The organism is Burkholderia sp. ABCPW 111 (genome assembly GCF_000773065.1).
In the GTDB taxonomy this organism is placed as follows: domain Bacteria; phylum Pseudomonadota; class Gammaproteobacteria; order Burkholderiales; family Burkholderiaceae; genus Burkholderia; species Burkholderia savannae.
Genome location: NZ_JPWT01000002.1, coordinates 113,581 through 170,582, shown reverse-complemented (window position 1 = coordinate 170,582; position 57,002 = coordinate 113,581). Strand labels below are relative to the sequence as shown.

Annotated in this window: 53 protein-coding genes (2 of these 53 only partly in view); 16 read left to right on the top strand and 37 right to left on the bottom strand. The window is 68.2% G+C overall.

The genetic code is table 11. The annotated features are described in order from the left end of the window. Positions 1-204, top strand: partial view of a hypothetical protein gene (locus tag X946_RS35975; RefSeq protein ID WP_235363983.1) — the final stretch only. It extends 216 nt beyond the left edge of the window; only the last 204 of its 420 coding nucleotides appear in the window; the start codon falls outside the window, past its left edge; the stop codon is at positions 202-204. Positions 205-241: 37 nt separating this feature from the next. Here the strand turns inward: X946_RS35975 and X946_RS02355 are convergent, their stop codons facing one another. From X946_RS02355 to gvpA, 17 genes are all read right to left on the bottom strand, one after another. Continuing rightward, positions 242-1,009: a YdcF family protein gene (locus X946_RS02355; RefSeq protein WP_038743635.1), complete on the bottom strand. Its 768-nt coding sequence runs from the start codon at positions 1,007-1,009 to the stop codon at positions 242-244. Positions 1,010-1,203: 194 nt separating this feature from the next. Next, positions 1,204-2,142 carry an ABC transporter substrate-binding protein gene (locus tag X946_RS02350; RefSeq protein WP_038743882.1) on the bottom strand — a complete coding sequence of 313 codons (939 nt, stop codon included), beginning with the start codon at positions 2,140-2,142 and terminating at the stop codon, positions 1,204-1,206. A 352-nt stretch (positions 2,143-2,494) separates the two neighbouring features. Next, complete coding sequence (locus X946_RS36605) at positions 2,495-4,708, bottom strand: amino acid ABC transporter permease/ATP-binding protein (protein ID WP_326929468.1); 2,214 nt, start codon at positions 4,706-4,708, stop codon at positions 2,495-2,497. A 112-nt stretch (positions 4,709-4,820) separates the two neighbouring features. Further along, positions 4,821-6,143, bottom strand: coding sequence for an LLM class flavin-dependent oxidoreductase (locus X946_RS02330; RefSeq protein WP_038743631.1), 1,323 nt, complete (start codon positions 6,141-6,143; stop codon positions 4,821-4,823). A 63-nt stretch (positions 6,144-6,206) separates the two neighbouring features. Further along, the gene (locus tag X946_RS02325) at positions 6,207-7,208 is read right to left on the bottom strand and encodes an LLM class flavin-dependent oxidoreductase (protein ID WP_038743629.1); all 1,002 of its coding nucleotides are present in this window, start codon (positions 7,206-7,208) and stop codon (positions 6,207-6,209) included. Between the two features lie 347 nt (positions 7,209-7,555). Beyond that, positions 7,556-8,503 carry an ABC transporter substrate-binding protein gene (locus X946_RS02320; RefSeq protein WP_052144977.1) on the bottom strand — a complete coding sequence of 316 codons (948 nt, stop codon included), beginning with the start codon at positions 8,501-8,503 and terminating at the stop codon, positions 7,556-7,558. A 78-nt stretch (positions 8,504-8,581) separates the two neighbouring features. After that, positions 8,582-9,133, bottom strand: a complete 552-nt coding sequence (locus X946_RS02315; protein WP_038743627.1) for a GNAT family N-acetyltransferase — start codon at positions 9,131-9,133, stop codon at positions 8,582-8,584. A 587-nt stretch (positions 9,134-9,720) separates the two neighbouring features. Further along, positions 9,721-10,041, bottom strand: coding sequence for a gas vesicle protein (locus tag X946_RS02310; RefSeq protein WP_038743625.1), 321 nt, complete (start codon positions 10,039-10,041; stop codon positions 9,721-9,723). An 11-nt stretch (positions 10,042-10,052) separates the two neighbouring features. Further along, positions 10,053-10,415 (bottom strand): gas vesicle protein K, encoded by a 363-nt coding sequence (locus X946_RS02305; RefSeq protein ID WP_038743874.1) that lies wholly within the window; start codon positions 10,413-10,415, stop codon positions 10,053-10,055. Continuing rightward, a complete protein-coding gene (locus X946_RS02300) occupies positions 10,412-10,612 on the bottom strand; it encodes a gas vesicle protein (protein WP_226383156.1) in 201 nt (66 codons plus the stop codon). The genes X946_RS02305 and X946_RS02300 overlap by 4 nt, the downstream gene beginning before the upstream one ends. 53 nt (positions 10,613-10,665) lie before the next feature. Beyond that, positions 10,666-10,893, bottom strand: coding sequence for a gas vesicle protein GvpG (locus X946_RS02295; protein ID WP_038743621.1), 228 nt, complete (start codon positions 10,891-10,893; stop codon positions 10,666-10,668). Between the two features lie 8 nt (positions 10,894-10,901). Beyond that, positions 10,902-11,651: a GvpL/GvpF family gas vesicle protein gene (locus X946_RS02290; RefSeq protein WP_038743619.1), complete on the bottom strand. Its 750-nt coding sequence runs from the start codon at positions 11,649-11,651 to the stop codon at positions 10,902-10,904. After that, a complete protein-coding gene (locus X946_RS02285; RefSeq protein WP_038743616.1) occupies positions 11,638-11,871 on the bottom strand; it encodes a hypothetical protein in 234 nt (77 codons plus the stop codon). Before X946_RS02285 ends, X946_RS02290 begins: the two co-directional genes overlap by 14 nt. Positions 11,872-11,881: 10 nt before the next feature. Then, on the bottom strand, positions 11,882-12,157 hold the full coding sequence (locus X946_RS02280; protein ID WP_038743613.1) for a hypothetical protein: 276 nt from the start codon (positions 12,155-12,157) through the stop codon (positions 11,882-11,884). Between the two features lie 3 nt (positions 12,158-12,160). After that, a complete protein-coding gene (gene gvpN / locus X946_RS02275) occupies positions 12,161-13,108 on the bottom strand; it encodes a gas vesicle protein GvpN (protein ID WP_226377277.1) in 948 nt (315 codons plus the stop codon). Positions 13,109-13,200: 92 nt separating this feature from the next. Continuing rightward, on the bottom strand, positions 13,201-13,482 hold the full coding sequence (locus tag X946_RS02270; RefSeq protein ID WP_038743608.1) for a hypothetical protein: 282 nt from the start codon (positions 13,480-13,482) through the stop codon (positions 13,201-13,203). A gap of 74 nt (positions 13,483-13,556) precedes the next feature. Beyond that, positions 13,557-13,778: a gas vesicle structural protein GvpA gene (gene gvpA / locus X946_RS02265; RefSeq protein ID WP_010109838.1), complete on the bottom strand. Its 222-nt coding sequence runs from the start codon at positions 13,776-13,778 to the stop codon at positions 13,557-13,559. 23 nt (positions 13,779-13,801) lie between these two features. Here gvpA and X946_RS32995 point away from each other — a divergent pair, with 23 nt between their 5' ends. From X946_RS32995 to X946_RS02235, 7 genes are all read left to right on the top strand, one after another. After that, complete coding sequence (locus X946_RS32995; protein WP_152611605.1) at positions 13,802-14,041, top strand: hypothetical protein; 240 nt, start codon at positions 13,802-13,804, stop codon at positions 14,039-14,041. 213 nt (positions 14,042-14,254) lie between these two features. After that, on the top strand, positions 14,255-14,857 hold the full coding sequence (locus X946_RS02260) for a hypothetical protein (protein ID WP_038743605.1): 603 nt from the start codon (positions 14,255-14,257) through the stop codon (positions 14,855-14,857). 13 nt (positions 14,858-14,870) lie between these two features. Further along, positions 14,871-16,271: a sigma-54-dependent transcriptional regulator gene (locus X946_RS02255; protein ID WP_038743603.1), complete on the top strand. Its 1,401-nt coding sequence runs from the start codon at positions 14,871-14,873 to the stop codon at positions 16,269-16,271. Continuing rightward, positions 16,255-16,764 (top strand): Hsp20/alpha crystallin family protein, encoded by a 510-nt coding sequence (locus X946_RS02250; protein ID WP_038743601.1) that lies wholly within the window; start codon positions 16,255-16,257, stop codon positions 16,762-16,764. The genes X946_RS02255 and X946_RS02250 overlap by 17 nt, the downstream gene beginning before the upstream one ends. Positions 16,765-16,771: 7 nt before the next feature. Further along, the gene (locus X946_RS02245; protein WP_038743599.1) at positions 16,772-18,913 is read left to right on the top strand and encodes a CDC48 family AAA ATPase; all 2,142 of its coding nucleotides are present in this window, start codon (positions 16,772-16,774) and stop codon (positions 18,911-18,913) included. After that, entirely contained in the window at positions 18,910-19,710 is an 801-nt protein-coding gene (locus X946_RS02240; protein ID WP_038743597.1) for a GvpL/GvpF family gas vesicle protein, read from the top strand. The genes X946_RS02245 and X946_RS02240 overlap by 4 nt, the downstream gene beginning before the upstream one ends. Then, positions 19,698-20,456, top strand: a complete 759-nt coding sequence (locus X946_RS02235) for a GvpL/GvpF family gas vesicle protein (protein ID WP_038743596.1) — start codon at positions 19,698-19,700, stop codon at positions 20,454-20,456. Before X946_RS02240 ends, X946_RS02235 begins: the two co-directional genes overlap by 13 nt. Before the next feature lie 299 nt (positions 20,457-20,755). Here the strand turns inward: X946_RS02235 and X946_RS02230 are convergent, their stop codons facing one another. Then, positions 20,756-21,778 carry a succinylglutamate desuccinylase/aspartoacylase family protein gene (locus tag X946_RS02230; RefSeq protein WP_038743872.1) on the bottom strand — a complete coding sequence of 341 codons (1,023 nt, stop codon included), beginning with the start codon at positions 21,776-21,778 and terminating at the stop codon, positions 20,756-20,758. Positions 21,779-22,556: 778 nt separating this feature from the next. Between X946_RS02230 and X946_RS02225 the strand changes: the two genes are divergently transcribed. The 3 genes from X946_RS02225 to X946_RS35965 all read left to right on the top strand — a co-directional run bounded on the left by X946_RS02225 (position 22,557) and on the right by X946_RS35965 (position 25,578). Further along, positions 22,557-22,790, top strand: a complete 234-nt coding sequence (locus X946_RS02225; RefSeq protein WP_038743594.1) for a DUF7661 family protein — start codon at positions 22,557-22,559, stop codon at positions 22,788-22,790. 226 nt (positions 22,791-23,016) lie between these two features. Continuing rightward, entirely contained in the window at positions 23,017-23,964 is a 948-nt protein-coding gene (locus X946_RS35970; protein WP_038743592.1) for a YihY/virulence factor BrkB family protein, read from the top strand. Positions 23,965-24,423: 459 nt separating this feature from the next. Further along, positions 24,424-25,578 (top strand): porin, encoded by a 1,155-nt coding sequence (locus X946_RS35965; protein WP_038743590.1) that lies wholly within the window; start codon positions 24,424-24,426, stop codon positions 25,576-25,578. Positions 25,579-27,751: 2,173 nt separating this feature from the next. Here the strand turns inward: X946_RS35965 and X946_RS02205 are convergent. Then, on the bottom strand, positions 27,752-28,195 hold the full coding sequence (locus X946_RS02205) for an HU family DNA-binding protein (RefSeq protein ID WP_038743586.1): 444 nt from the start codon (positions 28,193-28,195) through the stop codon (positions 27,752-27,754). A gap of 274 nt (positions 28,196-28,469) precedes the next feature. Here X946_RS02205 and X946_RS02200 point away from each other — a divergent pair, with 274 nt between their 5' ends. Further along, positions 28,470-29,597, top strand: coding sequence for an acyltransferase family protein (locus X946_RS02200; RefSeq protein ID WP_052144976.1), 1,128 nt, complete (start codon positions 28,470-28,472; stop codon positions 29,595-29,597). 835 nt (positions 29,598-30,432) lie between these two features. Here X946_RS02200 and galU read toward each other — a convergent pair. Next, positions 30,433-31,320, bottom strand: coding sequence for a UTP--glucose-1-phosphate uridylyltransferase GalU (galU, locus tag X946_RS02195; protein WP_038743581.1), 888 nt, complete (start codon positions 31,318-31,320; stop codon positions 30,433-30,435). Positions 31,321-31,595: 275 nt separating this feature from the next. Further along, entirely contained in the window at positions 31,596-31,739 is a 144-nt protein-coding gene (locus X946_RS35590) for a hypothetical protein (protein ID WP_009915643.1), read from the bottom strand. Between the two features lie 218 nt (positions 31,740-31,957). On the opposite strand from X946_RS35590, the gene X946_RS02185 reads away from it, so the two are divergent. After that, on the top strand, positions 31,958-33,130 hold the full coding sequence (locus tag X946_RS02185; protein WP_038743578.1) for an acyltransferase family protein: 1,173 nt from the start codon (positions 31,958-31,960) through the stop codon (positions 33,128-33,130). Positions 33,131-33,375: 245 nt separating this feature from the next. Here the strand turns inward: X946_RS02185 and X946_RS02180 are convergent, their stop codons facing one another. From X946_RS02180 to X946_RS02170, 3 genes are read right to left on the bottom strand one after another with little or no spacing between them, the layout of a single operon-like run. Beyond that, positions 33,376-35,838, bottom strand: a complete 2,463-nt coding sequence (locus X946_RS02180; RefSeq protein ID WP_038743576.1) for a glycosyltransferase — start codon at positions 35,836-35,838, stop codon at positions 33,376-33,378. Further along, positions 35,835-37,301: an oligosaccharide flippase family protein gene (locus X946_RS02175; protein WP_038743574.1), complete on the bottom strand. Its 1,467-nt coding sequence runs from the start codon at positions 37,299-37,301 to the stop codon at positions 35,835-35,837. The genes X946_RS02180 and X946_RS02175 overlap by 4 nt, the downstream gene beginning before the upstream one ends. A gap of 45 nt (positions 37,302-37,346) precedes the next feature. Further along, positions 37,347-39,509, bottom strand: coding sequence for a hypothetical protein (locus X946_RS02170; protein WP_038743572.1), 2,163 nt, complete (start codon positions 39,507-39,509; stop codon positions 37,347-37,349). A 557-nt stretch (positions 39,510-40,066) separates the two neighbouring features. On the opposite strand from X946_RS02170, the gene X946_RS02165 reads away from it, so the two are divergent. The 3 genes from X946_RS02165 to X946_RS02155 are packed head-to-tail and all read left to right on the top strand — an operon-like array spanning position 40,067 to position 43,161. Then, positions 40,067-41,128, top strand: a complete 1,062-nt coding sequence (locus X946_RS02165) for an acyltransferase family protein (protein WP_038743570.1) — start codon at positions 40,067-40,069, stop codon at positions 41,126-41,128. Between the two features lie 34 nt (positions 41,129-41,162). Then, entirely contained in the window at positions 41,163-42,206 is a 1,044-nt protein-coding gene (gmd, locus tag X946_RS02160; RefSeq protein ID WP_038743568.1) for a GDP-mannose 4,6-dehydratase, read from the top strand. Then, complete coding sequence (locus tag X946_RS02155) at positions 42,193-43,161, top strand: NAD-dependent epimerase/dehydratase family protein (protein ID WP_038743565.1); 969 nt, start codon at positions 42,193-42,195, stop codon at positions 43,159-43,161. Before gmd ends, X946_RS02155 begins: the two co-directional genes overlap by 14 nt. Here X946_RS02155 and X946_RS02150 read toward each other — a convergent pair. The 13 genes from X946_RS02150 to X946_RS02090 form a co-directional block, all read right to left on the bottom strand. Beyond that, positions 43,146-43,523 carry a cupin domain-containing protein gene (locus X946_RS02150; RefSeq protein ID WP_038743563.1) on the bottom strand — a complete coding sequence of 126 codons (378 nt, stop codon included), beginning with the start codon at positions 43,521-43,523 and terminating at the stop codon, positions 43,146-43,148. The two genes, X946_RS02155 and X946_RS02150, sit on opposite strands and share 16 nt — an antisense overlap. Positions 43,524-43,767: 244 nt before the next feature. Further along, complete coding sequence (locus X946_RS02145; RefSeq protein ID WP_186448654.1) at positions 43,768-45,039, bottom strand: O-succinylhomoserine sulfhydrylase; 1,272 nt, start codon at positions 45,037-45,039, stop codon at positions 43,768-43,770. Between the two features lie 176 nt (positions 45,040-45,215). Continuing rightward, positions 45,216-46,751: an amidophosphoribosyltransferase gene (gene purF / locus X946_RS02140; protein ID WP_038743561.1), complete on the bottom strand. Its 1,536-nt coding sequence runs from the start codon at positions 46,749-46,751 to the stop codon at positions 45,216-45,218. 52 nt (positions 46,752-46,803) lie between these two features. Next, positions 46,804-47,298, bottom strand: a complete 495-nt coding sequence (locus tag X946_RS02135; protein WP_038743559.1) for a CvpA family protein — start codon at positions 47,296-47,298, stop codon at positions 46,804-46,806. 6 nt (positions 47,299-47,304) lie between these two features. Beyond that, positions 47,305-48,129, bottom strand: coding sequence for an SPOR domain-containing protein (locus tag X946_RS02130; protein WP_038743558.1), 825 nt, complete (start codon positions 48,127-48,129; stop codon positions 47,305-47,307). A 29-nt stretch (positions 48,130-48,158) separates the two neighbouring features. Then, a complete protein-coding gene (gene folC, locus X946_RS02125; RefSeq protein ID WP_038743868.1) occupies positions 48,159-49,472 on the bottom strand; it encodes a bifunctional tetrahydrofolate synthase/dihydrofolate synthase in 1,314 nt (437 codons plus the stop codon). A gap of 112 nt (positions 49,473-49,584) precedes the next feature. Next, the gene (gene accD / locus X946_RS02120) at positions 49,585-50,457 is read right to left on the bottom strand and encodes an acetyl-CoA carboxylase, carboxyltransferase subunit beta (RefSeq protein WP_038743556.1); all 873 of its coding nucleotides are present in this window, start codon (positions 50,455-50,457) and stop codon (positions 49,585-49,587) included. 83 nt (positions 50,458-50,540) lie between these two features. Next, a complete protein-coding gene (gene trpA, locus X946_RS02115; protein ID WP_038743553.1) occupies positions 50,541-51,356 on the bottom strand; it encodes a tryptophan synthase subunit alpha in 816 nt (271 codons plus the stop codon). Between the two features lie 41 nt (positions 51,357-51,397). Continuing rightward, positions 51,398-52,246 (bottom strand): DNA-methyltransferase, encoded by an 849-nt coding sequence (locus tag X946_RS02110; protein ID WP_038743551.1) that lies wholly within the window; start codon positions 52,244-52,246, stop codon positions 51,398-51,400. 9 nt (positions 52,247-52,255) lie between these two features. Beyond that, positions 52,256-53,449: a tryptophan synthase subunit beta gene (gene trpB / locus X946_RS02105; RefSeq protein WP_038743549.1), complete on the bottom strand. Its 1,194-nt coding sequence runs from the start codon at positions 53,447-53,449 to the stop codon at positions 52,256-52,258. 69 nt (positions 53,450-53,518) lie between these two features. Next, entirely contained in the window at positions 53,519-54,250 is a 732-nt protein-coding gene (locus tag X946_RS02100; RefSeq protein WP_038743547.1) for a phosphoribosylanthranilate isomerase, read from the bottom strand. Then, positions 54,247-55,059, bottom strand: a complete 813-nt coding sequence (gene truA, locus X946_RS02095; protein ID WP_038743545.1) for a tRNA pseudouridine(38-40) synthase TruA — start codon at positions 55,057-55,059, stop codon at positions 54,247-54,249. The genes X946_RS02100 and truA overlap by 4 nt, the downstream gene beginning before the upstream one ends. After that, on the bottom strand, positions 55,059-57,002 hold the 3' portion of the coding sequence (locus X946_RS02090) for a FimV/HubP family polar landmark protein (protein ID WP_038743543.1). The gene runs 756 nt beyond the window's last position; 1,944 of the gene's 2,700 nt are visible here — the last part of the coding sequence; the start codon falls outside the window, past its right edge; the stop codon is at positions 55,059-55,061. The genes truA and X946_RS02090 overlap by 1 nt, the downstream gene beginning before the upstream one ends.

The window sequence follows — 57,002 nt, the reverse complement described above, 5'->3', positions numbered from 1 at the left end:
CCCGAGTATTGCGAGGCGCGCGGCGGCGTCGTGCCGAGAAACAACCGCGTGCCGGGCGCGGCGACCGTCGTCGAGCCCGTCGACCACCGGAACGCGACGCATGCGGGAGAAACGCACGTGTGGCGCGAAACGGCCGATCAGCGCGACAACGACATGCTGATCGACTCGATCAAGCTGACGTTCACGCCCGCCTATCCGCAGTGACGCGCCGCGTCGCGGCGGCGCGCGAACGGGCGGCGCGTCACGCGTCGCCCGGCTGCGTTCTCGCGGGGTTCCAGCCGAGCGCGTCGTAGAGCCGGTAGCGCGCGATGCCGAGATATTCGTGCAGCGCGAGATCGGCGAGCGAGAAGTTGTAGGCGAGCGGCAACGGGAACGACACCGCTTGCAGGTACTCGGCGCGCACGCCAATCGCGGCCACGCCGAAGTGCGCGAAATACAGCGCGCTGCGCCGCAAGTGGACGCCCGACGTCACGAGCAGCACGCGGTCCGCGCGATAGCCGGCCAGCACGGCGCGCGTGAATTGCGCGTTCTGCCACGTGTTCATGCTGCGCGGCTCGGCCAGCACGTCGGCGGCATCGATGCCGAGCCCGATCAGCGCGTCGCGATAGACGCTCGCCTCCGGCACGCCGTTGCCGCGCGCGTCGCCGCCGCTCACGACGACCTTGCAATCGGTGCCCGCGCGCGCCTTGCGGCAGCCGCGATAAAGGCTCGCCGCCTCGACCACCCGCGAATACGAAAACGTGCCGGGCTCGACCGCGCCCGTCGCGGCGATCTTCTCGGTGCCGAGGCCGAGCATCACGATCGCGTTGCGCTCGCCCCATTCGATCGCCGGGCGCGCCGCGTACGGCGCTTGCAGGTGGCGCAGCAACCACGCGGGCGCGGGGCCGCAGCCGATCGCGAAGAACGCGGCGACGGACGCGGCGAACAGCGCCCGGCTCGCACGGCGACGCTTCGCGAGCCGCAACAGCGCGGCGGCGACGGCGACGGCCGTCAGCAGCGCGAGCGTCATGCGACGGCCGCCGGGGCGAAGGCGGCAACGGGCGAGCGTGGCCACGGGCGCGGGCGGCGAGGCGCGGCGGGCCGGGCTGCCGGGCGAATCGTTGATCGGGAGAAGCGGGGCATGGCGGCGCTCGAGCGACGAAGAGGGTCACGATTATGCGACGGGCGAACCCACGAGGCCAGCGCCGCACGCGCCGCGCGCGCTCAAAACGACGGCAACCCCGGCGGATTCGTTTCCGACTCGTCGACCGCCTCCGACAGCAGCCCCCATCGCGCGAGCGCCTGCCGGTACTTGCCGCTGCGGATCAGATCGTTGGTCGCGAGCGTGAGCGCGTCGGCGAGGCCGCTGCCCTTGCGCGTCGCGATCGCGACGTCCGCCTTGACCGGCCAGCCCGCGTTCACGTTGCCGACGCAGCGGATCTTGCCGTCGCGCGCCGCCTGGTACGCGAGCGTCGCGTTCGGATTCAGCTCGGCGTCCGCGCGCCCGGACAGCAGCGCGACGCGCGACGCGCCGTCGTCGTCGAAGTACAGCACGTCGGCCGGCCGGAGCCCCCGCGCGACGTTGCGCCGGTTCCATTCGAGCAGGATGCGCTCCTGGCTCGTCCCCGATCCGGTGATGATCCGCAATCCCGCGACGTCCTTCGGCTCGGCGATCCGCGCGATCGGGCTCGCGGCCCTCACATAGAAGCCGTGCAGGCCGAGCCGGTAGGTCGTGAAATCGAACTTCTCCTTGCGCTTCTCGGTGACGCCGACGTTCGAAATCACCGCATCGTACTTGCCGGCGCTCAGCCCGAGCGGCCAGTCGGCCCACGCGACGGGCAGAAGCGCGAGCCGCCGGCCGAGCGCGTCGGCGATCAGTTGCGCGTAGTCCGGGTCCGCGCCGACGACCGTGCGCGCGTCGGTCGCGAATGTCGCGACGGGCGGCGCGTGCGGCGCGATCGCGACGGTGAACGCGCCGTCGGCGACCCAGCGGTAGCGTCGCGCCGCGTCGGCCGCCGCCGGATCGCGCGCCGTGCGCACGCGGCCCGCCTGGCGCGGATCGAGATCGACCGCGATGCCGGCCGCGCGCGCGCCGAACGGCGCCGCGGCGAAGGCGGCCGCGAGCGTCGCCGCGCCGCCGATGAACGTGCGTCGGTCGATCATCGCGCCCGCGCCTGCGATGCGTTCGGCTCGGCGCGGCACGACGCGCGCGCGCTCGGCCACGCGATGCGGCCGCGCTTGGCGACGTCGCCGCGACCGCGGCCGCCGACCTCGGCGCGACGCGGCCCCGCATTCTCGGCCGCCGCAGACCGCGCCGCGAGCCCGGTCGGCCAGCCGCCGCCCGCAACGCTGCCTTCAACGCCGCCCGCAACGCCATCGCCGCCGCGATCCGCATCGCCGCGCCGCGTCACGCGGCGTGGAGCACCGGCGTCGCTTCGCGCAACGCCGGCACGACGACGGCCTGCGCAATCGCCGTCGCTGCCGAGCCCCGCGCCCGCCCGCCGCCGCGCCGTCATCACAGCACCTTCGACAGGAACGCGCGCGTGCGCGGATGCGCCGGCGCGCCGAGTACCTGCGCGGGCGGCCCCGCTTCGATGATCCGGCCGCGCTCCATGAACAGGACCGTGTCCGCAACCTCGCGCGCGAAGCCGATCTCGTGCGTGACGATGACGAGCGTCGTCCCCGAGCGCGCGAGCTCCTTGATCACGTCGAGCACTTCGTTGACGAGCTCCGGATCGAGCGCGGACGTCGGCTCGTCGAACAGCAGCACCTTCGGCCGCAGCGCGAGCGCCCGCGCGATCGCGACGCGCTGCTGCTGGCCGCCCGACAGCCGGCGCGGATACGCGTCGGCCTTCGCCGCGAGGCCGACGCGCGCGAGCAGCTCGCGCGCGACGCGCTCGGCTTCGGCGCGCGTCGCGCGCCCCGACGCGACGGGCGCCTCGACGACGTTCTCGAGCACGGTGAGGTGCGGGAACAGATTGAAGTTCTGAAACACCATGCCGACGTCGACGCGCCGGCGCAGCACGTCCTTCTCCTTCAGCTCGTACAGCGTGTCGCCGTCGCGGCGATAGCCGATCAGCTCGCCGTCGATGTCGATGAAGCCGCCGTCGACGCGCTCCAGGTGGTTGATCGTGCGCAGCAGCGTCGATTTGCCGGAACCGGACTGGCCGAGGATCACGGTGACGCTGCCCGCCGGCGCGACGAACGACACGTCGTCGAGCACCTTGTGCTGGCCGAAGCTCTTCGATACGCGATGGACGGCGACCTCGCCGCCGCGCCGCCCGCTCGCCCATGCGCGCGCGGCGGCCGGCGAGCTTGCCTCGGCGCGTGCAGGCGATGCGGCGGGCGAAGCCCAGGCGTTCGGCGCGGCAAGCGTCAACGCGTCCGGGGCGTCCGGAACATTTGAAGCATTCGGCGCTTTCGTAGCCGGCCAAGCAGCGGACTCGGACGATCCCCCCCCGCCGAACGTAGCGGAAACTTCCGAAACGCCCGACGCGCCGAGCGCCGCCGCCCTCGCCCCGCCCGCCGATCCGGCCGACGCCTTTTCGCCGTGCGCGAATCCCGCGCCGAAAGCCGACGCGTCGCCGGCCGAGTGCGCGCCGTCCTCCGCGCCGCGCCGCGCCCATCTCGCCGATCTCGCCCATTTCGCCCATTTCGCCGATCTCGCGCCTCTCGCCGCGCCCGCGCCGTCCGCGCCGTCCGCGCCGTCCGCGCTGTCCACACCGTCCGTTGCCGCTGCCGCCGCCGCCGCGTCCGCCGCGCGCCCGCGCCACCGCCACCGCGCATCCGCCAGCTTCGCGACGAACGCCGCCAGCGGCGAGCGCCCCGGATTGCGCACGGCGCCGCGCGCATAGCGACGCTCGACCTGCACCTGCACGATCGACAACACGGTCAGGATGATCAGATACCAGACCGTCGCGACCATCAGCAGCGGAATCACGTCGAGGTTGCGCCGATAGATCACCTGCACCGTGTAGAAAAGTTCCGGCATCGCGAGCACGTACACCATCGACGTGCCCTTCGCGAGCGAGATCAGATCGTTGAACGCGACGGGCAGGAACGCGCGCATCGCCTGCGGCAGCACGATGCGCGTCGCCTGCCGCGCGCGCGGCAGGCCGAGCGCGGCGGCCGCCTCGAGCTGGCCCTGATCGACCGACAGGATGCCGCCGCGAATCCCCTCGGCCGCGAACGCCGCGTGATTGAGCGTCAGGCCGAGCACCGCCGCGCAAAACGGGCTGATCAGGTCGGTGGTCGCGACGTCCGCGAACGTGATTCCGGTGAACGGCACGCCGAACCGCACGTGGTCGTACAGATAGCCGAGATTGTTGAGGATCAGCAGCAGCACGATGAGCGGAATCGAGCGGAACAGCCAGATGAACGCCCACGCGCACGCGGCGAGAAGCGGCGAGCGCGACACGCGTGCGAGCGCGAGCGGCACGCCGAGCGCGAAGCCGAACAGCGCGCCGAGGGCGGTCAGCAGCAGCGTGCGCGCAAGCCCCGACAGCACCGGCTCGGACAGGAACCATTCGGCGAAAACCGGCCAGCCCCATTGCGGATTGCCGAGCACCGAATTCAGCATGAGCGCGATCAGCACGACGGCGAGCACGGTGCCCGCCGTGCGCGCGCGATAGCGGGCCGGCACGATCCGGAAACGCGGCGCGGCGCCGCGCGCCGCAGGGATGCCTGGCGTCGGCAGCGCGCCGCCGACGGCGTGAGTGATGTCGCTCATGGTCGTGGTTCCTTGCTGAATCGGTGGCGTGCCGCGCGGATGCCCGGCGCGGCGCCGCGCGCACGCGGCGAGAAACGCGCGCGGCTCGCGTCGGCGCGCCGCACAGCCGCCGTCATGCGACTTCCGCCGCCGCGTGGCGGCTTTCCTTGCGCGGCAGGCCGAGGTGATCGCGCAGCGTGCTGCCGGCGAGCGTGCGCCGGTAGCGGCCGCGCGCCTCGAGCGCCGGAATCACGAGCTCGACGAAATCGTCGAGCCCCTGCGCCTGCACCGCGAAGCCGAGGATGAAGCCGTCGGCCGCGCCCGCGTCGATCCAGCGGATCAGCGCGTCGGCGACGTCTTGCGCCGCGCCGATGAACTGCGGACGCGGCGTCGCGACGGCAAGCGCCGTCTCGCGCAGCGTGAGCCCCTTCGCGCGCGCGTCGGCCTTGATGCGATCGGTCGTCGAGCGAAAGCTGTTGCGGCCGATGTCGCCGAGCGCCGGGAACGGCGCGTCGAGCGGGTACTGCGTGAAATCGTGATGGTCGAAGTAGCGGCCGAGGTACGCGAGCGCGTCGTCGATCGTCAGCAGATCGCGGATCGCGCGGTACTTGTCCTCCGCTTCGGCCGCCGTGCGCCCGACGATCGGCCCGATGCCGGGGAAGATCTTCACGTCGCCGGCACGGCGGCCGTGCGCGAGCGCGCTGTCCTTCACGCGCTGCGTGAACGCGCGCGTCTCGTCGAGCGACGGCGAATGCGTGAACACCGCGTCCGCGTACTTGCCCGCGAGCGCGATCCCCGCGTCCGACGAGCCCGCCTGAAAGATCACCGGCTGCCCCTGCGGCGAGCGCTGGATGTTCAGCGGCCCGGCGACCTGGAAGAACCGGCCCGCGTGATCGAGCGCGTGCAGCTTGTCCCGGTCGAAGAAGCGGCCGCTCGCGCGGTCGCGCACGAACGCGTCGTCGCCCCAGCTGTCCCACAGGCCCTGCGCGACGCTCAGGTATTCGTCGGCGATCTCGTAGCGCAGCTCGTGCTCCGGATGCTTCGTGCCGTAGTTCTTCGCGGTGCCTTCGAGCGGCGTCGTCACGACGTTCCAGCCGGCGCGGCCGCCGCTCAGCAGATCGAGCGACGCGAACTGCCGCGCGACCGTAAACGGCTCGCTGTACGACGTCGACACGGTGCCCGCGAGGCCGATCTTCGACGTCGCGGCCGCGAGCGCGGACAAGAGCGAGATCGGCTCGAAGCGGTTCAGGAAATGCGGGATCGACTTCTCGTTGATGTAGAGGCCGTCGGCCACGAACGCGAACGCGATGCCGTTCGCCTCCGCCTTGCGCGCGACGCGCAGCATGAAATCGAGATTGACGCTCGCGTCGGGCGGATTGCTCGGATGCCGCCACGCGTTCATGTGGCTGCCGGCGCCTTGCAGCATGATGCCGAAGGGAATCGAGGACTGGGTCATGGCGAGGATCGGTGTCGTTGGAATCGCACAAAGGCGCGCAGCCGCGGCGCGCCGCTCGAATGCTCAGGTCCGCGCGGACTGGCGGTCGCGCGCGAGCAGCTCGACGGACGCGAGCCGCGCCGGATAGTGCGTGACCGGCGAATCGACGACGAACTCGCCGACGCCGTAGCGGCGCGCGAGCGCGTCGAGCTCGCGGTGCACGTCGTGCGGCGCGCCCGCGATCACGTGCGGACGCAGCTCGTCGATCCGGTAATCGGTCGCGCCGCTCTGGCGCGCGAACTCGGCCGCCGCCTGCGCGCTGCCGAGATTGACGCTCTGGCCGCCCGCGAGCTTCAGCTTGAAGATCCGCAGCGCGCCGATGAGCCGCTCCGCCTCGCCCTTCGTCGGCGCCGCGACCGCGTACAGCGCGAGGAGCGGCGCGCGCCCGCTCGCGCTGCGGTACGCGTCGAGCGAACGCTCGACGTTGGCCTCGTCGCCGTTGAAGTGCCCGGCGTAGCAGAACTGCCAGCCGAGCCGCGCGGCGAGCGCGGCGCTCTCGGGCGAGCCGCCGAGCAGCACGCGCTCGGGCGCCACGGGCGGCACCGGCAGCGCGACCGCGCCGGCCAGCGGATGATCCTCGGCGACGCCCCAGCGCAGGAACGCGTCGAGCTCGGCGAGCTGATCGGCGAACGCGGGCTTGTGCGGCTTGTCGTGCAGCGACTGCAGCGCGCGCGTCGTCAGCGGCAAACCGCCCGGCGCCTTGCCGACGCCGAGATCGACGCGCCCCGGCGCGAGCGACGCGAGCAGCTTGAACGTCTCGGCAACCTTGAACGGGCTGTAGTGCTGAAGCATCACGCCGCCGGAGCCGACGCGAATGCGCGACGTGTGCGCGAGCACGTGCGACACGACGATCTCGGGCGCGGAGCTCGCGAGCCCCGGCGCGCCGTGGTGCTCGGCGATCCAGATGCGCCGATAGCCGACCGCCTCGGCGCGCTGCGCGAGCGCGACCGTGAAACGCAGCGCGTCGGCCGCCGTCGCGCCTTCGGCGATCGGGCTCTTGTCCAGCAGCGATAACGAATAAGACATGGCGGGTGCGAATGCTGGCTACGGGAAATGAATCGGGAAAACGGACGATGCGGTGACGCGATGCAAGCGTCCGGCTCTGCGGCCCGGCGCGCCCGCGCGATCGGACGGCTTCGCCGAACGGTTTCGCATGGACGGCTGCGCCGGATTTCGCATGGGCGGCTGCGCCGAACCGCCTTGCCGGACGGCTTCACCGCGCGACTTCGTCAATCAACGCCACGGCGCGACACGATGAAGCGGCTTCGCGTGGCGAAGGCCGTTCTGTTCGCGTCGCGCCGGCGTCGCGCGTGTCGCCGGCGTCGCGCGTGTTCGTCGAGCTTCGCGAACGGCCATCGCGCAGGCATCGCGCATCACGTCTTCGGCAAGCCCGGCGGATTCGTCCGAGACGCGTCGATCGCCTCGGAACCGAGACTCCAGCGGTCGAGCACGCGGCGGTACGCGCCGTTCCTGATGAAATCGTTGATCGCGATCGTGAACGGCTCGGCGAGGCCGCTGCCCCTGCGCGTCGTGACCGCGATGTCCGCCGTGCGCGGCCAGCCGCCGCTCACGGCGCCGACGAGCTTCGTCCGGTGCTGCTGCGCGGCCTGGTACGCGAGCACCGAGTTCACGCTGAAGATCGCGTCCGCGCGGCCCGCCTGCAGCGCGACGTTCTTCACCGCGTGATCGTCGTAATACTGGACCGTGACGGGCTTGAGCCCGTGCGCGACGTTCTCGCGATCCCATTCGAGCAGGATCTTTTCCTGGTTGGTGCCGGCGTCGGTGATCACGCGCAGGCCCGCGACGTCCTTCGGCTCCTTGATCGACGCGATCTTGCTGTCGGACTTCACGTAGAAGCCGACCTGATCCTTGCGATACGTCGAGAAATCGAACTTCGCCTTGCGCTCCTCGGTCACGGTCACGTTCGACAGCACCGCGTCGACGCGGCCCGATTCGAGCGCGAGCGGCCAGTCGGCCCACGCGAGCGCGACGATCTTCAGCTTGCGGCCGAGGCTGTCGGCGAGCAGTTGCGCGAGATCGGCGTCGAAGCCGACGACGGTGCGCGCATCGGTCGCGTACGAACTGATGGGCGGCTGGCTCGGCGCGATGCCGATGGTCAGCGCGTCGGGCTCGGCGAACTTGAACGCTGCGGGCAGCGCGCGGATCACGGTCTCGTCGCGCGCGCCGCGCACGCGGCCCGGCTGCCCGGGGCTCAAATCGAACGTGACGGCGAACGCCGCCGCGCTCGCGCCGATCAGCACGGCGGCGGCCACCGCGCGCGCGGCGGATCGGACGAATGGCTTCGTGTATTGCAATGTCATCGACGATTCCTGTTGGTGGCGAATGTGGTGTCGTTTTCGATGCGACATGCCGGCGTGAGCCGCGGGCCGCGCATCGCGTCATTCGACCGGCGCGGCCGGCACGGGCGCGCGCAGGTCGCCGAGCGTGTCGGCGCGGCGCGGCTCGATCAGATCCTTGCCGAACGGCAGATGCACGTAGATCTCGGGGTCGACGTCGCGATCGAACAGCGCCGCGTAACCGGCGTCGAGATACAGCGCCCATGCCTCCGGCTGCCGGAAGCCCGTCGTCAGATAGACGCGCCGATAGCCTTGCCGCGCCGCGCGCAGCTCGAGTTCGCGAACCACGCGCCGCGCGAGCCCCTGGCGCCGCAGATCGGCGCGCGTCCAGATCCGCTTGAGCTCCGCCGTCTGCGCGTCGTAGCGCTTGAAGGCGCCGCCGCCGATCGTCTCGCCGTCGCGGATCAGCAGGATGAACGCGCCTTCGGGCGGCGCGAACAGCTCGGCCGGATAGCGCGCGAGTTCCGCTTCCGCGGACGCGAGGCTGTCGGGCCGATACGCGCGGTAGCGCGCCGCGTATTCGTCGATCAGCGCGTCGATCAGTGGCTTCGCGCGCGCGTCGTGCGGTGCGGTGTCGATAATGCTGTCGGTCATGGCGAGGTCGTCGGAGGCGAACGGTCGCGCGCGGCCGGCGCCGCCGGCATGACGGCTCGCCGCCTTCGGCGCGCCCGTTCGTTCTGCGGAACAAGGGCAGCGGCGTGTTCGTCGCGTTCGGACGCGCGCCCGTGTCGCCCGGCGCGCGCTCGTCGCGATGTCATCCCGCTGCCATGTCCGTCACCTTAGCGTTTCGACTCGCAAAGGCTAACCAAGCAATTTCGATATCGATATCGGCGGCCGCGTAGTAAGGATTTCGGGGAAGCGGACAGCGCCGGCGCGAGCCCGTGCGACGTGGCGCGCGGCGGGCGAAACCGGGCCGGCGTCGAAGAAAGCGCCATTGGAAAGACGCATGGCGCGTGGCCGACGCGCGCGGCGCGCCATGATCCGGCGATGCGACCGGCCGGGCGCGGCAGCGATGCCGGCCACCGACCATCCGGCGCGTCAGCGTTGCGGCGCGAACGGCGCGAAGAGCGCTTCGCCGCGCACGGACGAACGCCGTCCGCTCGCGGCGCCGGAAAAATCCGGCGCGCTCACGCCCGCCCTTCGATCCGCTCCGATGTCGCGTGCGCCGCGCGGCGCGCGCGTCACCGACGCCCCGCGTCGGCGTGCGCGGCGGCCCCCGCCGCGACGTCGACGGCGGCGGTCCGGCCCGGCAGCGCGGATCGCGCTCTGTCCGGCCCCAGAAAGAACGAATCGGCGTTCCACCAGTCGACGCCGAGTTCCCTCGCCTTATCGACGGAGCAGACCAGCAGCCGGATGCGGATCGTCAGAAGCTCGACGTCGACCAGATTGATGCGGATGTCTCCGGTAATGACGACGCCCTTGTCGAGCACGCGCTCGAGCAGATCGGCCACGGTCGTACTGGAAACGCTGTGCGGCGGCGAAGCGGTGCGTGGCTGGCTCATTGGATGGGCTCTCAAAAAAGACGGCCGAGCGGGCCGAGATCGAGATTCAGATCGGCATCGGTGAAGCCGAACTGCCCGGCGAGCCGCTCGATCTCCTCGGCCTGCCGCATCAGCGCGAGCCCCAACCGCTCGATTTCGTCATCGTTCAGGCTGCCGGCCTCGATTCGCCGCAACGCCTGCCGTTCGAGCAGTTCGTGCAAGAGCTTCATCAGCGCCAGAACGAGCTTCGCGAGGCCGTTGCCCGCGGAAGCGGCCGCGACGTCGACGCGTTGCGTCGCGCGTGGCGGCGGCGCCTGTTGCTGCGCCAGCGCTTGTTCCAGCGCGGCGGCGAGTGCGGCGGCGTTCGATACCGCCGCCGCGTGCGGCGCATTCATCGGCATTCCTCTTCGCGTGACATCGCGCGGCCGGCCAACGCGGTTTCCACCGAAGTCAGAAGGAGGCGCAGATGCAAATAGAGCAGATCGACGTCGGCTACCGACACGACCACCTGCGCGGAAATCACCGCGCCCTTGTTGAGAATCCGGTCCAGCGACTCGCACAACGACAGCCGCTGCGCGAGCTCGGCCGGCACGGGTTCGCCGTCCGCGCTGCGCACGGCATGAAACGGCGGCGAGCAAGGCGATGTCACGGCGTTTCCAGGCTGTCCAGGCGATCGAGCAACGCCCGCTCGCGCGACTCGAATTCGGCCTCGTCGATCTGGCCGGATTCGAGTTCGCGATAGAGCTCGACGAGCGCCGCCTTGGTCGTCTCGATGTCGGCGATCGTCTCGTCCTCGGCGGCCTGCGCGATCTCCTCGAAAATCCAGAACATGCCCTTGATCGGCGCGGCGAGCAGGTTATCGAGAATGAACATGGCACCCTTCACAGACTCATGTTGAGATTGACGAAATGGTGAGGCGGGCACGGTCCGCTGTATTTCAGCGTCAGCGAATCGTCGAGAACGCGCGACGCGGCGGCCACGCCCGACTCGAACCGGCCGAGCTCGGCGTTTCGCACGAGGCAGGTCAAGCGCAGGATTTCCGTCTCGTGCCGCAGCGGATCGCGCCGGATCTCCTTGCAGCACGCGTCGAGCGCCTCGTCCACGCGTGCCGCATGGCGCGCCCGCTCTTCGTTCAGCACGCGCTCGAAGCGGCTGCCCAACTCGATCTTGTCGTCGCGCGTGGCCGCGCCGCCGAGCGCCAGCATGGCGTCGCGCGCGGCCTTCAGATCGGGGCGAACGTCGATCAGATGGCGAAAGAGATCCGGCACGTCCCAGTTCAGGCGCACGCTCATTTCCACGTGGCCCACGAGCCGCGCGAGTTCGCGGGCGAGCGCCGTCCGGTGCTTCTTGAGCATCCTGCGCAGCGCGACTTCGCTCGTCGCGATCGTGCCGAACGCCACCGGCAGCACGGTGCCGGCGGCCGCGAGGCTCTGGATCACCGTGTGATGAGCGAGCAAGTGGCGCCGCTCGGGACGGACCTTCGCGAGCCCCGTATCGCTGACGATCACCGCGACATCGCCGTCGGTCAGTGCATGGACGGCCGTTCCGCCGATCCCGGGCGGAAGGCTCGGCGGCACGTCCCGCGCATGCTGGACGCCGTACAGATAGCGGGCGCCGCTATGGCTGGTCATGCTGCACCTCGCGCGAGGCCGGCTTGCGCATGGCGGGCTGCGCGCCGTGAGGCACGATCACGGAGGCTTCCTGGAGACGGACGGACTCGACGCAGCCTTCGACGATGTCCACCATCAGCAGCGAATGGCAAACCCAGCAACGCAGCGCGCCGTGGTATCGGGCGTAGGAATCGTCGTCGACCTCAATCTGGTGCCCGCAGGAAATGCAGTTGATATGCATGATGTCCCTCTCAATATCGGATCTGGAACGATCCGCGGATGTCGCCCGTTTGAGGCGCTTCGTTTTCGATCGCCGCATGCAGCCTGGCCTTTTCCCGGTCCAGATCGGCGATCCGGCCATCGACGGCGGCGATGCGCCGCAGCGCGGCTTGCCGCTCGATGTTCCGCCGGCTTTTCTCCATTTCGATGCACGAAATCCTCATGTACATGCTGTGCACCGGCATCGGCGTCATGCCGGGCGTATGTCGAGCACGAATGTCGTGCACCCCTTTTCTCGGAATCGGCATGATTCATCTCCGCGCTTTCGTGCGCCGGCCTGCTTGACGGGTGGCCTGCGGGACGGGCTCCAGGTCCACCCCGAGGATGTCCCTGCAGGCCCATAGGTAGCCGGCGTTCTCGCGCGTCGCCTCGCCGCCGCAATACGCGAGCGCACGTGCGAGCGCGATGGCCGCCCGGAGGCTGGGATGGTGGCCGCTCTCGTCGGCGTCGCGCAGCCGGCGGGTGAGATCGACGATGCGCTCCGCGTCCGCGCGCGCGATTTCGGAGCGGGCCCGGACGATCTCGACCTCCGTCTCGCGATCGTAGTGCCCCACCTGGATCGTGATCAGCCGGCCCATCAACGCGTTCTGCGTCTTGTGCACGCCCACATACTCTTCCGGATTCGACGTGAAGATCGCGCGAAAGCCCGGATGCACCGTCAGATAACCGGCGCCCGTCATGCGATTGGGCAAGTTCAGGATGCCTTCCGACAATACCGGCAGCAGCGCGTTGTTCGCTTCCGGCCGGGATCGGTTGAATTCGTCGTAAATGAGCGTGAGGCCGTGCTGGCAAGCCGTCGTCAGGCGATTGTCGATCCAGGTCGTGGTCATTTCCTCCTCGGTCTTGACCACCGAATGAATGAAGTTGTCGACCACCCGCGAGCGGCGGTATCCGGCGCCGCGACCAACGAGGTCGGCACTGCCGAGTTCGTCGTCGCCGTGCATCAGCACGACTTGCCGACCGAGCTGAGCGGCGATGTGGAACGCGAGCGTGGTCTTGCCGGTGCCCGACGGCCCCGCGAGATGCACTCCGTAGCCCGCGCCGAGATACGTCAGCGCACGTTCGGTGAGATTGCGAACGGCGGGCGTCTGCACGAACTCGGCACTCGCTTCCAATCGCACCCTGTCTCGAGTGCCGCCATCGCCATTCGCGCCGCGCGCCGCTGCAACCAGTTCCGGCGGTGGGGCGAGATCGGTCATGATTCCCTCCAGTTATCGGAAAGCATCGGCAGGCGCAGCGGTCGGCCAAGCGCATCGTATCGGCGGGCCGCCGCGCCCGGTCGCAAACGGCCCTAGCCTCGCCAGGCGCGGTGGGCTCCCCTCAGATCGGCGTCGAACGAGCGTCGGAGATCACGCACGCGCTCGACCAGGTCCGTCACGAATGCAGTTCGGGCGTCGCGCGCTTGGCTGAACATGCCGGCATTGGCCAGATGCAGTTGCCGCAGCAGTTGGGCGACTTCCGTTCGCAGGTCCTCGCGCGAATCCGCCAGCTTCTGCAGCAGTCTCTGCCGCTCCCTGTGGCCCGCCGTGACTTCCTGATGCAGGCGGGCCATGTCTTGCGTCAAGCTGTTCATGGCTGTTCCTTTCGAGGCCGACCGCTTTACCGCGGCCGGAAACCAAGTTGCCCGCCATGCGGCGGCAACGTCGGTCACGCTGCTGGCGCTGCGGCAGTCGCGGTCAGACCGATTGCTTCGGCATACTTGAGATAGGTTTCGACCGATGCAATGACGACGCGGGCTTCGATCGAAAGCAGCTCGATGCCGACGAGCGACACCTTCGCCCACACGTCGATGACGATGCCCTTGTCGAGAATGCGATCGACAACTTCGGCCAGGCTCGACGAGTCAGTCGATTTCTGCACTTTGGCCATGATGGCCTCCTTGCGATGCGTTGATGGGAAAAGACCTTTGCGCTGCAGGAGCAGGCTACGCCCTCAAAGCAACCCCCATGCCGGAGCGTGCCGCTTCGCGCGCGAATGTCGTCGCGCGAGCCTTCGCCGGGCGCGCGGCGCCAATGGCCGACAGCCTGGAATCGCGATGCAGGAAAAATCGCCGCCAAATCCGCCGTTCGAGACAATGCGCCGGCATCGCGATTTTTCATTTTTGTATTTCGATCAATATCGAAATCGATTGAAGCGCCGTTTGCGCAAACGCGCATATCCGGCATATGGAAGCGGCGTCGCGGTATGGAAAGCGTTCCATGGAATGCTATCCATACCGCCCTCGAAGCGAGACCCACGCGCCGCGCAAATGCTGCCGCAGACGGCCGGCTTATTTCCTATGATGACAATTGCAGCATGGGTTGGACGCCATGCAAAGAAACGGAAAATCGCAAAGGGGAGCGGCCATGTCCGACAGCAGCCGCACATTGATTTATATCCCGATTCTCCATACCGGCATCGACATGGGGCAAGCCGCACCGCTTCTCGCCGACGCCGCGCAAACCACACTCGGCGCGAACGCGTGGCGACGCCGCGCACTCGATATCGAGCACATGTGGGACGGCATCGAAGCGGCCATTCCTCGGCTCGGCCTCGATCTGAAATCCCTGCACATCTATCAGGACGGCTTGCCGGTATGCGGCCACGAGCTCGAGATCGTCGACGACCTCGCGAAGGCCGGCAGCCGCAATCATCGCTTGCTGCAGACGCTGAGTCGCGAAGGCGCGACGATCGTCGGCACCGAAGCGCCGGAATTGCTGGTGGAGGAATACGAGCTCGCATGGCGGCTGCTCAACGCCGCTTCCGCGGACGGGCAGCGAACCGACGTCGAGAACCGGCTCGCGTCCGACATGCTGCAGCGACGCGACCGGTTCATCGCGCATCGAATCGACGAGACGCTGCCGGCGGGCGGCACCGGCATGCTGTTCGTCGGCGCGCTGCACCGCGTGGCCCCCCTGCTGCCGCCCGATCTGGCTGTGAGCTATCCGCTCGGCAGCCCGGCGATCTGACGCGACGAACGTCATGAACTCGGTTCCAAGTGCGCTGCCGGCGCGCGTGCTGATCGTCAACGAGCCGATTTTCGGCTCGCGGCTGACGCAGCTGCTGCGCGGCGCGGGCCTCGACGCCGTGTCCGCGCAAACCGGCTACGCGGCGCTCCGAACCCTGGAGCAACAGCGCTCCGATGCGGTGGTGCTCGACGACCGCCTGCTGGACATGAGCGGGCTCGACCTGCTGCACGCGATCCGGCGGCAGACGCCGCAGATGCCGGCGGTGGTGCTCACCGACCAGCCGGACGTGCAGGGCGCGATCGGCGCAATGCGCGAGGGCGTCCAGGACTGCGTGTCGAAGTCGGTCGACGACGACGTCCTGATGAGCGCGATCCGAACGGCGCTCACGAACGGCGGCGGCCGGAGCAGCGAGCCTTCGGTGGCCGCCAGCCTGTGCGAGAGCATGGGGCCGAGCGAAGCCGTCGCCCGCCTGATCGCACGGATCGGGCTCGTGGCGAAAAGCACGTTTTCAGTGCTGATCCTCGGCGAAAGCGGCGCGGGCAAGGAACTGGTTGCACGCGCGATCCACCGCGGCAGCGGACGGCGCGCGGCGCCGTTCGTCGCGATCGACTGCGGCGCGATACCGGAGCAGTTGCTCGAATCGGAACTCTACGGCTACGAAAAAGGCGCGTTCACCGGCGCGGCCATCGCCAAGCCCGGCAAGTTCTCGGCGGCGAACCGCGGCACGCTGTTTCTCGACGAGATCGCCAACCTGCCGCTCGCGTCGCAAGCGAAGCTGCTGCGCGTGATCCAGGAGCGCACGCTGTATCGTGTGGGCGGCAACACGCCGTTGCCGCTGGACGTGCGCATCGTCGCCGCCGCCAACGAAGACGTCGAGCAAAAGGCGCTCGAAGGCGGCTTCCGCAGCGACCTCTTCTTCAGGCTGTCCGAATTCGTGATTCACGTCCCGCCGCTGCGCGAACGGCGCGACGACATCCTCTACCTCGCGCAGCACTTCGCCGCGCAAACCTGCGCGGAACTGGACAAGCCCGCCGTCACGTTCGCCGACGCCACCTGCGAGCTCTTGCTGAATCACCCGTGGCCGGGCAACGTCCGGCAGTTGCGCAACTCGATCCGGCAAGCCGTTCTCGTCGCCGGCGATGTCGTGCAGCCGGCTCACCTCAATATCGCATCGTCCGGCAAGCACGCGGCGCCGCTGACGGAATTCGGCTGGGAAGGACTGTCCCTGAAGGAGGTGGTACGACGCAATATCGCCGACATCGAGCGGCGGGTCATCGAACAGGTGTTGCAGGCGACGCACGGCAACAAGGCCCAAGCGGCACGAGTCTTGCAAGTCGACTACAAGACCATCCATTCGAAGGTCAAGGAATACCGCATCGAATTCCGAGGAGTCGACGATGAAGACCAAGCGTGACGGAGCGAAAGAATCGGCCAGTGGCTTCGAAGGCATCATGTCGGGCATCGTGAACCTGGTGGAGAAGCTCAACGAACTGGCCCAGACCGGCAATGAACTTCAGTTGCTGAAGGAGCGCGCGACCGATGCGGGCATCCGCGGTGTCTACGGCATCAACATCAAGGTCGGCTTGGGACAGGACAAGGACCGAGTCTCGGTCGAGCCGTTCGGCAACATCCGCAAGGACAAATCCGGCCACGCGGTGGTGCAGGAAGTCATCGAGCCGATCGTGGACGTGTTCGAGGAGAGCGACCATACGCTCGTGGTGGCCGAGATGCCGGGCGTGAGCCTGGAAGACGTGAGACTCGATGTCCAGGACGACGTGCTCACGATCGTCGCCGAGCACCGCCCCAAGAAATACATCAAGGAAGTGCAGTTGCCGCGCCCATACACGCGCGACCAGATGCAGTTCGGGTGCAACAACGGGATTCTCGAAATCCGGTGCACGGACTGAGGCGACCATGGACAAAGCGGAACAGACCGGGCTCGAGCTCCGCGTGACGGAGGGCAACGCCCGCGATGTCGGGCGCGCGCTCGCGCGCATGGGGCCGGAGGACCTCATCCTGCTGGACGCGGCCGTGGGCGACCTGGTCGAGGTGCGCGGCAAGCGCGCCACCGTATGCAAGGCGATGCTCGCGCACAAGGAGCTGCGCGCCCAGTCGCGCGTGCAGTTGGACGGCGTCGTGCGCGGCAACGCGGGCGCCGCCATCGACGAGACCGTCACGCTGAAAAAGGTGGCCGCGCGTGCGGCGAACCTGGTGCAGCTGACCCCCATCAACGCCGCCCCCGCGCCGGGCGATCTCGACTACATCGCGGGCCTGCTCGACGGCCTGCCGGTGATCGAGGGCGACCGCATCCGCGCGACGCTGTTCGGCAGCCGCAACGCGGATTTCAAGGTGACGAGCTGCACGCCGCGCGGACCGGTGCTGATCGGCCCGAACACCGAGCTGTCGATCGGGCGGCCCGCGAAAGGCGAACCCGCGGTGGTCGCCCCGTCGCTGTCGTACGAGGATGTCGGCGGCCTCAAGCCGCAATTGATGCGCATCCGCGAAATGATCGAGCTGCCGCTGCGCTATCCCGAAGTCTTCGAGCGGCTCGGCGTCGACGCGCCCAAAGGGGTGTTGCTGTACGGCCCGCCGGGCTGCGGCAAGACGCTGATCGCACGGGCCATCGCGCACGAATGCGACGCCGCCTTCTTCTCGGTGTCGGGCCCCGAAGTCATCCACAAGTTCTACGGCGAATCGGAGGCGCACCTGCGCAAGATCTTCGAGGAAGCCGCGCGCAAGGCGCCCGCCATCGTTTTTCTGGACGAAATCGACGCGATCGCGCCCAAGCGCGAAACGGTCGTCGGCGAGGTGGAAAAGCGCGTGGTCGCGCAGCTGCTGGCGTTGATGGACGGGCTGAACGGCCGCCAGCAAGTCATCGTGATCGCCGCCACCAATCTGCCGAACGCGCTCGATCCGGCGTTGCGCCGGCCGGGCCGTTTCGATCGCGAGATCGCGATTCCGATTCCCGATCGCAACGGCCGTCTCGAAGTGCTCGAAATCCACAGTCGCGGCATGCCGCTCGCGGCCGACGTCGACCTGGATCGTCTCGCCGACATCACGCACGGTTTCGTCGGCGCGGATCTCGAGGCGCTGTGCAAGGAGGCGGCCATGCTTTGCCTGCGCCGGCTCATGTCGACACTCGATCTCGGCCTGCGCACGATTTCCTACGAGCAGCTCGATCGCCTCGTCGTGAACATGGACGATTTCCTGTCCGCGCTGGCCGAGATCGACCCGTCGGCGATTCGCGAAGTCTTCGTCGAGGTTCCCAACGTGCGCTGGGAGGACGTCGGCGGCCTCGGCAACGCGAAGGCGCAGTTGATCGAGGCGCTGGAGTGGCCGCTCAGGTATCCGGAGCTGCTGACTCGCGCGGGCGCCAAGCCCTCCAAGGGCATCTTGCTCGTCGGCCCGCCCGGTTGCGGCAAGACCTGGCTCGCGAAAGCCGCGGCCAACGAGTGCGGCGTCAATTTCATTCCGGTCAAAGGGCCGGAATTGATGTCGAAATACATCGGCGAATCGGAAAAAGGCGTGCGCGACGTGTTCCGCAAAGCGCGGCACGCGGCGCCCTGCTTGCTGTTTTTCGACGAAATCGATGCGCTCGCGCCCCGACGCGGCGAAGGCGCCAGCGGCGCGCACGTGCCGGAGCGCCTGTTGTCGCAGTTTCTGGCCGAATTCGACGGCATCGAGGAGCTCAAAGGCGTGATGGTGCTCGCCGCCACGAACCGCATCGACATGCTCGATCCGGCCGTGCTGCGGCCCGGCCGCTTCGACGAGATCGTCGAGATCGCGCTGCCCGACCCGGCCGCGCGCCGCGAGATTTTCGACGTGCACCTGCGCCGCAAGCCGCTCGCCGCCGACGTGACCGGCGACTGGCTGGCAGAGGCGAGCAGCGGGTTCTCCGCGGCCGAGATCGCGTCGGTATGCCGCCGCGCGGCGCTGTCGGCGGTGCGGCGCGCGCTCGCCGCGGACATCCGCGATCCGGCGCGGCTGCACCTGAGCGCCGCGGACCTGGACGATGCGATCCAGGAAGCAAGCCAGCGGCGCAAGCAAACGCAATGAACGCCGCCCTTTATCTGTTTTGCTTCGCGCGCGCCGAGCGCCTCGCCCCGGCATGGGCGACGAGGCCGCCTGGCGAGCCGCGGCTGCAACTGCTGCGCGACGGGAATCTGGCCGCGGTGCTCTGCGACGCGTCGCGCAGCGAGTTTGCCGGAGCCGACGCCGAGCGGCGGCTGACGGACCCGGCCTGGATCGCCGGCCGCGTGGCCATTCATGCCGCGGTGATCGAGTGGACGATGCGATATTCGCCGGTCTTTCCGGCCCAGTTCGGCGCGCTGTTTTCCAGTGCCGACCGGGTCATCGCATCGATGCAAAGCGCTCACGCGCACATCAGCCGCGTTCTCGATCTCGTCGACGGCAAGACGGAGTGGGCGGTCAAAGGCTGGCTCGATCGGCGAGCGGCCACCGACTCGCAAGCCGCGCTGCTTCGCGCCGAAGAACCCGAATGGGCCGCCCGCGCGACGGGCACCCATTATCTGCGCGAGCGGCAGCTTCAGGCCCGGGCCGGGCACAATCTGCGCGGCTGGCTCGAGCAAAGCGTGCCGCCCGTCTCGGCGCGATTGCAGCGCCACGCGGTGCAGATGTGCAGCCGGCCGTCGCGGGCCTCGGATTCACCGAACGAAATCGTCGCGAACTGGGCGTTCCTCGTGCGAAACCGCGATGTCCAGGCATTCCGTCGGCAAGCGAAAGCCGTCGACGCCGAATTCGCCGCACGGGGATTGCATTTCGACTTTTCCGGGCCCTGGCCGCCGTACAGCTTTTGCGCCCCGCTCGCCGAAGAGACGACATGGTCTGGCTGACCTACGCCGTGCTGACGCAAAAGGGTTCCTTCGCGCTGCCGTCGGGCGTGGACGGCGCACGGCTCGAAATCGTGGACGGCGCGCACCTGCGCACCGTCGTCTCGGAGCACGCTCGGGCGCCATCCGCGACGATACCGGCGGCGCTCGCGTTCGGCGAGACCGTGGCGACGCTCTTCCGGCACGGCGCCGTCGTGCCGATGCGCTTTCCCACTTGCCTCGACGACAAGCGAGCCGTGCGCGAGTGGCTCGACGACGAAAGCGATACGTATCGCGATCTACTGCAGCGAATCGACGGCTGCGTCGAAATGGGGCTGAGATTTCGGCCTCCCGACGAGCGGCACGCGCGGCCGCACCCGCAAGCAGGCGGCCCCGGCCACGCCTATCTTGCCGCTCGCGCGGCGCCCAATTCCGTCGCGCTGTCGCACGGGGAACGCATCGCGGCGGCGCTTCGCGACCTGTACCGCGACTGGCGGTTCGACGGACAGGTGGAAGGCTTCGCGAGCCTGTGCTTTCTCGTTAGGCAAGCGACGCTCGACGATTTCGTCGAGCGATGCCGGCAAACGGCGCGCCGCACCGCCTTGCCGCTCTATGTGTCCGGCCCATGGCCGCCGTATAGCTTCGCCGCGGGTGAGCGGGCGTCGGCAGCGGAGCCGCCGCGCGCGTTCGGACCGACGAGTCGCCCGTCGACCGCCGCATCGAAATCCGAAAACGGCGCGGGTCGAGAAAGGGACGGCCGCGCGCCTTGAAAGCCTCGAGCGGATTGCCGAACGGCCCGCCCTGACGCGCGCGGCGAGACGCGGGACGCAGCATGCGATTCGCCGCCGTGCGCCGTGCAATTCGCGATTCGCGTCTCTTCACGTTGCCCATCGCGGGCAGTCACGCGCCAGCGCCCGACGTAAGGCGTAAGAGGCGCAGGGCGCAGGGCACCGCAGCGTGTCGCGATGCGTGGCGCGCCGTCGCGACGTCAGCCGCATCGAATCCTCCGCGACGCGTTCGCGTCGCCACGCTCGCCCGGGCGCCCGCACCCGCACCCGCACCCGCACGATCACGCCGACGCGTCGTCTTGCGCTAGCTGAAACAGGCAATCGCCGCGCCGCACCTGCGCGGGCACGCGCTTGCAGACGACTTCGCCGTCGCTCGCGAAACACTGCGTGACGGGCTCGCGCAGCGGCGTATCGGGAAAATGGATCAGCGCGGCGGGCTGCCCCGCGTGCACGCGCGCGCCGAGCTCGACGAGCGGCTCGTAGAGCCCCCTGTCGTACGCATAGACATAGTGATGCGCGCCGCCCACCCGCATGAAGCGTGTCGTCGCGGGCGGATTGTCCGGCACGAGCGGGCCGCGCAGCGCGCCGACGAAACCGAGAAAATGCAGCAGCCCGCGACGCGCGTCGCGGATCAACGCCGGGTCGGCCATGCCGCCGCCGCCCAGTTCGGTCAGGATCGAGATCGCGCCCTGCCGGCGCGCGGCCGACGACGCATGCACCGGATTCGGCGCGTGCAGGAACGCGCGCGGCAGGCCGAACGCGGCGAGCAACTCGCGTACGCGCGCGCGCTCCGCCGCGTCGCGCGGCTCGAGCGCGAGCATGTTGCCGCCTCGATAGAGCAGCGAGCTGCCGCCCGAATGCAGATCGATCAAATACTGCGCGCGCGGCAGCAGCGTGTGCTCGATGTAGTCGGCGATCACGGCGGTCGGCGCGCCGGCGGGGTCGCCGGGGAAGCTGCGGTTCAGGTTGCCGCCGTCGATCGGCGACACGCGCGCGCCGGCGTCCGCCGCCGGAAAGTTCGCCATCGGCAGGAAGATCAACTGCCCGGCGACATGCGCCGCATCGATCTCCCGCACGATGCGCGACACGACGATCTGCCCTTCGTACTCGTCGCCGTGATTGCCGGCCATCACGAGCACGACGGGGCCGCTGCCGTTGCGGATCGACACGACCGGAATCGGAATCCATCCGTACGCCGAACGATGGACCGAGTGCGGCAGGCGCAGATAGCCGGCATGCTTGCCGTTCGCGTCGAGATCGACTTCGCTGCGGATGGGATTTCGAAAGCGGGAGGTGTCGGTCATGGTCGGCATCGGCCTGCGGCGGCCTGGGCGGGAACGGGATGGTGTCATGAAGCTTACCGGCAATCGCCGGCGAACGCTCGGGGCGGCGGCACGCGGCACGCCGTTGCCGTTGCCGTTGCCGTTGCCGTTGCCGTTGCCGTGCCGCGGTGCGGTGGTGCCGCGGTGCGGTGCCGCCGCATTGCCGGCGACGCTCCGGCAGCGCGGCGCGCGACAGCCCCGCCGCCGTTGCGATTGGCGTCGGCGTTGCATTTGCCGAGCATGTTTCGGCGGTGCGTTGGTCGCTGCATGTCGCTGCATGTCGCTGCATGTCGCGGGCGTTGCGGGCGTTGCGGGCGTTGCGGGCGTTGCGGGCGTTGCGGGCGTTGCGGGCGTTGCGGGCGTTGCGGGCGTCAGCAGCGTATCGCAACGCCGCGTCGGCGGAAACGACGAATGCGTTCCATCGTTATGCGCCACACGATGCTTTGCATAGCGCATGCACGGCATCGACGCCGCCGAGCACGTCGAGCGCATCCGCAGCATCCGCAACATCCGCAGCAACCGGAGCAGCCGGAGCAGCCGGAGAATGGAGAACATCAAACCCGTCGAATGCACCGACGCATCGAGCGCATCACCGGGCGATTTTCTGCTAACGTCGCGTTGTGGCCGCGTTCGCGTCGAGCAAGCGCGCGCCGCGGCAAGAACGCCATCGTTCGCGCAGCGCGCGTACAGGCATGAAAGCCGCGCGAACGATCACCGCGGCTCACGAGGCCGAAACGCCCAACCTTCGGGAGCCCCACGCATGACGACTCTCCGCTTCGACGTATTCGGCAAGCAGATCCTCGTCGAACGCGCGCAGGATCGCTGGGTGCCGTTCTATCCCGGCTCGGACGGCAAGCGTCGTCCCGCGCATTTCGTCATTCCCGATTTCCTCGAAGCCGAAGAACTCGGCCAATATCTCGGCGACCTGTTTCACGAAAGCGCGACGCCCGACAACGGCGACGTCCGGTGTCTCGATCTGCCCGAGCCCGATTGACCGCGCGGCGAGCGGCGGCCGCCTCCGCGACCGCAACGGCGAACCGCGACGGCACGCGCCCGCCGCCCCGAAGGCGCAGCAAAGCCACGCGCGTCCGGCCCCTGCGCCCCGTGCCGTCGCCCGTGTTCGCCGGATTGAATAAACTTTTCTCATCGGCCGGCGTCCGACGCAAGAACGGCAAACGACTCCGGCGCGCCCACCATGTTCGCGCCCGTACGCGCAATCCATGAAACCCTTGATTCCACAGCAACCGCACAAGCTCGTCCGCCACAACGTCAACTGGGCGGTCAACGCGTTCAAACGCTTCTCCTCCGACCGCTGCGCCGCGATGGCCGCGAGCATCGCGTTCTATTCGGCGTTCTCGCTCGCGCCGACGCTCGTGATGGTGATCGCGGTCGCCGGCTGGTTCTTCGGCGCCGACGCCGCGCGCGGCGAGGTATTCAGCCACGTGCACGAGCTGATCGGCAACGAGGCGGCGGCCGGCGTGCAGACGATCGTCGAGAGCGCGCACCGCAGCGGCAGCCGCGGCGGCCTCGCGGCGCTGATCTCGTTCGCGATGCTCGCGCTCGGCGCATCGGCGACGTTCGCGTCGCTCAACACGGCGCTCAGCGTGATCTGGCCCGCCACCGGCACACGCGCATCCTCGGTGCTCGGCCTCGTGCGGGTGCGGCTGATCTCGTTCGGGCTGGTGCTCGGCGTCGCGTTCCTGCTGATCGTGTCGCTCGTGCTCGACACCGCGATCACGTTCATCGGCCGCTGGCTGTGGGGCGCGTCGCCGTACGTCGTGATCGGCAATCTGCTGCAGTTCTCGATCGGCATCGCGGTGCTCGCGTTCGCGTTCGGCACGCTGATGAAGTTCCTGCCGGACGCACGCGTATCGAATCGCGACGCGATGACGGGCGGCATCGTCTCCGCCGTGCTGTTCTCGGCGGGCAAGAAGCTGTTCGCGCTGTACCTCGCGCACGCGGGCACCGCGAGCGCGTTCGGCGCGGCGGGATCGTTCGCGGTGCTGCTGATGTGGCTGTACTTCTCGGCCGCGGTGCTGCTGCTCGGCGCGGAGTTCGCGGCGGCGCGCGGCGCGGCGCACGCGTCGGACGCCCTCTCGGCCGAGGCCGAGGCCGAAGCCGAAATCGGCGGAAAGGCCGCGACGGCACGCAGCGGCTCGCGCGATTGACGCGCCAAACCGCCGCCTCTCTCGGTACGGCCCGCTCCTTACGCCCGCCTTTCCGGTTCTTGCGCGCACGCAAACGTTCGGCTCGACGCATCCGCGCACCGAGCGCCACGACGCAACCGCGTCGCGCCGCATCCGGTCGAGGCCGCCGCGCGCACATCGATCGCCGCCGTGGTTCGCCTCGCACGCGCAAACGTTTGCCCACCTAGATTTCGTTGCAGAAACAGGCCGAAAAGGCATGGCTACACGGGGGCAACGTTCGTTTCCGCAACAATCGCACCGCAACAATCTTCCGGTGCTCCCCGAATCGAAACAATCTCTTATCTAGTTGATATAAAACGACTTTCCGTCGCTGTCACCTTTTTGAGACACTTTATTTTTTTGGATTTCTTGCGTCTGGTGCAGTGCGCTATTCTCCAATCCGCAACAAATAACGACTCACTCGCGTGGAGAAATAACTCGATGAAGAAACTTGCTCTGTCTACCCTCTCGCTCGCCCTGCTGGGCGCCGCCGGTGCAGCTCAGGCTCAAAGCAGCGTCACGCTGTATGGCGTGATTGACACGTCGATCACCTACGTCCACGGCAACGATGGCAAGGCCAACAACGCGTGGCTGATGGGCAGCGGCAACCTGCAAGGCAGCCGCTGGGGCCTGAAGGGCACCGAAGACCTCGGCGCCGGCCTGAAGGCGATCTTCCAGTTGGAAAACGGCTTCAACTCGAACGACGGCACGCTCGGCCAAGGCAAGCGCATGTTCGGCCGCCAGGCGTTCGTCGGTCTGCAAAGCGATCAATACGGCACGCTGACGCTCGGCCGCCAGTACGATCCGCTCGTCGACCTGGTTCAGCCGGTCACCGCGGACAACTACTTCGGCAGCCTGTTCGCCACGCCGGGCGACGTCGACAACAACGACAACAGCCTGCGCGTGAACAACACGGTCAAGTACACGTCGCCCGTGTTCGCCGGCTTCCAGTTCGAAGCCCTGTACGGCTTCAGCGGCATCGCGGGTTCGCCCGGCCAAGGCCAGACGTGGTCGGCAGCCGCCGCTTACAACAACGGCCCGATCGGCGTCGCCGCCGGCTATTTCTACACGTCGAACCCGTCGCCGGCGAGCGGCGTGCGCTCGACGTGGAGCGGTTCGTCCGACGCGATCTTCGACGGCGCGATCAACTCCGGCTACACGAGCGCGAAGTCGATCGGCATCGCCCAAGTGGCAGGCCAGTACGTGTTCGGCCCGGTCACGGTCGGCCTCGGCTACAGCAACTCGCAATACAAGCCGGACGGCTTCTCGGGCTTCTCGTCGACCGAGAAGTACAACACGGGCCGCGGCTTCGTGACGTACCAGGCGACGCCGGCAATACTGCTCGGCCTCGGCTATGCATACACGAAGGCGAGCGGCGACACCGATGCGAAGTACCACCAAGTGTCGCTCGGCGCGGACTACGCGCTGTCCAAGCGCACGGACGTGTACCTCGCCGGCGCCTACCAGCACGCGAGCGGCACGCAGCGCCTCGACGCGACGACGACGCAATCGGCGCAAGCATCGATCGGCTCGTACGGCGTCAACGGTACGAAATCGCAAGAGATGGTCGCGCTCGGCCTGCGCCACAAGTTCTAAGCGCAGCTGCGGGCAGCGGCTCGGCGGCGCCTTCGGGCGTCGCGGGCCGCGACCGCAAAGCCGGCCCGAACGCCCATGCGGACGGCCGGCTTGATGAGATGGCCGAAACAGCCCGATCGGCTTACGCTGATCGGGCTGTTTCCTTTTGGGGGACCGTCATGGAGACGGCATCGCCGATCGGGATCGATCCGGGCGAGCATGGCTCCTGTTTGCATGCACATGGCTGCGTCGGGCCGCAAGGCTTTTCGCAAGAGGATTACGCGCAGCGAGCGCTATACGCGCTCCGATGGCTTCGGTCAGGCTCCTGAGGCCTGCGCCCCTGCGCCTCGCTCGCGACGCCGGCAAGGCCGCCATGGCGCGCCCGTGAGCCCTCGGCTTCACCGCCGCGAGCCGGCCGACGCGCGACGCAGCCGGCGACGAGTCGAGAACGGAAGAGTCGACCGGCAAGATGCGCCGTCGCGTCCTGTTGTCAAGTCATCCCGTCGATCTGTCGATCTGTCGATCTGTCGATCTGTCGATCTGTCGATCTGTCGATCTGTCGATCTGTCGATCTGTCGGTCTGCCGGTCTGCCGGTCTGCCGGTCTGCCGGTCTGCCGGTCAGTTGCCGCACACGCTTTCCGCGCAGCAAATCTCCGAGCGCGACCGCGCGGTCGATGGGTTCCCGGCAGCGCCTCCATATGCCGCTCGCTGGTGTTGCGCGACGCCGCGCCGATCGTATGCCGACGCTTCATCACATCTGACCGGATATGAGCCGGCTTGCTCGACGAACGCAGGATCGATCGACCATCAATCGCCGTGGCGGCTGCCGATGCAAGCCTTTCATCCGCGCCTTCCGGCTCCGCGAGTACGCAACCAATCGACGACATCAATGATCGCCCGGCGCCCATCGGCCTTGCCGCGATCGCGCGGCATGCGCGACACCTCCGCCCGGCGCCGCATGCGTTCCGTGGCCACATGTCCCGGGCGTCAGCCGCATGCATGAATTCGGTCGCGTGCCTGCATGACGCTCGCGAACGGCGCAAAACGCCATGCCGAACTTGCGCCGGCACTTCATTGCACCGCGCCACATACGTCCCGGCACGCCCGACGCGTCCGGCATCGATCGACGATTCAGGCGTTCGGCTGCCGACGGACGGTGCAACGCATGCGCGTGCCGATTCGACGCAAACGACGCCGCGCGACGACGACCGTCGTCGTTCGCAATCGGGCCGCGCGCGGTTTCGCGCTCGCGCGAGCTGCGTCACGGAACCACGCGCGTCACCTCCCGATCGCTCCGTGCAGCGCGTTGCCGATGCAAGCGCGAAGCGAGGCGCTTGGCGGCGCGCCTCCCCCCGCACGCAATCTCGAAATGAATCCACGTCGCATGCGTGTACGTCGTGTGCCGCGCATCGATGTGTCGTCGACGCTCGCAGGTCGATGCTCGCAGGTCGACACCAGCAGGCCGACACTCGCAGATCGCGCACGCCGGCCGCCGATCGCCACGCGCTCGCCGCACCGGCTCATTCGACCGTCGACGACTCGGCGCTTCGATCGCTCGGCGGCCGTTTCACCAAGCAGCCGGCGCTCAGCTCGCTCTTGCGTGCGCCGCACGACGCACGCGGAACGTCACGCTGCCGGCAGCCCGCCGTCGAGCATCACGCGACGACATGGCATCGCATCGTCACGGCATCGGCCCGTCGATCGGCGGCAATCGAGAGACGCATGTCTCGCTGTCTCGCCGCGACGTCTCCGCGATCGCCGCTACCGGCTACGTCAGACAATGTCCATTCGCGACGGCATTCGACGGCATTCGACGGCATTCGCGGCGCTCGCGCGTGACCGGCTGCGCATCGCCAGCCGCCTTCCTCGCCGCTTCCTCGCCCCTTCCTCGCGCCTCGTCGCATCGAGGCGGACTATCGCGGCACCGCACCGCGTCGCGTCCAATCACGCCGAACCACTCCGAATCAGGCCGAATCGCGCCGCAGCACGTCCGCGCGCGCGCATGTCCACGTCTGCACGCCCGCACGCCCGCACGTCTACACGTCCGCACACCCATGCGCCCACACGGCATCGCATCACGCCACATCACGTCACGCCGCGCACAGACAAAAAAATCCCCGCGCGCTTTCGCACGCGGGGACTTTTTCGGACTATCGCAGCTACCGGACGATTCCGGCAAGCCGCACGCCGTCCTTACGCTGCCGCGTCCTTCAGCTTCTTCAGCGCGCGAGCCTTCACGCGCACGCTGGCCGGCTTCGCCGGGAACCAGCGCTCTTCGCCCGTGAACGGGTCCTTGCCGAAGCGCTTCTTCTTCGCCGGCACGGCTTGCGCCGTGATCTTCAGCAGACCCGGCAGCGTGAACTCGCCTGCGCCCTTCTTGTGGATCGAGCCCAGCACGACGTTCTCGAGTGCCGCGAGCACTGCCTTGACAGCCTTCAGTTCGACGGTCGCGCGCTCGGCGATGTGCGTTGCGAGCGAAGCCTTCGTGAACTTGTCCTTCAGCGGCGTCGGAGCGGCGGGCGCCTTCGCGACAGCCTTCTTGGCCACTACTTTCTTCGCGGGCGCTGCTTTTTTGGCAGCCACTTTCTTGGCCGGTGCGGCAGCCTTCTTAGCCACCTTTTTTGCGGAAGTCGCCATGTTTCTCCTACCAGGTGTGGTCGTTGGATACACGAAGCGCGCGACATGCGAGCTTCAACGCCGGATTCTACAAGCGCCGCGCCGCTTCGTGCAGCACTTTTATGCGTTATCCACGGGTTTCCCGCAGGTTTTGTTGCGCGCCGCTGACTACGGAAGTCGTTTCGACCCGTGCGCGCAGCGCTTTTTGCGTCGCGCATCGATTCGCTCGAGCGAATTATGTTCGACATTTGCATTCCTATACTGTCCGCCGGCATCGCATCGTTTGGGATTTGGAATGCGCGCAGTCAAACACGTTAGAGGGCTCGACGGTTTGCGCGCCGTCGCCGTCACACTCGTCTTCCTGTCGCACCGCGCGCACTTCGGCGCGCTCGACGTCGGCCAGATCGGCGTCTGGACGTTCTTCCTCATCAGCGGCTTGCTGATCGTCGGCGAGCTGCACCGCAGCCGGCTCGCGATCGAGCGCGGCGCATCGTGCCGCCGCTACGCGTTCTGGCTGTTCGCGGGCAAGCGCGCGCTGCGCATCCTGCCCGTCTACTATCTGCTGCTCGCCGCGCTCGCGATCGCGCATCACCACCTCTATCAGCACGACGTCGACCTCGGGCTGCGCTGGCATGCGGTGTTTCTGTCGGACTATTGGATCGGCGCCGTCAAGGAGGGCTGGCCAGGCACCACGTCGCATTTCTGGAGCCTCGCCGTCGAACAGCAGTTCTACCTGATCGCGCCGATCGCGCTGCTCTCCACCCGCGCGTCGCGCCATCTCGCGCTGTGCGCGGCGGCCATCGCGCTCGCCGCGGCCGCGCATCTACTGCTCTATCTGCAACACGCGTCGCCCGTGCTCATTTACGCGTTCTCGCCGTGGAATTTCGCGTTGATCGCGCTCGGCGGCGTCGGCGGCATTCTGCGCAGCGGCGGCGTGACCGCGCCCGAAGGCGTGCTCGGCACGCTGATGCCGTGGGCCGGCGCGGCGGGCGTCGCGTTCTGCTCGACGCTGACACTGTGGGCCGCGCCGCTTTCCGCGACGGCGAGCGGCCTCGCGGACATCGGCCTCGGCGTGTCGATCGGCATCGTGCTGTTCTGGATCGTGAGCCGTCCCGAACATCCGGCCGTCGCGCTGCTCGAATGGGCGCCGATCGCGTACCTCGGCACGATCAGCTACGGTTTCTATCTGTTTCACAACCTGATCCCGGAGCGCATCGGCGTGATGCCGCGCATCTACGAGCGGCTACGCGTGCCGCATTCGCTGCAGGACATACTGCCTGAAATCCTGCAGTTCGCGCTGTCCGTGCTGCTCGCGCACCTTTCATGGCAGTACCTGGAAAAGCGTGTGCTCGACTACAAGAAGCCGCTCGAAGCCGCCTTGCGGCGGCGGTTCGCGCCGCGCGAGCGCGCGGCCGCGCGGTGACGGACGCGATGCCGCAATGGACGCGCTCGCGGCGGCCAAGGGCCGTTGCGAGCCGCGTCGTACAGCAAACGCATGCGACACGAACGCGCGGTCGCGCGGTGACAGGCGTCGATCGGACGCGCGCGACATGCGGACTACCGTGCGGAGACCACCGCGTGCGGGCAGCCGCGTGCGGGCGGCGCGGCGGCGCGGCGGCGGCGGCGCGGTCGAATCGGTGCGCGACTGCGGCGCGGGCCGCGATCGGCGCGTCGATGCACACGCACACCGCGCCACGCATGGCGAGGCAGGCTTCGGATGACGAACGGCGGATCGGTCGGGACGGAGAGTTGGGACGCGCGCCCGCATACACGCATACACGCATGCGCGACCGCGCGACCTCGGGTCCGTTCGCTCGACGTCGCCCCGCTCGGCGCGATGACGCCATCCTGCTGCGAATCGCGGTTCAAGCGCGGCTTTACGCTGCGCCGCCCGCGATCATGCGTTCATTCCGGCAGCGCTCGCGTTTCGGCTAGCGGCAACGTCGCGACGCGGTCGCGATGAAGCGGGATCAATCGGCGGAATGCCGGACAGCCGCCGCGGGCGAGCGATGTCAGTCGGCACGCGGTTGCATGGCGATACCCTGCTTGCGGCCGACGATCTCCACCGGCAAGCAGCCACGGCCACCCTGCCGCTCGAAAGCCGTTCGAATTCGGGACGCCCGCGCGCGGCCGCGCCGCCTTGCATCGCCGTGCGCCCCAGACACAACCCAGACACAAAAATGCCCCGGCTCGTGCGAACCGGGGCGAACGGAACAACCACCACACCCCTTGGACGTCAGAATCAGAAGACGGGGATGCTAAGCAACCGCGGCGAGCGCCGGCAGGCAGTTGCGCAGGTACGCCTCGAATTCGCGGCCCACTTCCGGATGCCGGAGCGCGAGCTCGACGGTCGCCTTCAGGTAGCCGAGCTTGCTGCCGCAGTCGAAGCGGGTGCCGTAATAGCGGTATGCAAGCACCTGCTCCTCGGTCAGCAGCGACTGCACCGCGTCCGTCAGCTGCAGCTCGCCGCCCGCGCCCGGCTTGATCTTGCGCAGATGATCGAAGATGCTCGGCATCAGCACGTAGCGCCCGACGACGCCGAGATTCGACGGCGCATGCTCGGGCGCCGGCTTCTCGATGATGCCCGACAGCTTGATGATGTCCTCTTCCCACTCGCGGCCTTCGACGACGCCGTACGAGCGGCTGTCTTCACGCTCGATCGTCTCGACGCCGATCACCGAGCTGTGATAGTGGTTGAAGACGTCGACGAGCTGCTTGAGCACCGGCTGGTCGCCGTGCAGCAGATCGTCGGCGAGGATCACCGCGAACGGCTCGCCGTGCACGAGCTTCTCCGCGCACAGCACCGCGTGGCCGAGGCCGAGCGCGGCCGCCTGGCGCACGTAGAAGCAATCGACATGGCTCGGCTTGATGCCGCGCACGAGCTCGAGCAGCTTCTCCTTGCCACGCGCCTCGAGCTCGGATTCGATCTCGAACGACTTGTCGAAGTGATCCTCGATCGCGCGCTTGCTGCGCCCCGTCACGAAGATCATCTCGGTGATGCCCGCGTTGATCGCCTCTTCGACCGCATACTGAATCAGCGGCTTGTCGACGACCGGCAGCATTTCCTTGGGACTCGCCTTGGTGGCGGGCAAAAACCGTGTGCCGAGACCGGCAACGGGGAACACGGCTTTGGTGACTTTCAACATGATCGCATCCCGAAAGTGTTGACGATTGGCCGGGCGTCACATGTCGGGGTCGCACGCCGCGCGCCGCTTCGCTCGACGAACGATGCGCATCGGCATCCGACGCGCCGGCAAAACATCAATCTGAATAAAAGTCTGCTGGACGCGGTTCCACTTTCATTAATATGAAAGGGCCGCCCGGATATAGGCATATTCGGATAATCGTCGCGAAGTCGGTCGATCTTGCCGGCCTGCCGGGTGCTTCGCGACAATTTACCGATTCGATCCGGCACGTTCAATTATTCGAACTCCTCCGAATAAGGCGCGCCGCCGCGGCCAAAGCCGAAGCGGTTGATCGGCTCGTTCTTCAGCGCGTCCCGATACGCCGACAACACGGCCATGACGAGCAGTACGGCGCCGCTTGCGATCCAATGCATGTCCATCGTGGGCTCCTTCCTTCAATCGACATGGGATCTCAAGCTATCAGAAAAAAATCGATAAATAATTTGCCTCCATGCCGCAACGTGAAAAGCGTTACGAACGGATACGATTAATTACATTTATTCGGAAAGCGATTTTTTTATTCTCCCGCCCGGATTTCTTGCGGATTACGATCGAATGGCGCCATTTGCGCCTTTCTCATTGCAAGGAACCGGACCGCATGAATGCTTCGAGCGTGACGCCGGGTGCGCGGCCGCCCGCCACCGACCACAAGGAACACCTGATCGACGCGCTGCGAGGCTTCGCCGCGCTGCTCGTCGCGTATTTCCACTGCCGTCAGGTCGTGTGGGTCGGAATGCAGAGCTTCCATCGGACGTATGGCCACGCGCTGGACCCGAGCGTGATCGTCGGCTATCTGACGTTCCCGTTCGCGTGGGGCTCGGCCGGCGTGCCGATCTTCTTCGTGATCAGCGGCTATTGCATCCACCGCAATGCCGCGCTCAAGCTCGCCGCCGATCCGTCGTACCGGCTCAACGCGCCGAATTTCTGGGCGCGCCGCTTCGCGCGGATCTACCCGGTGCTGCTCGCCGCGCTCATCGCGACGCTCGTGTTCGATTCGATCAGCCTGCAGTTCGAGCCCGTCAGCCACAAGATCCGCGACATCGGGCTCGCGTCGTTCGTCGTCAACCTGCTGTCGCTGCAGGGCGTCGCGGGCTACACGTACGGGTCGAACGGCGCGCTGTGGACGCTGTCGCTCGAAGTGCAGTTCTACGTGATCTACCCGCTCCTCTTCGCGGCGCGACGCCGCTTCGGGATGCTGCCTGTCGTCGTCGCGATCGCGCTCGTCAACGCCGCGTCGGCATGGCTGCTCGAACGGCACGATCTGCAGTTCTTCACGTCGTACTGGCTGTCGTGGACGGTCGGCGCGTGGATCGCCGACGTTCGCGCGCAGCGCGACGCGCACGCCGCGCACGCCCCGTCGCGGCTCTGGTACGTGGCCGCGGCGGCGGGCGTCGCGCTCGGCTGCGTCGCGTTCCACTTCGGGCAATACGCCGCGTTCCAGCTTTGGGCGGCAGGCTTCGCGTGCTATCTGTACGCGGCGCTCGCGCGGCCCGTGTCGGCGTCCGCGCCGATGCGGGCGCTGTCTTGGTTCGGCAATTTCAGCTATTCGCTGTACCTGATCCATCTGCCGTTCTTCGTGTGCCTCGCGTCGGTGCTGTATCGCTCGCAGTTGCAGTTGTCGATCTGGCCGTCGCTCATGTTCACCGCGGCCGTCATCCCCGTCGCGTATCTGTTCTATCGAATGTTCGAGTTGCCGGCGATGCGCTGGTCGACGAACCTCAAGCCGAAGCGTGCCGTCGCGGCGGCCGCGCAGCAGCGGATGCCGGTTTGACGGACGGCACGGGCCGTGCGGGTGGTGCGGGTGGTACGGGTGGTACGGGTGGTACGGGTGGTGCGGGTGGTGCGGGTGGTGCGGGTGGTGCGGGTGGTCGCGCTCGGCACCTCATCGCATCGACGCGCGCCGTCACGCGCCAGCACATGCCGACATGACAAGCGACAAACGACAAGCGAGTCGCACAAGAGCCCGCGCCGACCCGCCCGAACCCCGCCCGACCGTCCGCTCACGGCAAACCGGTTTCACCGCCGCCGCGCAGTCTCGACGAGAATCCGCTCGACCTGCTCGACATAGGTCCGCGTACCGAAACGGCTCACCGCCGTGTCGTAACCGCTCGCGACGAGCCGCTCGCACAGCACCGCATCGGTGCGCAGCGCGGCGAGCGCATCGGCGAGCGCATGAGCATCGCCGGGCTCGCAGAGCAGGCCGTTCACGTCGTCGTCGACGATCTCGACGACGCCGCCCGCGCGCGCCGCGACGACCGGCCGCTTCGCGAGCATTCCCTCGACGATCACGCGGCCGAACGGCTCGGGCGTGATCGACGTGTGCGCGACGACGTCGACCGCCTTCATGCACGCGGCGACGTCGCGCTGAAAGCCGAGGAAATGCACGCGCTCGCCAAGCCCGTGCAGCGCGACGAAGCCGCGCAGCTCGGCCGCGTATTCGTCCTCGCCGAACAGCGGCGCGCCGACGAGCGCGACGTGCATGTCCGGATAGAGCCGCGCCGCCTCGAGCAGCACGTGCTGCCCCTTCCAGTGCGCGAGCCGGCTGAACGAGCCGACGATCCACGCATCGGCCGGCAGGCCGAAGCGCACGCGCAGCGCGGCTTGGCGCACCGGTTCCAGCGCGACGAACGGCTCGGCCGAGATCCCGTTGAAGACGACCTGCACCGCGCGGCGATCGAAGCCCGTCAGCGCGAGGAACGCCTGCGCGGACGCGTCCGAGTTCGCGATCACGCGCGTCACGCCGAGCCGCGCGCATTGCTTGATCGCGAGCCGCTGCTTCGGGCCGAAATGCGCGTCGCTGACGATGTCGCGCAAATGCCAGACGACCGGCTTGCGCGCGAGCCGCCCGGCAAGCGCGCCGACCACCATCGCGCGCTGCGTGTTCGCGTAGATCACGTCGAACTCGCGCGCGCGGCGCGCCACCTCGCGCACCAGCGCGAGCAGGCTGCCCGCCGCGCGCAGCGACACGCCGCCCTGCTTGTGCACGCCCGCTAGCGCGCGCTGCCCGACGACGTCGACATGCACGCCCGCTTCGTCGAGCGCCGCGCGAAACGGGCCGTCGTCGAACAGCACGACGTCGGCCGAATCGCGCAGATGCTTCATGATCTCGAGCAGCGACAGCTCGGCGCCGCCCAGCACGCCGCTCTGGTCGAGCACGAGCGCCTTCAGGCCGCTCGCCGCGAGCGCCGCGCGGCCGCTCGGCCGCGTCGCGTCCGCGCGCTTCGCGCGCGCCTGCGCGTTCGGCAGGAGCGCATCGATCTGCGCGACGAAGCGCCGGCGGAAATGCGCGGCGGAGAACCGCTCGGCGTTCGCGCGACAGTCCTCCGGCGTGAAACGGCCCGGCGCACGCTCGAAATCGTCGACCGCTTCGACGATCGCGCGCACGCTCTGCTCGTCGAAGAACACGCCGGTCGGCCGTTCGTGCGACGCCGCGTCGCGCACCGTCTCGAGCGCGCCGCCCTTGCCGAACGCGATGACGGGCGTGCCGCACGCCTGCGCCTCGACGACCGAGATCCCGAAATCCTCCTCGGCCGCGAACACGAACCCTTTCGCGCGGCGCATCCGGTCCTGCAGCACCGAGAACGGCTGATAGCCCATGATTTCGACGTTCGGCGCGGCCTTCGCGCGGATCTTGCGCATGTCGGGGCCGTCGCCGATCACGACGAGCCGCCGCTCGGGCATCTGCGCGAACGCGTCGACGATCAGATCGATTTTCTTGTACGGCACCATCCGCGACGCGGTCAGATAGAAGTCTTCCTTGTGCGTCGACAGCGTGAACGCGTCCACGTCGACGGGCGGAAACACGACCGCCGCGTCGCGCTGATAGACCTTGTGGATGCGCCGCGCGATGAACGCCGAGTTCGCGACGAAGCGGTCGACCGAATTCGACGTGCGCACGTCCCAGTTGCGGATGTAATGCAGGATCAGCCGCGCGAGCGCCGATTTGACCCCGCGCGTCAACTGCGATTGTTCGAGGTACTGATGCTGCAGGTCCCACGCATAGCGGATCGGCGAATGCACGTAGCTCACGTGCACCTGGTCCGGCCCGGTGAGAATGCCCTTCGCGACCGCATGGCTGCTCGAAATGACGAGATCGTAAGCGGACACGTCGAGCTGCTCGATCGCGAGCGGCATCAGCGGCAGGTAGCTGCGGTACTTGGTGCGCGAGTACGGCAGCTTCTGGATGAACGACGTCGTGACCGGCTTGCCGCGCAGGAACGTGCGGTCGTCGAGAAAATCGACGAGGCTGAAGAGATCCGCGTCCGGAAAGCACGCGACGATCTGCTCGAGCACGCGCTCGGCGCCCGCGTAGGTGACGAGCCAGTCATGGACGATCGCGACGCGCAGCGGCCGGGCCGCATCGCGCGCACGGAGCGGGGGCGGCGGCGCATCGGCGACGCGCGCGTCGCGCGCGGCGCGCTCGACGTCCTGGAACGTCGCGGCGCGTTGCAACGGATGTTCTGCAAGATCGCGATTCATACGCTCTTCCTCGAGTTCAGGCGCACGAGCACGCTGCGCGCGAGCGCGCGCATGCCGGGCGTCATCGTGATCGACCAGCCGACGTTCAGCGCGACCGCCGCCGCGCATCCGGCGATCGCGGCGGCCAGGCCCGGCAGCGCGGGCGCGACGTACAGGCTCGCCAGCAGGAATGCGAGGTGCGCGAACATGTCGAGCGCGATCGCGCGCATCCGGATCGCGGACAGATACAGCAGCACGCCGTAATCGACGAGCGCGCGCGCCGCGACGACGACGGCCGCGCCGATCAGCCCGAAATGATGGATGCCGACCCACAGCGCGCCGACGAAGAACGGCATCTGCACGAGGCCCGCGGCCGCCGCGCGCGCAGGGTTGACCTGCGACTGGATCAGGATGCGCGTGACGCTCGCCTGGCCGACGAGCCACACGCTGATCACGAGCACGCGCCCGACGGGCGCCGACAGCTCCGCGAGATCCCTGCCGACCCACAGCGCGAGAAACGGCCCGAGCGCGAAGATCGCGGCGATCGCGATCGGCGTGAACACGCCGTTCAGGAATTCGAGCGACTGCTTGACGAGCGTGTCCGCGTGATCGCGCCCGAGCGCCGACAGCCGCGGAAACAGCGTGCGCACGAGCGCGTTCGGCAGCATGTTCAGGCGCGTGACGAGGTTCTGCGGCACCGTGTAATACGTGACGTACTTCGCGCCGAGCCCGGCGCCGAGCATCACGCGGTCGAGCGTGTCGGCGATCATGCTCGTCGTGCTCGCGATCAGCATCCAGCCGCCGAAATTGAAGAGCCCTTTCGCGGTGCCGAGCTGCGGCGGCTCGATCCTGCGGATGCCGAGCACCTTCATGCTCGCCGCGCCGAGCATCACGGCGGCGATCAAGCGCGCGCCGACGGCCGCCGCGAGCACGACCTGCAGCGTCGGCGCGACGAGCCACGCGGCGAAGAGCGGCATCAGCTGGAACAGGAACGTGCCGATCGTCTGGTTCGTGTTGAACACGCCGAAACGCTCGGCGCCGTTGATCGCGCCCGCGAACACCCACGACACGTTCGCGAGCGGAATCGCGAGCGCGAGCCACGGCAGCGCGAGATACACCTCGTGCTGCAGTTCGACCGACACTTTCGTGAAGTACGCGGTGTACAGGAACGCGCCGAAGTAGATCAGAAGGCCGCCCGCGATCCCGGTCGCGAGATTGAGCCAGAACGCGCTCCAGAACACGCGCGCGCTCTCTTTCGCGTCGCCGCTCGCGAGCGCCTTCGAGATGTGGTTCTGCGCGGCCATGCTCATGCCGAGATCGAGGATTCCGAAATAGCCGATCAGCGTCCACACGAGGCTCACGACGCCGTAGCGCTCGACGCCGAGCGCCTTGATGTACGCGGGCACCGTCACGAGCGACACGAAAGTCGGCAGGATCAATCCGAAGAAATTGATCGCGACGTTCTTCAGAATGCCTTTATCCATAGCGCCGCCCCGCTGCGTTCGCGACCGCTTTCGCCGCTGCGCCGATCATTGCGGCCTCCATCGATACATCATCACCTTGCCGCGCGCGTCCTCCTCGACGAAGATCAGGTATTCGCCGTTCTCGCGCCGGTATGCGCTGATGCCGAACGGCACGTCGACCCAGCCGGACGCGCGCCCCACTTCCGGCCCCGGCTTGATCACGCCGAGTTCGCGGCCGCTGTCCTTGTCGTACACATGCACGGTGCCGACCGGCTCGACGCCGAACAGATAGCGCCCCTCGAGCGTCAGCCCGATCAGCGTGAAGATCGGCTTCGCGTCGAGCTGCCACGGCAGCGAAACCTGGTAGCGCACGACAGGCGTGCCGCTCGACCACTTGTCGAAGCGCACGAGCACGCGCCCCACCTCCTTCGACAGGCCGCCCACGCGCGGCGCGTCGGCCGTGTAGCCCGTCACGTACAGCGTGTCGCTCGACGCGTCGTACAGCGCGCGGCGCAGCTCGGTAAACGGCGCGGGCGTCGGATACGTCGTCAGCTTGTCGTACGAGTAGATCGGGTTGCCGGCCTTGTCGAGCCCGCCGAAACGAAAGCGCCGGATGCCGCGCGTGTCGCTCGTGCGCCAGATGTCGCCGCTCGTGTCGACCCACCAGCCCCAGCCGCCCGCCATGCCCTTGCCGGTCGTGTTCAGCTCGAATTCGCCTTCGTCGAAGCGGCCGTTGCCGTTCGCGTCGCGCCAGATCCAGTCGCCGCCCGACGGCCGGTTCGGCACCTTGTCGACGGGCCGCGCGCGCCCGGCGAGCAGCCCCGACGGAATCGCGGTCTCGCCGTCGCGCTTCGCATCGAAGCGGTAGATCTTCAGATGATCCGCGTACATGTCGGTCAGATAGAGGAACGTGCGGCCGGCGACCTTGCGCGCGAACGGCATGCCGGGCCATTGATCGGTGTTGAACACCGGATCGTCCGGATACTTGAAGCGGTTCGACAGGAATCCCGCATATTTCCATTCCTTGCCGACGGGCTTCGACAGATCGAGCTCGAAGCGCTTGTTGCCGGTGTAGACGCTGTTCGGGCGGCCCGGATCGATCCACGCGCCGTCGACGAACAACAGGCCCTGCACCTGCCAGCGCAGCCGGCCGTCGGGCGCGTAGCTCTCGAGCGTGCTGCCGAGCCCCGCGCCGATCGTGCCGTGGCGCGGGCCGATGCCGTTCGTCGCGACGTAGACGTTGCCCGCGCGATCCACGCCGACGCCCGTCAGCCCGTTGAAGCGCTGCGGCCCCGGCCGTCCCGCGTAGCCCGAGAAGATGCCGCCGCGCTCGCCGAGCGTGCCGGACATCGCATAGCCGCCGTCGGCGGGTTTCGAGAAGATCAGGATCTGCTGGCGCGGGCCGTTGTCGGCGATCAGCACGCGGCCCTTCGCGTCGGCCGCGACGTCCACGGCGTCGGTGCCCGGCGGCAGCTCGGGCGCGTCGTCGATCGCGCGGCCGTCGGGGCGCACGTGCGCGAGCTTCGCCGGGCCGTTCACCGTGTCGGTCAGCAGCCACAGCGTGCCGTCGCCCGCGAGCGCGATCCGGCCCGGCTCGTGCGCGCTCCACGAGCCTTTTTTCTGCATCGTCTGCGCGTCGTACACGCCGACGGTGTCGTGCAGCGGATCGGTCGCGTACAGCACGCTGTCGTTCGCGGCGAGCCCCGCGACTTCCGCGCGCGTGTCGGTCGGCACGTCGTTGACCATCAGGAAGCTCGCCGCGAGCTTCGCGCGCGCATCGCCCGCCTTCGCGCTGCGAAACGGCGCGGCCTGCTTCACGTCGCCGATCTCGCGGCGCGAGATCCCGTACCACTGCCGGCCCTTGTCCGGCCAGATGCCCGGCGAGACGAGCCGCCCTTTCTCGTTGCCGACCGCGATCGCCACGTACGCATAGCGGCCGTTGACCGCGATCGCGCTGCCGCCCGCGTTGCCCCAGCCGTGCGTGCCGCCCGCGAAGCCGAGCATCTTGCCGTCCTGATAGACGCTCGCCTCCGCGCCGCTCTCGTCCCATGGCGCGTTCGTGTACACCTTGCCGTCGGGCGTGACCGCGATCGCGCGAATGTCGATCTGCGTCCACGTGCCGTCGCCGTAACCATAGGTATTGCCGATCCACGACGTCGTCGCGGGCAGCACGTTCTCCGCCTGCGCGGCGCCCGCGAACGCCGCCGCCGCGCACGCCGCCACTCCCATTAGCATCAAACGTCGCAAAACGCCTCTCCCTTCGACCGTGACGAAACGCCGGCGCGCGTCCGGCGCAAATGCGAGCCAAACGCGCGAAACGCTCGTGCGTTTGCGACGCATGCACGCATCGCAAAATAGGTTTCAAACGATGCGAAGCAGGTTACAAGCAAAAATATTCACAAGAAATTTGGAAATATTTGCGGATATTTCGATGTGCAATCGCGTATCGAATGATCGTTTCTAGCCGTTTCATGCGGCCCTGCGCCGGCAGGAACGACCGGCGGCCCGCGCCGGCCGCGTAGGAAATGCCGCACTGCGATGTGCGCACGATAAAAAAGATCGGAATCGAATTTCACGCCGCGTTCGCCGCTCACGCGGCCGACCCGGTCGCCGCGCCGTATCGGAGAAAGTCGAACGAATCTCGGCGCGTTTTTTTGCCGATTTCTTTTCCCTAGAATCGATTTCAGTTCGATCTTTCATTTATTTCAGCGGATGCACGACGATCCGAGCGACGAAAGCGCCGCGCGCGGCCCGCATCGAATCGTCGTCGTCCGCCCCCACGCCCGATGACGACTCGCGATACGCTCGTTGCCCCGCCCGCCCACGCCGGCCGCATCGTCCAGCTCGACGGCCTGCGTGCGTTCGCCGTGCTCGCCGTGTTCTTCCAGCATGCGCTCAAGGCGCCGCTCTGGATCGGCGTCGATCTCTTCTTCGTGCTGAGCGGCCTGCTCATCACCGGCATCCTGCTCGAGCGCAAGGCGCGCGGCGAATCGTACTTCGGCTACTTCTACGCGCGCCGCGTGCGCCGCATCCTGCCGCCGTATCTGCTGCTGCTCGTCGCGTCGTCGCTGCTGTTCGGCGTCGAGTGGGCCAGGCACTGGCCTTGGTATGCGTTCTTCTCGACGAACATCGGCCTGTCGCTCGGCGGCATCGGGCACGAAAGCCTGAACGTGCTGTGGTCGCTCGCCGTCGAGGAGCAGTTCTACATCTTCTGGCCGTTCGTCGTGCTGCTCGTTCCCGAGCGCGCGCTCGCGTGGGTCGCGGCCGCGCTGATCGCCGCCGCGCCGCTCTTGCGCGCGATCGCGACGCCGTGGTTCGATTCGTTCTGGCCGATCTACTACCTGACGCCGTTCCGGATGGATCTGCTCGCCGCGGGCGCGCTCATCGCCGTCGTGCTGCGCCGCGACCGCCGCGCGCTCGAGCCGTACTACGGCGCGGCGATCGCCGCCGCCTGCGCGGCGCTCGCCGTGCTCGCGTGGCTGCATCTGTCGTATCCGCGCTTTCGCGCGGCGAACACGCCGCTTTCCAATGCGACGCTCTACAGCATCTCGCTCGTGCTCTGCACGTCGATCGTCGTGATCGCGCTGCGCGGCCGCGGCCTCGTGCAGCGCGTGCTGACGAATCCGGCGCTCGTCTATGTCGGCACCGTCAGCTACACGATCTATCTGGTCCACCTGAGCGTGCTGTACGCGCTCTGGCCGCTGCATCTGAACCGCTACCTGACGGCGGCGCTCGCGTTCGGCATCACGCTCGCGTACGCGAGCGCGAGCTGGTACGGCTTCGAGCGGCGCCTGACGCGCGGCGCGCCCCGGCTGGCGCTCGCGGGCGCCGCGCGCGCGTCCGCATGATCCGATTCCCCCATCGTTCGATTAGGAAACCGCAATGACCCAAGCACGCAAGGCGATCATCACCGGGATAACGGGCCAGGACGGCGCTTATCTGACGAAGCTCCTGCTCGACAAGGGCTACGAAGTCGTCGGCACGTATCGCCGCACGAGCTCGGTCAACTTCTGGCGCATCGCCGAACTGGGCGTCGACAAGCATCCGAACCTGACGCTCGTCGAGCACGATCTGACCGATCTCGGTTCGAGCCTGCGCCTCATCGAACGGACCCGGCCGGGCGAGCTGTACAACCTCGCCGCGCAGAGCTTCGTCGGCGTGTCGTTCGACCAACCGACGACGACGGCCGACGTCACGGGCCTCGGCGCGCTGAACCTGCTCGAGGCGATTCGCATCGTGAACCCGAAGACGCGCTATTACCAGGCGTCGACGTCGGAGATGTTCGGCAAGGTGCAGGCGATTCCGCAGACCGAGAGCACGCCGTTCTATCCGCGCAGCCCGTACGGCGTCGCGAAGCTGTTCGCGCACTGGACGACGGTCAATTACCGCGAGTCGTACGGCATCTTCGGCTCGAGCGGCATCCTGTTCAATCACGAGTCGCCGCTGCGCGGCCGCGAGTTCGTCACGCGCAAGATCACCGACACCGTCGCGAAGATCAAGCTCGGCAAGGCGAGCCGGCTCGAGCTCGGCAACATGGACGCAAAGCGCGATTGGGGCTTCGCGCTCGAATACGTGGAAGGAATGTGGCGAATGCTACAGGCGGACGAGCCCGACACCTACGTGCTCGCGACGAACCGCACCGAGACGGTGCGCGATTTCGTGCGGATGGCGTTCGCGGCGGCGGGCTATCAACTCGAATGGAGCGGCAAGGCCGAGGACGAGCGCGGAATCGACACCGCGACGGGCAACGTGCTCGTGTCGGTGAATCCGAAGTTCTACCGCCCCGCCGAAGTCGATCTGCTGATCGGCTGTGCGGACAAGGCGAAGGAAAAGCTCGGCTGGACGCCGCAGACGACGCTCGAAGCGCTGTGCCGTATGATGGTCGAGGCCGACATCACGCGCAACAGTCACCATGAAACCTTCTGAACCCGGCGCGCGTCGCGCGCTCGTCACCGGCATCGCAGGCTTCACCGGGCGCCATCTCGCCGCACGCCTCGAAGCGGACGGCTACGACGTGTGGGGCACGGTCGCCCCCAACACCGACGTGCTCGGCGATCCGCTGCTGCGGCGCTGGCGATGCGTGAAGGCGGATCTGCTCGACGTCGACTCGCTGCACGCGGCGGTCGCCGATGCCCGGCCGCACGCGGTCGTGCATCTCGCGGCGCGCGCGCATGTCGCGCACGGCAATCCGCAGGATACGTACCTCGTCAACGTGGTTGGCACGCGCAACCTGCTCGCGTCGCTCGAGGGCCTCGACACGCGCCCGAACGCGGTGCTGCTCGCAAGCAGCGCGAACGTCTACGGCAATGCGCCGACCGAAGTGCTCGATGAAACGACGCCGCCGTCGCCGGCGAACGACTACGCGGTCAGCAAGCTCGCGATGGAATACATGGCGAGGCTCTGGTTCGACCGCCTGCCGATCGTGATCGCGCGACCGTTCAACTACACGGGCGTCGGCCAGAGCGACGCGTATCTGCTGCCGAAGCTCGTCGCGCACTACGCGCGCGGCGAGTCGCGCATCTCGCTGGGCAATCTCGACGTGAGCCGCGATTTCTCCGACGTGCGCGACATCGTCGACGCGTACGCGCGGCTCATCGACGCCGCGCCGGCGGGCGAGACGTTCAACGTATGCGCGGAGCGCGGCTATGCGTTGAAAGAGGTGCTGGCGATGCTCGCGCGTATCGCAGGCTACGTGATCGCCGTCAGCGTCGATCCGCGCTTCGTGCGCGCGAACGAAGTGAAGAAGCTGGTCGGTTCGCGGCAGAAGCTGCGCGGCGCGATCGGCGACACGCACCGCACGCCGCTCGACGAAACGCTGCGATGGATGTACGACGACATGCGCTCGACAATCGTCGCGCGCGAGGGTCAGCCGGCCAGCTGAGCGTCGATGCTCTTCGCGAGCGGCCGCGGCGTGTCGCCCGTGTGCAGCGTCGCGACGGTCTCGATCAGCGCGATCCCGCACGCTTCCCCGGCGACCGGGTTGTGCATCGTGTGCTTCGGCACGATGCAGAAGTCGCCCGCGTTCAGCACGACGTCGCGATCCTCGAATCGAATGCGCAAGCTGCCGTAGACGACGTAGAACATCTCGTCCTCGTCGGCGTGCTTGTGCCATGTGAATTCGCCCTTCAGCTTCGCGACCTTCACGTACTGATCGTTCACGCGCCCGACGACGCGCGGCGACCAGTATTCGGCCACGTCGCGCAACGCCGCTTCGAAATTGATGCCGATGCCGGCCTGAAACATGGGGACGCTTCTGGTTCGATGCATTCGAACGGCCAGCTTAGCAGTTGGCGCGAACGCGCCGAAGGCGGCGCGTCGCGGCCCGGTGCGGTGTGTCGCGGCTCGCTCCCACGCTTCACGCGGCACCGCGCGAAGCCAAGCAAGGCGAAACAAAGCGAAACAAAGCGAAGCGATGCGAAGCAAGGCGATGCGGCTCGACGCGCGCGCCATGCGCCATGCATGCGTGCGCGCCGCAAGATTTTCAGCGTCAGCCCTCGAGCCCCCGCGCGAGATCGTCGCGAATGTCCGCCGGGTCCTCCAGCCCGACCGCAAGCCGGATCAGCCCCTCGGTGATCCCCGCCGCCTCGCGCGCCTGAGGCGTGATGCGGCTGTGCGTCGTCGTCGCCGGATGCGTGATCGTCGTGCGCGTGTCGCCGAGATTCGCGGTGATCGACACGATCTTCGTGCCGTCGATCACGCGCCATGCGTTCGCGCGCTGCTGCTCGGGCGTGTCGCCCTTCAGCTCGAACGACACGACCGAGCCGCCCGACTTCTGCTGGCGCTTCGCGAGCGCGTATTGCGGATGCGATTCGAGCCCCGGATAGAACACGCGCTTGACGGCCGGATGCGCCTCGAGCCAGCGAGCGATCTCGAGCGCGTTCTCCGATTGCCGGTTCACGCGCAGCGACAGCGTCTCCATGCCCTTGAGCAGCACCCACGCGTTGAACGCGGACAGCGTCGGCCCCGCGGTGCGCACGAACGGGAACACCTTCTCCATGATGAACGCCTTCGAGCCGACGAGCGCGCCGCCGAGCACGCGGCCCTGGCCGTCGAGGAACTTGGTCGCCGAGTGCATCACGACGTCCGCGCCGAGCTTGAGCGGCTGCTGCAGCACCGGGCTGCAGAAACAGTTGTCGACGACGAACAGCGCGTTCGCCGCCTTCGCGATCTTGCCGATCGCCTCGATGTCGGCGAGCTCGGTCATCGGGTTCGACGGCGTCTCGAGGAAGAACATCTTCGTCTCGGGGCGCACGGCGGCACGCCATGCGTCGAGATCGGCCGGATCGACGAACGTCGTCTCGATGCCGAACTTCGCGAAGATCTGCCCGAACAGCCCGAGCGTCGAGCCGAACAGGCTGCGCGAGCTGACGAGGTGGTCGCCCGCCTGCAACGCGGCCATCACGACCGACGTGATCGCCGCCATCCCGGACGCGGTCGCGATGCACGCCTCGCCGCCCTCGAGCGCCGCGAGGCGATCCTGGAACATCGTGACGGTCGGGTTCGTGAAGCGCGAGTACGTGTAATAGTCTTCCGAATGCTTGAAGCGCTCGGCCGCCTCGGCCGCGCTCGCGTAGCAGAAGCTCGACGTCAGGAAGAGCGCTTCCGAATGTTCGTTGAATTCGCTGCGCAGCGTGCCCGAGCGCACGGCGAGCGTGTCGAAGTTGAGAGAATCGTCCATGTTCCGTTCATCCGTTTTCAAGCGCATCGCCGCCGTGCGCGCCGCGCGGCGAATGCGCAGACCAACAAAAAGCCCGCTCATGCGTCGGCATCAGCGGGCTTAGTGTGCGGTACGAACAGCTATCGACTCGGGCCGGCGTGGCGCTGCTCGCCGGCCTTCGCTTTAGCTGTTTTGGGTTGCCCCGCGTCCGCAAGCTGAAATCAAATCGACGCAAGGCCTCATCGTATCACGCCTTTTCGGTCATGTGCGCGGGGCGCTCACTCGACCGACAGCTGCAGGTTCATCTGCGAGCGCTCGGCGCCTTCGCCGTTCGAATCGCGATCGGCCTGCGACGCGGGCGCGAGACGCGCGCGCTCGATCGCGTCGAGATACTCGGGCGTGACGTCGCCCGTGATGTACTCGCCGTCGAAGCACGACGCCTCGAAGCGCTCGAGCGACGGATTGATGTCGCGCACCGCGCGGCGCAGATCGTCGACGTCCTGATAGATCAGGTAATCGGCGCCGATGATCTTCGCGACTTCCTCGTCGGTGCGGCCGTGCGCGACGAGCTCGCCGCGCGTCGGCATGTCGATGCCGTAGACGTTCGGGAACTTCACGGGCGGCGCCGCCGACGCGAAGATCACCGACTTCGCGCCCGCGTCGCGCGCCATCTGCACGATCTCGTGCGACGTGGTGCCGCGCACGATCGAATCGTCGACGATCAGCACGTGCTTGTCCTTGAACTCGATGCTCATCGCGTTGAGCTTCTGGCGCACCGACTTCTTGCGCACCGCCTGGCCCGGCATGATGAACGTGCGGCCGACGTAGCGGTTCTTGAAGAAGCCTTCGCGGTACTCGACGCCGAGCTTCGCCGCCACCTGCATCGCCGCCGGCCGCGACGAATCGGGAATCGGCATCACGACGTCGATCGGCACGTTCGGCAGCTCGCGCTTGACCTTCTCGGCGAGGTAGTCGCCCATGCGCAGGCGGACGTTGTACACAGGCACGCCGTCGAGGCACGAATCCGGACGCGCGAGGTACACGTACTCGAACATGCACGGGTTCAGGCTCGGCTTGTCCGCGCACTGGCGGCTGTGGAACTTGCCGTTCACGTCGATGAAGACCGCCTCGCCCGGCTGCACGTCGCGAACGAACTCGAAGCCGATGCCCTCCACCGCGACCGATTCCGACGCGACGATCCACTCGGTGCCCTGCTCGGTCTCGAGCTTGCCGATGCAAAGCGGGCGGATGCCGAACGGATCGCGGAACGCGAGCAGGCCGCAGCCCGCGATCAGCGACACGATCGCGTACGAGCCGTGCGCGCGGCGGTGCACGCCCGCGACCGCCTTGAACAGCGAATCCGGATCGAGCTCGAGGCCCGTCGTCGACAGTTGCAGCTCGTGCGCGAGCACGTTCAGCAGCACTTCGCTGTCGGAATTCGTGTTGATGTGGCGGCGGTCAATCCGGAACATCTCGTCCTTCAACTGTTGCCAGTTCGTCAGATTGCCGTTGTGCGCGAGGATGATGCCGAACGGCGCGTTCACGTAGAACGGTTGCGCTTCGGCTTCGCTCGACGCGGAGCCCGCCGTCGGATAACGGACCTGACCGATCCCGGCCGTGCCGGGCAGGCTGCGCATGTTGCGCGTGCGGAACACGTCGCGCACCATGCCGTTCGCCTTGTACATGTGGAAATTGCTGCCGTCCGCCGTCGCGATGCCCGCCGCGTCCTGACCGCGGTGCTGCAGCAGCAGCAGGCTGTCATAGACGAGCTGGTTGACCGGAGACTGGGAGATAACGCCTACGATGCCGCACATGGCATGTCCTTCAACGATACAAAAAACGGTTCGGTCGGTGCGCTCGCGCGGATCAGACGTGAATGTACGCAGCGAGCCCGTCGGGCAAGAGCGGCTTCAGCTCGCGCACGCCCTGTTCGGCGAACGGACGCAACAACGCGTCGCGCCAGAAATCCTGTTTCGGCAGCTCGGTCAAGCCGGCCCCGGCGACGAGCAGCAGCACGAGCAGCACGCCGCGCACGAGGCCGAACATCATGCCGAGCGACCGGTCGACGCCGCCCAGGCCCGTCGCCTGCGCGATCCGCGACAGCAACGCGTTCGCGACGCCCGCGACGAGCACGACGCCGATGACGATCAACGCGAACGCGACGGCCCACTGAGTCAACGCGCCGCCCGGCCAAGTCGCCGGAATGTAGGGCAGCACGACGCCGACGAATCGGCACGCGATCAAAAATGCGGCGATCCAGCCGATCAGGCCGAAGATCTCGCCGACGAAGCCGCGCCACGCGCCGCGCATCGCCGACAGACCGATCACCAGCAGGACGGCGTAATCGAAAGCGGTCAGCATCGCCCTTTACTGCGTGAGGCCCGCTTCGCGCACCTTCGCGATCGCGGAGGAGGCGGCCGCGCGATCGGCGAACGGCCCCGCGCGCAACAGTGTAGCCGTACTGCCGTCGGCCTGCTTGCGATGCTCGACATACGCGGGCACGCCCGCCGCTTTCAACTTCGCCGCCCAGTCGCGGGCGGTCGCGTCGTCGCGAAACGAGCCGAGCTGCAGCGCGAAGCGCGCGCCGGGCGGCGATGCGGGCGACGACGCGTCGCCGTCGGCCGAGGCGCGCGCCGCCGCGGCATCCTGCGACGGCTGCGCGGCCGGCTTCTGCGCGGCGCTCGGCGCCTTCGCGGCGGCGGTTTGCGTGTGCTTCGCGTCCTGCGTGTGCTTCGCGTCCGTCTTCGCGGTCGCGACGGGCGCGGGCGCCGGCGCCGGCGCGGCGGGCGCGACGCTCGCGGTCGCGGCCGTTTCGGACGCGGGCGGCTCGTCGTGCGCGACGCCCGCCTGGAGGTCCGACGCGTCTTCGTCGTTCGCGGCGGCCGCCTGGTGCGACGGACGGTTCGGAATGTCGATCTGGACGTCGTCGGTGACGGGCTTCGGATGCGAATCGAGCACCATCGGCAGCACGATCACCGCGGCGACGACGAGCGCGATCGCGCCGACGAGGCGCCGGCGCGCGCGTTGTTTTTCAGGAAGGGTCGGATCGAGCAGCAGTGCGTCGGTGTCGGGCCGCTCGGTGCGGCGCGACCGGCGCTCCACGCGTTCGGTGCGCACGGTCCGGGCGCCGGACCGCGACCCGCGCCTTTGCGGCGCGTCGTCCTCTTTCTTGCCGAACGAGAAAATTCCCATGTATGGCTGAACCCGAAGCTACTCGTCAGTCAGTGGTCATGGCGGCGGTCCACGACGGGCATCACGCCCGCTACCGTGTAGAAGCTACCGAAAACCAAGATTCTATCATTGTCGGATGCGCTTTTTAGTGCATCGAGGAACGCGTCGGCCGGACTCGCGTGGCGCGTGACGCTGTGCTGCGCGCCGCTCTCGACGCCCGCGCCGCGCAGCACGCGCTCGAGCACGTCAGCCGACGCGGCGCGCGGCAACGGCAGGTCGGTCAGATGCCAGTGATCGATCGAGCCCTTCAGGCGCGCGACGATTCCGGCGAGATCCTTGTCGGCCATCGCGCCGAACACCGCGTGCGTGTACGGGTAGTAGCCCATGCTGTCGAGATTCTGCGCAAGCACCGCGGCCGCGTGCGGGTTGTGCGCGACGTCGAGCAGCACGAGCGGCTTGCCGGGCAGCACCTGGAAGCGCCCCGGCAACTCGACGTTCGCGAGCCCGAGCCGGATGTCCTGCGCGGACACGGGCAGACGCTCGCGCAGCGCCTCGAGCGCGGCGAGCGCGGCCGATGCGTTGAGCAGCTGGTTCGCGCCGCGCAGCGCCGGATACGCGAGCGCCGGATAGCGCTTGTCGCGGCCGACGTACGTCCATTGCTGGCGCTCGCTGCCCGGCTGCGTCGCGAAGCGGAAGTCGCGCCCGACGAGCCAGAGGTCCGCGCCGATCGCCGCCGCGTGGTCGACGAGCGTCTGCGGCGGCGCCGGGTCGCCGCAGATCGCGGGCTTGCCGGCGCGGAAGATGCCCGCCTTCTCGAACGCGATCTTCTCGCGGGTGTCGCCGAGGTATTCGATGTGGTCGACGTCGATGCTCGTCACGATCGCGCAATCGGTGTCGATCACGTTGACCGCGTCGAGCCGGCCGCCGAGCCCGACTTCGAGGATCACCGCGTCGAGCCCGCGCGACGCGAACAGGTGCATGATCGCGAGCGTCGTGAACTCGAAATACGTGAGCGACACCGGCTCCGGCAGGCTCGTGCGCGCCGCCTCGACCGCCTCGAAGTGCGGAAGCAGCTCGGCGTCCTCGACGATCCGCCCGTCGATGCGCGCGCGCTCGTTAAAGCGCAGCAGATGCGGCGACGTGTGGCAGCCGACCTTATAGCCCGCGCGCACGAGAATCGTCTCGACGAACGCGCAGGTCGAGCCCTTGCCGTTCGTGCCGCCGACGGTGACCACCGGGCACGCGAACGCGAGCTTCAGCGCGTCCTTGACCTGGCCGATGCGGGTCAGGCCCATGTCGATGCCGACGGGATGCGCGCTTTCGAGATGCGAGAGCCACGCGTCGAGAGTGGGAAAAGTGCTCATCGAATTCAACTGCGAGTCAAAGCGGCGAGTCCGGGAGAATCCGCCGAAAAAACAAACGCGCCGCTCGGCGCAAGCCGAGCGACGCGCGGTGGTGCGATCATGCGCGCGGCCGTCAAGCCAGCGCGTCGGCCGGCTGGCGCTGCAAGAGCGCGAGCAGTTGCGCGATCTCGTCGCGCATCTTGCGGCGGTCGACGATCATGTCGATCGCGCCCGTCGTCAGCAGGAACTCGGCGCGCTGGAAGCCTTCCGGCAGCTTCTCGCGCACCGTCTGCTCGATCACGCGCGGGCCCGCGAAGCCGATCAGCGCCTTCGGCTCGGCGATCACGACGTCGCCCAAGAACGCGAAGCTCGCCGACACGCCGCCCATCGTCGGATCGGTCAGCACCGAAATGAACGGCAGCTTCGCCTCGGAGAGCTTCGTCAGCATCGCGGTGGTCTTCGCCATTTGCATCAGCGACAGCAGGCTTTCCTGCATCCGCGCGCCGCCCGACGCGGTGAAGCAGATGAACGGCACCTGCTGCTCGAGCGCGTTCTGCGCGCCGCGCACGAAGCGCTCGCCGACGACCGAGCCCATCGAGCCGCCCATGAACGAGAACTCGAAGCACGCGGCGACCACGGGCAGCGTGTGGATCGCGCCGCCCATCACGACCATCGCGTCGGTCTCGCCCGTCTCGTCCATCGCTTCCTTCAGACGATCAGGATACTTGCGGCTGTCCTTGAACTTCAGCGAATCGACCGGCACGATCTCCTGGCCGATCTCGTAGCGGCCCTCCGGATCGAGCAGCGCGTCGAGGCGCTCGCGCGCGCCGATCCGCATGTGGTGATCGCACTTCGGGCACACGTGCTGATTCGCGTCGACGTCGTTACGGTACAGCACCGCTTCGCACGACGGGCACTTGACCCACAGGCCCTCGGGAATCCCCTTGCGGCTTTTCGGATCGGTCTGCTTGATCTTCGGCGGCAACAGTTTGTCGAGCCAGCTCATCGTATGGTTTCCTGTTCGGTGGCGGGCCGGGCGTTCTGCCCCCGGCCCGCGGTCAGCTTGTGTTGACGTGTCCCGCGCGTCGCTTACGCGGCCGGCTCGGCCGCGCCGTCGATCGCGGCGCGCAGCTCGGCGACGAACGCCTCGAGTTCGGCGGCGGCGTTCTCCGGCGCGGCCTGCTCCAGCAACTGGACGAGGCGGCTGCCGATCACGACGGCGTCCGCCACCTCGGCCACCGCGCGCGCCGTCGCGGCGTCGCGGATGCCGAAACCGACCCCGATCGGCAGCGGCACGCGCGACTTGATGGCCGGGATTTTACCCGCAATGCTGGAAACATCCAGATTTCCGGCGCCCGTCACGCCCTTGAGCGATACATAGTAGACGTAGCCGCTCGCCACGTGGCCGACGGCGGCGATCCGGTCGTCGGTCGACGTCGGCGCGAGCAGGAAAATCGGATCGATGCCCACCGCGCGCATCTTCGCGGCGAAATCGTGCGATTCCTCCGGAGGATAGTCGACGACGAGCACGCCGTCGACGCCCGCGTCGCGCGCGGCCGCGGCAAACGCGTCCTCGCCCATCCGCTCGATCGGATTCGCATAGCCCATCAGCACGACGGGCGTCTTCTGGTCGCGCTCGCGGAAGCGCTTCACGTCGCCGAGCACGCCGGCGAGCGTCACGCCCTTCGCGAGCGCGCGCTCGGACGAGCGCTGGATCACGGGGCCGTCCGCCATCGGGTCGGAGAACGGCACGCCGAGCTCGATCACGTCGGCGCCGCCTTCGGCGAGCGCGTGCATCAGCTCGACCGTCTTCGCCGGATCGGGATCGCCCGCGGTGATGAACGGAATCAGCCCTTTACGGCCTTGGGCGGCGAGTGCGGCGAAGGTATTCTGAATACGGGACATGGTTTTTTCCAAATCGTACGCTATCGCGCGCGCGGCGACGCTTACGCGTCGATCGGCGCCGCGAGCGCCGCCACGCGCTCACGCGCGATCGCGCAATAGCTTTCGTTGATCTCGTAGCCGACGAAGCCGCGCCGCTGCCGCGCGCAGGCCACCGCGGTCGTGCCGCTGCCCATGAACGGATCGAGCACGCGGCCGCCCGGCGGGCAGCTCGCGAGCACCATCCGCTCGATGATCTCGAGCGGCTTCTGGGTCGGATGGTCGACCCGCTCCGCATGCTGGCGATGCAGGCGCGACACGGACCACACGTCCTTCGGGTTGTAGCCGAGCTCGAGCCACTTGCTGCCTTCGAACAGCTTGCGCGAGCGCGCCTTCTTCGTATCGGCGTCGTATGGGATGCGAACCGGATCGAGATCGAAGTAATAGCCCTTCGACACCGCGAAAAAGCCGATGTTGTCGTGCACCGACGTGAAGCGGCGCGTCGTGCCGCCCATGCTCGGCACGCGCCGGTCCCAGATGATCTCGTTGATCATCGTGAGCCTCGTCTTCAGGAAGCTGAAGATCTCGGGCGCGTACTGCCACGTGCAGAACACGTACATCGAGCCGGTGGACTTGAGCTTCGGAATCGCGAGTTCGAGCCACTCGCGCGTCCACGCGAGGTGGTCGTCGCCGGAGCGCTTGTCCGAGTCGTTGCCGTAATCCTTGCCGAGCCCGTACGGCGGATCGGCGACGATCAGGTCGATCGACGCGTCCGGCAGGCTCGCGGCTTCAGTCAGGAAATCGCGGTTGATGAGTTCGATGCCGGCCGGCCGCGCGCGAGCGGCGTCCGCGGCCGGAACCGCTTCCGCCCCGCTCGCCGCGCCGCCCGCCGGCTCTTCGATCAGGTCACGCATCGTTCGGGTTCAGAGCGCGATGCCCGATCGCTCGGCGACCGTGTGCATGTCCTTGTCGCCGCGGCCCGACAGGTTGACGAGCAGGACTTTGTCCTTCGGCAGCGTCGGCGCGAGCTTCGTCGCATACGCGATCGCGTGGCTCGATTCGAGCGCCGGGATGATCCCCTCGATCCGGCAGCAGTCGTGGAACGCCTTCAGCGCTTCGTCGTCGGTGATGCCGACGTACTGCGCGCGGCCGCTGTCCTTCAACCACGCGTGCTCGGGGCCGACGCCCGGATAGTCGAGGCCCGCCGACACCGAGTGCGTCTCGATGATCTGGCCGTTGTCGTCCTGCAGCAGGTACGTGCGGTTGCCGTGCAGCACGCCGGGGCTGCCGGCGATCAGCGACGCCGCGTGATGGCCCGTGTCGAGGCCGTCGCCCGCCGCCTCGACGCCGATCAGCTGCACCGATTGATCGTCGATGTACGGATAGAAGATGCCCATTGCGTTCGAGCCGCCGCCGACGCACGCGATCACCGCGTCCGGCTGCCGCCCGGCGAGCTCGGGCATCTGCACCTTGCACTCGTCGCCGATCACGCGCTGGAAGTCGCGCACCATCATCGGATACGGGTGCGGGCCCGCGACCGTGCCGATGATGTAGAACGTGTTCTCGATGTTCGTGACCCAGTCGCGCATCGCTTCGTTGAGCGCGTCCTTCAGCGTGCGCGAGCCGGATTCGACGGGCACGACGGTCGCGCCGAGCAGCTTCATCCGATAGACGTTCGCGGCCTGGCGGCGCACGTCTTCCGCGCCCATGTAGACGACGCACTCCATGCCGAAGCGCGCGCAGATCGTCGCGGTCGCGACGCCGTGCTGGCCCGCGCCCGTCTCGGCGATCACCCGCTTCTTGCCCATCCGCTTCGCGAGCAGCGCCTGGCCGATCACGTTGTTCACCTTGTGCGCGCCCGTGTGGTTCAGGTCTTCGCGCTTCAGGTAGATCTGCGCGCCGCCGAGCGTGTCGCTCCAGCGCTGCGCGTGATAGATCGGCGACGGACGGCCGACGAAATGCTTCAGTTCGCGGTTGTACTCGGCGACGAAGTCGGGGTCGTTCTTGAATTTCTCATACGCGGCGCGCAGCTCGTCGAGCGCGTGAATCAGCGTTTCGGCGACGAACACGCCGCCATATGGGCCGAAATGGCCACGATCATCGGGAAGGTTGTACATGACGTCACTCTCGGTTCGACCGCGCGGCGCGCCGGTTCTCGTTTCCGGCGCCCGCCGCGCGGGCTGGCATCACCCGGCGTCCGCGTCGCGCACCGCGCGCACGAACGCCGCCATGCGGGCGCGATCCTTCACGCCCTTCGCGCCCGGCGTTTCGATGCCGCTCGAGACATCGACCGCGAACGGGCGCACCTGACGGATCGCATCACCGACGTTTTGCGCGTTCAACCCACCACTCAAAACGGCCCGACGCGCGAGCTCTGCTGGGATAAGTGACCAATCGAAGACCTTGCCGCTGCCGCCGTAGTGCTCGACGAGGGTGTCGAACAACAAGCCGCGTGCTGCCGAATAGTGAAGAGCCGATTCTACCAAATCGGCCGGCCTGGCCGCCACGCCCACGCGCAGCGCGCGCAGCCACGGCAGGCGCGCCGCGGCGGCGAGCGACGCGCATTGCGCGGGCGTCTCGTCGCCGTGGAATTGCAGCAGCGTGAGCGGCACTTCGTTCGCGACGCGCGCGATCTCGTCCTCGGTCGAATTGACGAACAATCCGACGACCGACACGAACGGCGGCACGCGCGCGGCAAGCGCGGCCGCCTGGTCGATCGTCACGGCGCGCGGACTTTTCGGGTAGAACACGAGGCCGATCGCGTCGGCGCCCAGCTCGGCCGCCCAATCGACGTCGCCGGGCTTCGACAGCCCGCAGAGCTTGATCCGCGTGCGCGGCGGCGGCGCGGCGGCAAGCACGTCGTCGCGCGCACCCGCGGCGAGCGTATCGTCCATTGTCTTCGTCTTGTCGGTCATCATGGTCGTCCGTCCAGATCGGCCCACACGCTGCTCCACGGCACGCTGCCGAGCTGCGCGGGCGGCACCGCGAATTCGGCCGGATAGCCGACGTGCGCGAGATAGAGCCCTTCGGGCATGAAGGTCGGCGCCGCGCAGTCGCGGTCCCGGCTTTCGAGCACTTGCGCGAGCCACGACGCCGGATAGCGGCCGCGCCCCACCGCGACGAGGCAGCCCATCAGGTTGCGCACCATGTGGTGCAGGAACGCGTTCGCGCGGAAGCGGAAATGGATGAAATCGCCGTCGGGGCGGATGCCGATCTGGTACAGATGCTTGACGGGCGACTTCGCCTGGCACTCCGACGAACGGAACGCCGAGAAATCGTGCTCGCCGACGAGGTGCTCGGCAGCTTCGCGCATCGCATCGACGTCGAGCGGCGTGTGGACCCAGCCCGCGCGTGCGGCGAGCATCGGCGAGCGCACCGGATGCACGTACAGCGCATAGTAATAGGTGCGCTCGAACGCGGCGAAGCGCGCGTGGAACGTGTCCGGCATCGGCTTCGCCCATTGCACGGCGACCGTCGGCGGCAGGAACGCGTTCGTGCCGCGCACCCACGAGAAATCCGCGCGATCGAGCTCCGTGTCGAAATGGACGACCTGGCCGAGGCCGTGCACGCCGGTATCGGTGCGGCCCGCGACCGTCGTGTGCAGCGAGGTCTGCGCGAATTCGGCGAGCGCCCGCTCGAGCACGTCCTGGACAGTCTTGCCGTGCGGCTGCGACTGCCAGCCGCAGAACGCCGCGCCGTCGTATTGAATGCCGAGTGCGAATCTCATCACGACAGATCGGCGAGCTTGGCGAGCATCACGCGCGCTTCGTCGCGCGTGTCGGCGTGACCGGCTTCGATCACCTCGTGCAACAGCGTGCGCGCGCCGGCGAGATCGCCGAGCTCGACGTATTCGGACGCGAGCTCGAGCTTGTTGCGCGCGATCTTCGCGAGCGCCTCGGGCGTGAATGCCGGCAGCGACGCGCTCGGGCCAGCCGGCAGTTCCAGATCGAAGTCGAGGTTCAGCGCGCCGAATTGCGCGACGCCGAGCGGCGGCAAGTTCGGGGACGGGGACTGCGATGGCGCGGCCAGCTCGCGGGCCGGTTCGCTGCTCGACGACGCCGGCACCGGCGCGGGTGCAGCGAACGCTGCGCCGGGCTGCGCAGCCGCCGGCGGCGGCTCGACATGTGCGGTCAACGGCGCGTTCGGCAGTTCGATGCCCGGCACGGCAGCCTCGTGCGGCACGGCGGCTTGCTGCGGCACGGCGCCGGCCTGCCGCTGCGCGTGCGCCTGCTCGTGCGCCCGCTCGTGCACATCCGGCGCCGCTCCGATCGGCGTCGGCGCTTGCGGCTCCGTCGCTTCGGCGCGAGCCGCCTGCTGACCGGCGGGATGCGTCGCGCCCGCTTCCGTCGCGAACGATCGCGGCTCGGTCGATCGCGCATCCTGCCCCCGCGCGGCTTCGCCCAGCGGTTCGATCGCCGACGAGTCAGCCGCCCGCGCTACCGCTTCGCCAGGCTCGATTCCGCCCGGCGGCGTGGCATGCAGCGGCTCGGCAACCCATGGGCGGGCCGCATGCATTTCATCGTCGAACGGTTCGCCCTCATTCCGATCCGCCACCGGCTTTGCTTCGCCAAGCGCTCCCGCTTCACGCGGCGCTTCCGCGCCAATCGGCCGATGCGCGTCGGCTTGACCGTTAGTTGCATCCTGGGAAGCATTCGAACCCGCCGGTTCGACAGGTTGCGATTGCACTTCTTGGCCGATGTCGTCAGGCGCCGACTCGCGCGGCGGCAGCGGCATATCGAGGCTGTCGAGCGCGGCGATCGCGTCGCGCGGGAACGCCTGTCGCCATGCGTACGGCGCCGGCTTCGCGCCGGTCGGCGGGACGCCCGCCTCGGCCGCCGCCTCGGCCGCCGATTTGGCCGCCGATTTGGCCGCGAACGGCGCGCTGCCGGGCTCGTCCGCCTGCGGCATCTTCAGCGTCAACGGCTCGGCTGCTCGCGCATGCGGCTCGCGAGCCGGCTCGAGGTCCGGGCCGGCCGCCGACGACGACATCGATTCGCCCTTCGCCGACGCCTTGTCGGTTTCGACGGACGGCACGATCGGCAATGCGTGCCGAGCAGCCGCGTTCGCGCCCTGTTCGCCCGCCTCGTGCGTCTTTTCCGCCGCTTCGGGTTCGGCCGGCGCGCCGGCAATGGCCGCGACCGCATCCGGATCGAGCGCCGGGGCCGGCGTGAACGCGCCCGGCTCGATCGCGTCAGCGGACGGCCCCTTCTTGCGCCGGCGCAGCGCGAAGCCCGCGATCAGCGCGACGACGGCCGCGCCCACCGCGATCGCGGCGCCCATGTTGAACGGCGCCTGCGGCGCCGTCGCGCGCGGCGATACGCTCGCGGGCGACGTCACGGCCGGCGCGGAAGCGGCGTTCGTCGCCGGTCCAGCGGCAGATCCGACCGCGGCCTCTGAGCCCGCCGTTTCGGAGCCTGCGGTTTCGGAGCCGGCCACCGCGGACGTCGCCGCCCCAGCCTCGGCACCAGCCTGCGATTTCTGCGCGCTTCCGGCGGCGGGCGCCGGCGGCGGAGCAAGGTTCGCGGCGGGCTTGCCGATCCCGTGCTTCTGCAACTCCATCAGGACGCGATTCTTCAACGCGAGCAATTGCTGCAGGCTCGACGGCCGCGCTTGCGATGCGCCCGTCGCGGCCTGCGTTGCCGAGCCCGAAGGCATCTGATTTGCGGCGCC

Coding starts and splice junctions, on each gene's coding strand:
- X946_RS02165 (WP_038743570.1), top strand. CDS start 40,067: ATGACGACTCGCGATACGCTCGTTGCCCCGCCCGCCCACGCCGGCCGC.
- X946_RS02350 (WP_038743882.1), bottom strand. CDS start 2,142: ATGATCGACCGACGCACGTTCATCGGCGGCGCGGCGACGCTCGCGGCC.
- X946_RS02130 (WP_038743558.1), bottom strand. CDS start 48,129: ATGGGAATTTTCTCGTTCGGCAAGAAAGAGGACGACGCGCCGCAAAGG.
- X946_RS02315 (WP_038743627.1), bottom strand. CDS start 9,133: ATGACCGACAGCATTATCGACACCGCACCGCACGACGCGCGCGCGAAG.
- X946_RS02260 (WP_038743605.1), top strand. CDS start 14,255: ATGTCCGACAGCAGCCGCACATTGATTTATATCCCGATTCTCCATACC.
- galU (WP_038743581.1), bottom strand. CDS start 31,320: ATGTTGAAAGTCACCAAAGCCGTGTTCCCCGTTGCCGGTCTCGGCACA.
- X946_RS02310 (WP_038743625.1), bottom strand. CDS start 10,041: ATGAGCCAGCCACGCACCGCTTCGCCGCCGCACAGCGTTTCCAGTACG.
- X946_RS02135 (WP_038743559.1), bottom strand. CDS start 47,298: ATGCTGACCGCTTTCGATTACGCCGTCCTGCTGGTGATCGGTCTGTCG.
- gvpA (WP_010109838.1), bottom strand. CDS start 13,778: ATGGCCAAAGTGCAGAAATCGACTGACTCGTCGAGCCTGGCCGAAGTT.
- X946_RS02180 (WP_038743576.1), bottom strand. CDS start 35,838: ATGAATCGCGATCTTGCAGAACATCCGTTGCAACGCGCCGCGACGTTC.
- trpA (WP_038743553.1), bottom strand. CDS start 51,356: ATGTCCCGTATTCAGAATACCTTCGCCGCACTCGCCGCCCAAGGCCGT.
- X946_RS02185 (WP_038743578.1), top strand. CDS start 31,958: ATGAATGCTTCGAGCGTGACGCCGGGTGCGCGGCCGCCCGCCACCGAC.
- gvpN (WP_226377277.1), bottom strand. CDS start 13,108: ATGACCGATCTCGCCCCACCGCCGGAACTGGTTGCAGCGGCGCGCGGC.
- X946_RS02290 (WP_038743619.1), bottom strand. CDS start 11,651: ATGACCAGCCATAGCGGCGCCCGCTATCTGTACGGCGTCCAGCATGCG.
- X946_RS35970 (WP_038743592.1), top strand. CDS start 23,017: ATGAAACCCTTGATTCCACAGCAACCGCACAAGCTCGTCCGCCACAAC.
- X946_RS36605 (WP_326929468.1), bottom strand. CDS start 4,708: ATGAGCGACATCACTCACGCCGTCGGCGGCGCGCTGCCGACGCCAGGC.
- X946_RS35590 (WP_009915643.1), bottom strand. CDS start 31,739: ATGGACATGCATTGGATCGCAAGCGGCGCCGTACTGCTCGTCATGGCC.
- X946_RS02230 (WP_038743872.1), bottom strand. CDS start 21,778: ATGACCGACACCTCCCGCTTTCGAAATCCCATCCGCAGCGAAGTCGAT.
- X946_RS02280 (WP_038743613.1), bottom strand. CDS start 12,157: ATGCCGATTCCGAGAAAAGGGGTGCACGACATTCGTGCTCGACATACG.
- X946_RS02245 (WP_038743599.1), top strand. CDS start 16,772: ATGGACAAAGCGGAACAGACCGGGCTCGAGCTCCGCGTGACGGAGGGC.
- X946_RS02320 (WP_052144977.1), bottom strand. CDS start 8,503: ATGACATTGCAATACACGAAGCCATTCGTCCGATCCGCCGCGCGCGCG.
- X946_RS02255 (WP_038743603.1), top strand. CDS start 14,871: ATGAACTCGGTTCCAAGTGCGCTGCCGGCGCGCGTGCTGATCGTCAAC.
- X946_RS02285 (WP_038743616.1), bottom strand. CDS start 11,871: ATGCATATCAACTGCATTTCCTGCGGGCACCAGATTGAGGTCGACGAC.
- X946_RS02100 (WP_038743547.1), bottom strand. CDS start 54,250: ATGATGACCGACAAGACGAAGACAATGGACGATACGCTCGCCGCGGGT.
- X946_RS02325 (WP_038743629.1), bottom strand. CDS start 7,208: ATGTCTTATTCGTTATCGCTGCTGGACAAGAGCCCGATCGCCGAAGGC.
- X946_RS02295 (WP_038743621.1), bottom strand. CDS start 10,893: ATGTTCATTCTCGATAACCTGCTCGCCGCGCCGATCAAGGGCATGTTC.
- X946_RS02150 (WP_038743563.1), bottom strand. CDS start 43,523: ATGTTTCAGGCCGGCATCGGCATCAATTTCGAAGCGGCGTTGCGCGAC.
- gmd (WP_038743568.1), top strand. CDS start 41,163: ATGACCCAAGCACGCAAGGCGATCATCACCGGGATAACGGGCCAGGAC.
- X946_RS02205 (WP_038743586.1), bottom strand. CDS start 28,195: ATGGCGACTTCCGCAAAAAAGGTGGCTAAGAAGGCTGCCGCACCGGCC.
- X946_RS02110 (WP_038743551.1), bottom strand. CDS start 52,246: ATGCGTGACCTGATCGAAGAGCCGGCGGGCGGCGCGGCGAGCGGGGCG.
- folC (WP_038743868.1), bottom strand. CDS start 49,472: ATGAGCACTTTTCCCACTCTCGACGCGTGGCTCTCGCATCTCGAAAGC.
- X946_RS02305 (WP_038743874.1), bottom strand. CDS start 10,415: ATGAATGCGCCGCACGCGGCGGCGGTATCGAACGCCGCCGCACTCGCC.
- truA (WP_038743545.1), bottom strand. CDS start 55,059: ATGAGATTCGCACTCGGCATTCAATACGACGGCGCGGCGTTCTGCGGC.
- X946_RS02330 (WP_038743631.1), bottom strand. CDS start 6,143: ATGACCCAGTCCTCGATTCCCTTCGGCATCATGCTGCAAGGCGCCGGC.
- X946_RS02200 (WP_052144976.1), top strand. CDS start 28,470: ATGCGCGCAGTCAAACACGTTAGAGGGCTCGACGGTTTGCGCGCCGTC.
- X946_RS02175 (WP_038743574.1), bottom strand. CDS start 37,301: ATGGATAAAGGCATTCTGAAGAACGTCGCGATCAATTTCTTCGGATTG.
- X946_RS02250 (WP_038743601.1), top strand. CDS start 16,255: ATGAAGACCAAGCGTGACGGAGCGAAAGAATCGGCCAGTGGCTTCGAA.
- purF (WP_038743561.1), bottom strand. CDS start 46,751: ATGTGCGGCATCGTAGGCGTTATCTCCCAGTCTCCGGTCAACCAGCTC.
- X946_RS32995 (WP_152611605.1), top strand. CDS start 13,802: ATGGGAAAAGACCTTTGCGCTGCAGGAGCAGGCTACGCCCTCAAAGCA.
- X946_RS02170 (WP_038743572.1), bottom strand. CDS start 39,509: ATGGGAGTGGCGGCGTGCGCGGCGGCGGCGTTCGCGGGCGCCGCGCAG.
- accD (WP_038743556.1), bottom strand. CDS start 50,457: ATGAGCTGGCTCGACAAACTGTTGCCGCCGAAGATCAAGCAGACCGAT.
- trpB (WP_038743549.1), bottom strand. CDS start 53,449: ATGTACAACCTTCCCGATGATCGTGGCCATTTCGGCCCATATGGCGGC.
- X946_RS02270 (WP_038743608.1), bottom strand. CDS start 13,482: ATGAACAGCTTGACGCAAGACATGGCCCGCCTGCATCAGGAAGTCACG.
- X946_RS35965 (WP_038743590.1), top strand. CDS start 24,424: ATGAAGAAACTTGCTCTGTCTACCCTCTCGCTCGCCCTGCTGGGCGCC.
- X946_RS02155 (WP_038743565.1), top strand. CDS start 42,193: ATGAAACCTTCTGAACCCGGCGCGCGTCGCGCGCTCGTCACCGGCATC.
- X946_RS02235 (WP_038743596.1), top strand. CDS start 19,698: ATGGTCTGGCTGACCTACGCCGTGCTGACGCAAAAGGGTTCCTTCGCG.
- X946_RS02225 (WP_038743594.1), top strand. CDS start 22,557: ATGACGACTCTCCGCTTCGACGTATTCGGCAAGCAGATCCTCGTCGAA.
- X946_RS02145 (WP_186448654.1), bottom strand. CDS start 45,039: ATGAGCGGGCTTTTTGTTGGTCTGCGCATTCGCCGCGCGGCGCGCACG.
- X946_RS02240 (WP_038743597.1), top strand. CDS start 18,910: ATGAACGCCGCCCTTTATCTGTTTTGCTTCGCGCGCGCCGAGCGCCTC.
- X946_RS02355 (WP_038743635.1), bottom strand. CDS start 1,009: ATGACGCTCGCGCTGCTGACGGCCGTCGCCGTCGCCGCCGCGCTGTTG.